The 57,137-nt window shown below is 58.7% G+C and carries 53 protein-coding genes and 2 tRNA genes (2 of these 55 only partly in view); 36 read left to right on the top strand and 19 right to left on the bottom strand.

The window, feature by feature from the left end; genetic code table 11:
- Positions 1–2,782, top strand: the 3' portion of a protein-coding gene (gene dnaE / locus AMM33_RS05530) for a DNA polymerase III subunit alpha (RefSeq protein ID WP_090139378.1). It extends 785 nt beyond the left edge of the window; 2,782 of the gene's 3,567 nt are visible here — the last part of the coding sequence; its start codon lies off the left edge, out of view; the stop codon is at positions 2,780–2,782.
- An 84-nt stretch (positions 2,783–2,866) separates the two neighbouring features.
- Here the strand turns inward: dnaE and tolA are convergent, their stop codons facing one another.
- From tolA to AMM33_RS05485, 9 genes are read right to left on the bottom strand one after another with little or no spacing between them, the layout of a single operon-like run.
- On the bottom strand, positions 2,867–3,769 hold the full coding sequence (gene tolA / locus AMM33_RS05525) for a cell envelope integrity protein TolA (protein WP_090139377.1): 903 nt from the start codon (positions 3,767–3,769) through the stop codon (positions 2,867–2,869).
- A gap of 10 nt (positions 3,770–3,779) precedes the next feature.
- On the bottom strand, positions 3,780–4,199 hold the full coding sequence (gene tolR / locus AMM33_RS05520; RefSeq protein ID WP_090139376.1) for a protein TolR: 420 nt from the start codon (positions 4,197–4,199) through the stop codon (positions 3,780–3,782).
- A gap of 10 nt (positions 4,200–4,209) precedes the next feature.
- Positions 4,210–4,908: a protein TolQ gene (gene tolQ, locus AMM33_RS05515; RefSeq protein ID WP_090139375.1), complete on the bottom strand. Its 699-nt coding sequence runs from the start codon at positions 4,906–4,908 to the stop codon at positions 4,210–4,212.
- Positions 4,905–5,354 carry a YbgC/FadM family acyl-CoA thioesterase gene (locus tag AMM33_RS05510; RefSeq protein WP_228767970.1) on the bottom strand — a complete coding sequence of 150 codons (450 nt, stop codon included), beginning with the start codon at positions 5,352–5,354 and terminating at the stop codon, positions 4,905–4,907. Before AMM33_RS05510 ends, tolQ begins: the two co-directional genes overlap by 4 nt.
- Positions 5,351–6,538 (bottom strand): pyridoxal phosphate-dependent aminotransferase, encoded by a 1,188-nt coding sequence (locus AMM33_RS05505; protein WP_090139374.1) that lies wholly within the window; start codon positions 6,536–6,538, stop codon positions 5,351–5,353. Before AMM33_RS05505 ends, AMM33_RS05510 begins: the two co-directional genes overlap by 4 nt.
- Before the next feature lie 11 nt (positions 6,539–6,549).
- Complete coding sequence (gene nusB, locus AMM33_RS05500; RefSeq protein ID WP_090139373.1) at positions 6,550–7,083, bottom strand: transcription antitermination factor NusB; 534 nt, start codon at positions 7,081–7,083, stop codon at positions 6,550–6,552.
- Complete coding sequence (gene ribH / locus AMM33_RS05495; protein WP_090139372.1) at positions 7,080–7,589, bottom strand: 6,7-dimethyl-8-ribityllumazine synthase; 510 nt, start codon at positions 7,587–7,589, stop codon at positions 7,080–7,082. Before ribH ends, nusB begins: the two co-directional genes overlap by 4 nt.
- A 2-nt stretch (positions 7,590–7,591) precedes the next feature.
- Positions 7,592–8,719, bottom strand: coding sequence for a bifunctional 3,4-dihydroxy-2-butanone-4-phosphate synthase/GTP cyclohydrolase II (gene ribBA / locus AMM33_RS05490; protein ID WP_090139371.1), 1,128 nt, complete (start codon positions 8,717–8,719; stop codon positions 7,592–7,594).
- Positions 8,716–9,354: a riboflavin synthase gene (locus tag AMM33_RS05485; RefSeq protein WP_090139370.1), complete on the bottom strand. Its 639-nt coding sequence runs from the start codon at positions 9,352–9,354 to the stop codon at positions 8,716–8,718. Before AMM33_RS05485 ends, ribBA begins: the two co-directional genes overlap by 4 nt.
- Positions 9,355–9,612: 258 nt before the next feature.
- Between AMM33_RS05485 and phaR the strand changes: the two genes are divergently transcribed.
- Positions 9,613–10,158, top strand: a complete 546-nt coding sequence (phaR, locus tag AMM33_RS05480) for a polyhydroxyalkanoate synthesis repressor PhaR (RefSeq protein WP_090139568.1) — start codon at positions 9,613–9,615, stop codon at positions 10,156–10,158.
- Positions 10,159–10,227: 69 nt separating this feature from the next.
- Entirely contained in the window at positions 10,228–11,637 is a 1,410-nt protein-coding gene (rimO, locus tag AMM33_RS05475; RefSeq protein WP_090139369.1) for a 30S ribosomal protein S12 methylthiotransferase RimO, read from the top strand.
- A gap of 117 nt (positions 11,638–11,754) precedes the next feature.
- Here the strand turns inward: rimO and AMM33_RS05470 are convergent.
- Positions 11,755–11,839: transfer RNA gene (locus AMM33_RS05470), tRNA-Leu, on the bottom strand.
- Between the two features lie 153 nt (positions 11,840–11,992).
- Positions 11,993–12,077 (bottom strand) — tRNA-Leu (locus AMM33_RS05465).
- 51 nt (positions 12,078–12,128) lie between these two features.
- On the opposite strand from AMM33_RS05465, the gene rnr reads away from it, so the two are divergent.
- Complete coding sequence (gene rnr, locus AMM33_RS05460) at positions 12,129–14,372, top strand: ribonuclease R (RefSeq protein WP_090139368.1); 2,244 nt, start codon at positions 12,129–12,131, stop codon at positions 14,370–14,372.
- Positions 14,373–14,394: 22 nt separating this feature from the next.
- On the opposite strand, the gene AMM33_RS05455 is transcribed toward rnr, so the two are convergent.
- Both AMM33_RS05455 and AMM33_RS05450 read right to left on the bottom strand, forming a co-directional pair.
- Complete coding sequence (locus tag AMM33_RS05455; protein ID WP_090139367.1) at positions 14,395–15,915, bottom strand: NAD(P)H-hydrate dehydratase; 1,521 nt, start codon at positions 15,913–15,915, stop codon at positions 14,395–14,397.
- A gap of 4 nt (positions 15,916–15,919) precedes the next feature.
- The gene (locus tag AMM33_RS05450) at positions 15,920–17,275 is read right to left on the bottom strand and encodes an amidase (RefSeq protein ID WP_090139366.1); all 1,356 of its coding nucleotides are present in this window, start codon (positions 17,273–17,275) and stop codon (positions 15,920–15,922) included.
- A 222-nt stretch (positions 17,276–17,497) separates the two neighbouring features.
- Between AMM33_RS05450 and rpsB the strand changes: the two genes are divergently transcribed.
- The 19 genes from rpsB to greA all read left to right on the top strand — a co-directional run bounded on the left by rpsB (position 17,498) and on the right by greA (position 37,924).
- Complete coding sequence (gene rpsB, locus AMM33_RS05445) at positions 17,498–18,247, top strand: 30S ribosomal protein S2 (protein ID WP_062405026.1); 750 nt, start codon at positions 17,498–17,500, stop codon at positions 18,245–18,247.
- A gap of 78 nt (positions 18,248–18,325) precedes the next feature.
- Positions 18,326–19,219 carry a translation elongation factor Ts gene (gene tsf / locus AMM33_RS05440; RefSeq protein ID WP_053176622.1) on the top strand — a complete coding sequence of 298 codons (894 nt, stop codon included), beginning with the start codon at positions 18,326–18,328 and terminating at the stop codon, positions 19,217–19,219.
- Positions 19,220–19,278: 59 nt separating this feature from the next.
- Positions 19,279–20,001 (top strand): UMP kinase, encoded by a 723-nt coding sequence (gene pyrH, locus AMM33_RS05435; RefSeq protein WP_090139365.1) that lies wholly within the window; start codon positions 19,279–19,281, stop codon positions 19,999–20,001.
- Between the two features lie 24 nt (positions 20,002–20,025).
- On the top strand, positions 20,026–20,586 hold the full coding sequence (gene frr, locus AMM33_RS05430) for a ribosome recycling factor (protein ID WP_090139364.1): 561 nt from the start codon (positions 20,026–20,028) through the stop codon (positions 20,584–20,586).
- Positions 20,587–20,658: 72 nt separating this feature from the next.
- Positions 20,659–21,507, top strand: a complete 849-nt coding sequence (locus tag AMM33_RS05425; RefSeq protein ID WP_090139363.1) for a phosphatidate cytidylyltransferase — start codon at positions 20,659–20,661, stop codon at positions 21,505–21,507.
- Between the two features lie 10 nt (positions 21,508–21,517).
- Positions 21,518–22,714, top strand: a complete 1,197-nt coding sequence (gene ispC / locus AMM33_RS05420; protein ID WP_090139362.1) for a 1-deoxy-D-xylulose-5-phosphate reductoisomerase — start codon at positions 21,518–21,520, stop codon at positions 22,712–22,714.
- Between the two features lie 269 nt (positions 22,715–22,983).
- Entirely contained in the window at positions 22,984–25,251 is a 2,268-nt protein-coding gene (gene bamA, locus AMM33_RS05415) for an outer membrane protein assembly factor BamA (RefSeq protein WP_090139361.1), read from the top strand.
- A gap of 5 nt (positions 25,252–25,256) precedes the next feature.
- Positions 25,257–25,769: an OmpH/Skp family outer membrane protein gene (locus tag AMM33_RS05410; RefSeq protein ID WP_228767976.1), complete on the top strand. Its 513-nt coding sequence runs from the start codon at positions 25,257–25,259 to the stop codon at positions 25,767–25,769.
- Positions 25,770–25,793: 24 nt separating this feature from the next.
- On the top strand, positions 25,794–26,780 hold the full coding sequence (gene lpxD, locus AMM33_RS05405) for a UDP-3-O-(3-hydroxymyristoyl)glucosamine N-acyltransferase (protein ID WP_090139359.1): 987 nt from the start codon (positions 25,794–25,796) through the stop codon (positions 26,778–26,780).
- Positions 26,781–26,782: 2 nt separating this feature from the next.
- Positions 26,783–27,223, top strand: coding sequence for a 3-hydroxyacyl-ACP dehydratase FabZ (gene fabZ, locus AMM33_RS05400; protein ID WP_090046181.1), 441 nt, complete (start codon positions 26,783–26,785; stop codon positions 27,221–27,223).
- A 6-nt stretch (positions 27,224–27,229) separates the two neighbouring features.
- The gene (gene lpxA / locus AMM33_RS05395) at positions 27,230–28,045 is read left to right on the top strand and encodes an acyl-ACP--UDP-N-acetylglucosamine O-acyltransferase (protein ID WP_090139358.1); all 816 of its coding nucleotides are present in this window, start codon (positions 27,230–27,232) and stop codon (positions 28,043–28,045) included.
- Positions 28,046–28,095: 50 nt separating this feature from the next.
- Entirely contained in the window at positions 28,096–29,037 is a 942-nt protein-coding gene (locus AMM33_RS05390; protein WP_090139357.1) for a Gfo/Idh/MocA family protein, read from the top strand.
- 33 nt (positions 29,038–29,070) lie between these two features.
- A complete protein-coding gene (locus AMM33_RS05385) occupies positions 29,071–30,171 on the top strand; it encodes a DegT/DnrJ/EryC1/StrS family aminotransferase (protein WP_090139356.1) in 1,101 nt (366 codons plus the stop codon).
- Positions 30,171–31,343, top strand: coding sequence for a lipid-A-disaccharide synthase (gene lpxB, locus AMM33_RS05380; protein WP_090139355.1), 1,173 nt, complete (start codon positions 30,171–30,173; stop codon positions 31,341–31,343). The genes AMM33_RS05385 and lpxB overlap by 1 nt, the downstream gene beginning before the upstream one ends.
- A complete protein-coding gene (gene rnhB / locus AMM33_RS05375) occupies positions 31,315–31,932 on the top strand; it encodes a ribonuclease HII (protein ID WP_090139354.1) in 618 nt (205 codons plus the stop codon). Before lpxB ends, rnhB begins: the two co-directional genes overlap by 29 nt.
- Positions 31,929–32,702, top strand: coding sequence for a TrmH family RNA methyltransferase (locus tag AMM33_RS05370; protein WP_090139353.1), 774 nt, complete (start codon positions 31,929–31,931; stop codon positions 32,700–32,702). The genes rnhB and AMM33_RS05370 overlap by 4 nt, the downstream gene beginning before the upstream one ends.
- A gap of 199 nt (positions 32,703–32,901) precedes the next feature.
- Positions 32,902–34,065, top strand: coding sequence for a glutamine-hydrolyzing carbamoyl-phosphate synthase small subunit (gene carA, locus AMM33_RS05365; RefSeq protein WP_090139352.1), 1,164 nt, complete (start codon positions 32,902–32,904; stop codon positions 34,063–34,065).
- 1 nt (position 34,066) lies between these two features.
- A complete protein-coding gene (gene carB / locus AMM33_RS05360) occupies positions 34,067–37,345 on the top strand; it encodes a carbamoyl-phosphate synthase large subunit (RefSeq protein WP_090139351.1) in 3,279 nt (1,092 codons plus the stop codon).
- Between the two features lie 102 nt (positions 37,346–37,447).
- Complete coding sequence (greA, locus tag AMM33_RS05355; protein ID WP_090139350.1) at positions 37,448–37,924, top strand: transcription elongation factor GreA; 477 nt, start codon at positions 37,448–37,450, stop codon at positions 37,922–37,924.
- A gap of 82 nt (positions 37,925–38,006) precedes the next feature.
- On the opposite strand, the gene AMM33_RS05350 is transcribed toward greA, so the two are convergent.
- Complete coding sequence (locus AMM33_RS05350; RefSeq protein WP_090139349.1) at positions 38,007–38,480, bottom strand: YhbY family RNA-binding protein; 474 nt, start codon at positions 38,478–38,480, stop codon at positions 38,007–38,009.
- A gap of 31 nt (positions 38,481–38,511) precedes the next feature.
- On the opposite strand from AMM33_RS05350, the gene AMM33_RS05345 reads away from it, so the two are divergent.
- The 4 genes from AMM33_RS05345 to glmM all read left to right on the top strand — a co-directional run bounded on the left by AMM33_RS05345 (position 38,512) and on the right by glmM (position 43,561).
- Positions 38,512–39,174, top strand: a complete 663-nt coding sequence (locus AMM33_RS05345; RefSeq protein ID WP_090139348.1) for an RlmE family RNA methyltransferase — start codon at positions 38,512–38,514, stop codon at positions 39,172–39,174.
- Between the two features lie 105 nt (positions 39,175–39,279).
- Positions 39,280–41,196 (top strand): ATP-dependent zinc metalloprotease FtsH, encoded by a 1,917-nt coding sequence (ftsH, locus tag AMM33_RS05340; protein ID WP_090139347.1) that lies wholly within the window; start codon positions 39,280–39,282, stop codon positions 41,194–41,196.
- Between the two features lie 63 nt (positions 41,197–41,259).
- Positions 41,260–42,138 (top strand): dihydropteroate synthase, encoded by an 879-nt coding sequence (gene folP, locus AMM33_RS05335; RefSeq protein ID WP_090139346.1) that lies wholly within the window; start codon positions 41,260–41,262, stop codon positions 42,136–42,138.
- Between the two features lie 94 nt (positions 42,139–42,232).
- Positions 42,233–43,561, top strand: coding sequence for a phosphoglucosamine mutase (gene glmM / locus AMM33_RS05330; protein ID WP_090139345.1), 1,329 nt, complete (start codon positions 42,233–42,235; stop codon positions 43,559–43,561).
- Between the two features lie 71 nt (positions 43,562–43,632).
- Here glmM and AMM33_RS05325 read toward each other — a convergent pair whose 3' ends face one another.
- Complete coding sequence (locus AMM33_RS05325) at positions 43,633–44,454, bottom strand: posphoenolpyruvate synthetase regulatory kinase/phosphorylase PpsR (RefSeq protein ID WP_090139344.1); 822 nt, start codon at positions 44,452–44,454, stop codon at positions 43,633–43,635.
- 146 nt (positions 44,455–44,600) lie between these two features.
- Between AMM33_RS05325 and ppsA the strand changes: the two genes are divergently transcribed.
- From ppsA to rplI, 6 genes are all read left to right on the top strand, one after another.
- Positions 44,601–46,991: a phosphoenolpyruvate synthase gene (gene ppsA / locus AMM33_RS05320; protein ID WP_090139343.1), complete on the top strand. Its 2,391-nt coding sequence runs from the start codon at positions 44,601–44,603 to the stop codon at positions 46,989–46,991.
- A gap of 34 nt (positions 46,992–47,025) precedes the next feature.
- Complete coding sequence (locus AMM33_RS05315) at positions 47,026–49,140, top strand: VC_2705 family sodium/solute symporter (protein WP_090139566.1); 2,115 nt, start codon at positions 47,026–47,028, stop codon at positions 49,138–49,140.
- Between the two features lie 95 nt (positions 49,141–49,235).
- Positions 49,236–49,601, top strand: a complete 366-nt coding sequence (gene rpsF / locus AMM33_RS05310; RefSeq protein ID WP_053176575.1) for a 30S ribosomal protein S6 — start codon at positions 49,236–49,238, stop codon at positions 49,599–49,601.
- Between the two features lie 17 nt (positions 49,602–49,618).
- Positions 49,619–49,906, top strand: coding sequence for a primosomal replication protein N (priB, locus tag AMM33_RS05305; protein ID WP_090139342.1), 288 nt, complete (start codon positions 49,619–49,621; stop codon positions 49,904–49,906).
- A 14-nt stretch (positions 49,907–49,920) separates the two neighbouring features.
- Positions 49,921–50,202 (top strand): 30S ribosomal protein S18, encoded by a 282-nt coding sequence (rpsR, locus tag AMM33_RS05300; protein WP_019427495.1) that lies wholly within the window; start codon positions 49,921–49,923, stop codon positions 50,200–50,202.
- A gap of 11 nt (positions 50,203–50,213) precedes the next feature.
- Entirely contained in the window at positions 50,214–50,666 is a 453-nt protein-coding gene (gene rplI / locus AMM33_RS05295) for a 50S ribosomal protein L9 (RefSeq protein WP_090139341.1), read from the top strand.
- A gap of 14 nt (positions 50,667–50,680) precedes the next feature.
- On the opposite strand, the gene AMM33_RS21785 is transcribed toward rplI, so the two are convergent.
- Positions 50,681–50,857 carry a hypothetical protein gene (locus AMM33_RS21785; protein WP_194945269.1) on the bottom strand — a complete coding sequence of 59 codons (177 nt, stop codon included), beginning with the start codon at positions 50,855–50,857 and terminating at the stop codon, positions 50,681–50,683.
- On the opposite strand from AMM33_RS21785, the gene dnaB reads away from it, so the two are divergent.
- Positions 50,834–52,258 (top strand): replicative DNA helicase, encoded by a 1,425-nt coding sequence (gene dnaB / locus AMM33_RS05290; protein WP_090139340.1) that lies wholly within the window; start codon positions 50,834–50,836, stop codon positions 52,256–52,258. The genes AMM33_RS21785 and dnaB overlap by 24 nt on opposite strands.
- 17 nt (positions 52,259–52,275) lie before the next feature.
- Here dnaB and AMM33_RS05285 read toward each other — a convergent pair whose 3' ends face one another.
- The 3 genes from AMM33_RS05285 to AMM33_RS05275 form a co-directional block, all read right to left on the bottom strand.
- Positions 52,276–53,949, bottom strand: coding sequence for a PhoH family protein (locus AMM33_RS05285; RefSeq protein ID WP_090139339.1), 1,674 nt, complete (start codon positions 53,947–53,949; stop codon positions 52,276–52,278).
- 168 nt (positions 53,950–54,117) lie between these two features.
- Positions 54,118–54,594, bottom strand: a complete 477-nt coding sequence (locus AMM33_RS05280; RefSeq protein WP_090139338.1) for a peroxiredoxin — start codon at positions 54,592–54,594, stop codon at positions 54,118–54,120.
- A 162-nt stretch (positions 54,595–54,756) separates the two neighbouring features.
- Positions 54,757–55,134 carry an Mth938-like domain-containing protein gene (locus AMM33_RS05275; RefSeq protein WP_090139337.1) on the bottom strand — a complete coding sequence of 126 codons (378 nt, stop codon included), beginning with the start codon at positions 55,132–55,134 and terminating at the stop codon, positions 54,757–54,759.
- Between the two features lie 130 nt (positions 55,135–55,264).
- Here AMM33_RS05275 and AMM33_RS05270 point away from each other — a divergent pair, with 130 nt between their 5' ends.
- Entirely contained in the window at positions 55,265–56,506 is a 1,242-nt protein-coding gene (locus tag AMM33_RS05270; RefSeq protein ID WP_090139336.1) for a pyridoxal phosphate-dependent aminotransferase, read from the top strand.
- Between the two features lie 52 nt (positions 56,507–56,558).
- On the top strand, positions 56,559–57,137 hold the start of the coding sequence (locus tag AMM33_RS05265) for a homoserine dehydrogenase (protein WP_090139335.1). It continues 744 nt past the right edge of the window; the window shows 579 of its 1,323 coding nt (coding positions 1–579); its start codon is at positions 56,559–56,561; the stop codon falls past the right edge of the window.

Genomic DNA, 57,137 nt, shown 5'->3' with positions numbered 1-57,137 from the left:
GCGCTGCAACCTGACGCTGGTGCTGGGCAAGCCGCAGTTGCCGAACTTTCCGATCCCGCCTGTGAATGGCGTGGTCATGTCGGTGGACGACTATTTCCGTCACGTCTCGTTTGAAGGCCTGGAAGAACGCCTGCGACACCTCTACCCCGACGAGGCCAAACGCGATGCAGAACGCCCGCGCTATGTGGAGCGGCTGGAGTTTGAGCTGGGCACCATCTTGAAGATGGGCTTTCCGGGCTACTTCCTGATCGTGGGTGACTTCATCCAGTGGGCCAAGGCCAACGGCTGCCCTGTCGGCCCGGGCCGGGGCTCGGGTGCGGGCTCGCTCGTGGCCTATGCGCTCAAGATCACCGACCTGGACCCGCTGCAATACAGCCTGCTGTTCGAGCGCTTTTTGAACCCCGAGCGGGTGTCCATGCCCGACTTCGACATCGACTTTTGCCAGGGCAACCGGGACCGGGTGATCGACTATGTGAAGGACAAATACGGGCGCGATGCGGTTAGTCAGATCGCCACCTTCGGCACCATGGCCGCGCGTGCGGCGATCCGCGACGTGGGCCGTGTGCTGGACATGAGCTATACCTTTTGCGACGGCATCAGCAAGCTGATTCCCAACAAGCCGGGCATGTCGGTCACGCTGCAATACCCGCCCGCCACGCCCAAAGAAGGCGACAAAAACAATTACGCGATTGCGATGGAGCCGATCCTGGCCGAGCGCATTGAGCGCGAAGAGGATGTGAAGACCCTGATCGAGCTGGCGCAAAAGCTCGAAGGCATGACGCGCAACGTGGGCATGCACGCCGGTGGCGTGCTGATCGCGCCGGGTAAGCTGACCGACTTTTGCCCGCTGTATCAGCAGCCCGGCAGCGAATCGGCGGTGAGCCAGTACGACAAGGACGACGTGGAAGCGGCGGGTCTGGTCAAGTTCGACTTCTTGGGCCTGGCCACGCTCACCATTTTGGAGATCGCCCGCGAATTCATCATGAAGCGCCACAAGGGCCAGGAAAACTTCGCCTTTGAAAACATCCCGCTGGACGATGCGCCGACTTACAAATTGTTTTCGGACGGCAAGACCGAAGCCGTGTTCCAGTTTGAAAGCCGCGGCATGCAGGGCATGCTGCGCGACGCACGGCCCAGCCGCCTGGAAGACCTGATTGCGCTCAACGCCTTGTACCGCCCGGGGCCTATGGACCTGATCCCCAGCTTTGTGGCCCGCAAGCACGGGCGTGAAGTGGTGGAATACCCGCATCCGGCGGTGGCCGAGATGCTGTCTGAGACCTACGGCATCATGGTTTACCAAGAGCAGGTGATGCAGACCGCGCAGATTCTGGGCGGTTACTCGCTGGGCGGCGCGGACTTGCTGCGCCGCGCCATGGGCAAGAAGAAGGCCGAAGAAATGGCCGAGCACCGCGAGAAGTTCCGCGCGGGGGCACTGGCCACCCACGGCATTGCGCAGGACAAGGCCGACGAAGTCTTTGACCTGATGGAAAAATTTGCGGGGTATGGCTTCAACAAGTCGCACGCGGCTGCGTATTCATTGCTGGCCTATCACACCGGCTGGCTCAAGGTGCACTACACCGCCGAGTTCTTTTGCGCCAACATGACGGTGGAAATGGACGACACCGACAAGCTCAAGGTGCTCTACGAAGACGCTTTGAAGTTCGGCATCACCTTCGACCCGCCCGATGTGAACCGGGGCACGCATCGCTTCGAGCCGGTGACCGACAAAATCATCCGCTATGGCCTGGGCGCCATCAAGGGCACGGGCCAGCAGGCCATTGAAGCCATCGTGGCCGCCCGCAACGAAGGCGGCCCCTTCACCAGCCTGTTTGACTTTGCCGTGCGGGTGGACCGCTCGCGCATCAACAAACGCACGGTGGATGCGCTGATCAAGGCCGGGGCCTTTGACTCGCTGCAGATGAACCGTGCGGCGCTGTCGGCCAGCATCGACAAGGCCTTTGAATTTGCCAGCGCCACAGCGGCCAACGCCAACCAGGGCGGGCTGTTTGACATGCTGGGCGACGACTCGCATGGCTCCAGCACGCAAGAGCCTGACTTGGCCAATGTGATGCCCTGGGGCATCAAAGAGCGGCTGACCTTTGAGAAAACCGCCGTGGGCTTTTACCTGTCGGGCCATTTGTTCGATGCGGTCGAGCGCGAGGTGCGCCAGTTTGCCCGCCGCAAGATCGACGACCTGATCGACAGCCGGGAGTCCATGGTGCTGGCGGGCATCGTGAGCGACTTGCGCATCATCAACGGCCAGCGCGGCAAAGTGGCGATCTTCAAGCTCGACGACAAATCGGGCGTGATGGAGGCTACTGCCGACGAGGGTCTGATCAATTCAGCCAAACATTTGCTCAAGGACGACGAGCTGATCATCGTCACGGCCAAAATGCAGGCCGACCGTTTTTCAGGCGGTTTTCGCCTCAAGATGGAACAAATCATGGACCTGGGGCAGGCCCGTTGCCGCTATGGCAAATTCCTGCGCGTGACCGTCAATGGCCGTGCGCCCGATGTGGCCCGCCTGGTCAAGGAATTCCCGGCTCAGCGCGAAGAAACCGAACAGGGCGAACTGGTGCGCGGCCTGCCCGTGCGCCTGACGCTGGAGCGTCGCAGCGACACCGTAGGCGCCCGCGCCGAGCTGGCGCTGGGCGAGCAAGCTCGCTTCTTCCCCTCTGACGCCGCATTGGCCAGCTGGATGACCCAAGCCGACCAAGGCCAGGCCGCCATCGTCTACGAAGACAACCACCCCATGCTGAACCTGCGCACCGTTTCGCAATAAAACCTGGCGGCCCGCGCCCTTGTTGGGGTCTTCGACCACCGACCTACAGGATGCCGCTTGCCTTTGATGGGGCAACTGCCCCGCTCAATCTTGCGGCCTGAAGCCCAGGATGATGATGGGGGGCACGCGGCCATCGGTGTCTTTGGGCAGGATCTCGGTTTTGTCGATGGCGCGCAGCACGGCGTCGTCCCAGGCTTTGTTGCCGCTGCTTTGGACGATGCGGCGGCTCGTGATGGTGCCGTCGGAGCTGACTCTGACTTCGACTTCGGCGCGTGGGTTGCCCACCACATCGCCGGGGTAGGTGATGTTGGGTTTGATGCGGCCCACCAAGCGGCCCGCATAGCTGGCCGAGGGGCTGGATGATTTGAGGGCCGAGCCTGTGGCGTTTTCGCCGCCTGAAGCACCGGCCATGCCTTGCATGCGTTTGAGGTTTTCCTGGCGCAGGGCGTCGGCGCGGGCTGCATCGGCTTTTTCAGCAGCCTTTTTCTTGTCGCGTTCTTTTTCTCTTTCTTTCGCGGCTTTGTCTTTTTCCGCTTTCTCTTTGGCGGCTTTTTCTTCTTTTTCGCGCTGCAGGCGTTGCTGTTCAGCCTTGGCCTTGGCGACTTTTTCCTTTTCAGCTTTTTCGGTTTCTTTCTTTTTTTCGAGTTGTTTTTGCTTGTCGAGCGCAATTTGGGCTTCGCGCCGCTCGATGGCGGGGTCGGGCGCTGGCGGCGGCGGTGGGGTGGGCTTGGCTTTGGGCGTGGCCGGCTTGAGTTCGGGCTCGGGCTCGGGTGGGGGCTCTTGCAGTTTGGGGGCGGCCTCTTGGGGTGTGGCGGACCACAGTTCGGCTTGCGCTTGCACGGTTTGGGGTTGGGTTTTCCAGGCGGTGGCCAGGCCCAGGGCCAGGAACAGCAGCGCGTGCACCAGGCCTGCAGTGAGCCATGCTCTGCCCGCGCCGGGCTGAGGGGGCGGTGCAAATTCGAGGTGCGGGGCTGCCTTGGCGTTCAAAACCGAATCCTCAAGGGGCCAACTGGACCGACAGGCCCACACGGGCAATGCCAGCGCGTTGCAGGCTGTCCATGACTTTGACGACGGTTTCGTATTTCACGTTGCGGTCGGCGCTGATGACAACGGCAGTGTTTTGCTCGTCGCCCATCAGGCGCTGCACGCTGGCCGCCACGCTGTTCAGGGTGGCGCTGTCGGTTTTGCCGTCGCTGACCAGCTCCAGGCGTTCGTCTTTCTGGATGGTGATTTGAATGACTTTGTCGGGCTGCTTGGCGGCTTTGCCCACGCTGGGCAGGTCCACCATGCTGGGCGTGATCATGGGGGCCGTGACCATGAAGATGATGAGCAGCACCAGCATCACGTCGATGAAGGGCACCATATTGATTTCGGCGATGGTGCGGCGACCACGGCCCCGGGATGACACAGCGGGCATGTCGGTCCTTTCAGTGGCCGGAGGCCGAGCCACTGGTGCCGCCCAGGCTGCGTTGCAGGATGTTGGAGAACTCTTCGATGAAGGTTTCCAGCTTGATGGCTATGCGGTCTACATCGTGCGAGAAGCGGTTGTAGGCGAGCACCGCCGGGATCGCGGCAAACAGGCCAATGGCGGTGGCGACCAGTGCTTCGGCGATGCCCGGTGCCACCACCGCCAGCGTGACTTGCTGCAAGCTGGCCAGCCCGGTGAAGGCGTGCATGATGCCCCACACGGTGCCAAACAAGCCCACGTAGGGCGAGATCGAACCCACCGAAGCCAGGAAAGCCAGTTGCGATTCGGCCACATCCATTTCGCGCTGGAAGCTGGCCCGCATGGCGCGGCGTGCGCCGTCCAGCAAGGTGCCCGCGTCGGTGATGCGGCGCTCGCGCAGTTTTTGGTATTCGCGCATGCCGCTGGCAAAAATGCGTTCCATGGGGCCGGACAGCTTGGCGTTCTGGCTGGCGGCATTGAACAGCTCGTTGAGGCTGGTGCCCGACCAAAACACACGCTCAAACTCTTCGTTCAGGTTTTTGATGCGTTTGATAGCCGTGAGCTTGCGCACGATGGCGGCCCAGCTGGCCACCGAGATGCTGAGCAAAATGAGCACCACCAGTTGCACGACAAAACTGGCGTGCAACAGCAGCGAGACGATGGACATGTCTTGGTTCATTTCAGGGCTTCCAGAACAGGGACCGGGATGCGGCCGGGTTTCAAGGTGTGGCTGTCGACCCAGCCCAGGCGAATCGTGCCTTCGGCCAGGAGTCGGTCAGCTTGGCCCAATGTGCGCAGGTAGGCACGCTGGGCAATGGTCAGGCTGGCTTTGCCGCCGGTTTGCAGCTCGGCGGTCACGACCAGGGTGTCATCCAGCCGGGCGGGCGAGTGGTATTTGACGGCAGTTTCAGACACGACAAACATGCCGCCCGATTGGTCGCGCAGCACTTGCTGGCCAAAGCCCAAGGCGCGCAGCCATTCGGTACGGGCCCGCTCAAAAAACTTGAGGTAGTTGGCATAAAACACGATGCCGCCCGCGTCGGTGTCTTCCCAGTAGATGCGGATGGGGTGTTCAAAAACGCTGGGGATGATGCGCTGTTCGGTCATGAGGCTGGTGCTGTTCATGGCTGCAACCAGGCTTTCAGGCGGGCGATGGCGGTTTGCAATTCGGCCATCGAGTTGGCGGTGGAAAAGCGCACAAAGCGCGCAGTTTGGTCGGTGCCAAAGTCGCGTCCCGGCGTGATGGCCACATGGGCGTTTTCCAGCGCGGCAAAGGCGAAGTCCCAACTGTCTTTGAGGCCCAGCTTTTGGCAGGCGGCGCTGCAGTCGGCCCAGGCGTAAAACGCGCCATCGGGCGCCACAGGCACCGTGAGGCCCAACTCGTTCAGTGCCGGGATGAAGTAGTCACGCCGCGCCTTGAATTCGGCCCTGCGGCGTTCGTATTCCGCCAGGCTCTCGGGCTCAAAGCAGGCCAGGGCCGCTTGTTGCGCCACGGTGCTGGCGCAAATGAACAGGTTTTGTGCCAAGCGCTCCAGCACGGGTGTCAGCTGCTCAGGCACCACCAGCCAGCCTAAGCGCCAGCCGGTCATGTTGAAGTATTTGCTGAAGCTGTTGATGCTGATGACGTCATCGCCCAGGGCAAGGGCACTTTGGCCGAACTGGTCGTCGTGGCTCAGGCCGAGGTAAATCTCGTCGATCAGCGTGATGCCGCCGTGGCTGCGCACCACATCGATGATGCGGGCCAGCTCGGCCGGGTCAATTGAGGTGCCTGTGGGGTTGGAGGGCGATGCCAGCAAGACGCCTCGGGTGTTGCCCCCCCAAGCGGTGGCCACTTTGGCAGCGCTCAATTGAAAGCGCTCTTCGGCAGTGGTGGGCAGCAAGACCGCAGTGCCTTCTGCTGCACTCACAAAGTGGCGGTTGCAGGGGTAGCTGGGGTCAGGCATGAGGATTTCATCGCCCCGGTCAATCAGAGCCATGCAGGCCAGTTGCAAAGCCGCCGACGCACCCGCGGTGACCACGATGCGGCTGGCGGGCACTTGGATGCCAAAACGCTGCGTGTACCAGCCGCTGATGGCTTGGCGCAGGGCGTCCAGGCCCAGCGCGGGGGTGTATTGGGTTTGGCCAGAGGCGACCACGGCCTGCGCAGCGGCTTGCACGCGGGGTGGGGCGGTGAAGTCGGGTTCGCCAATGTTCAGAAACACCACGGGCCGGTCGGTGTGCGCGACCTCGCGGGCTTTTTGCGAAGCGGCCTTGGCCACTTCCATGACCCAAAAGGGCTCGATCCGCTCGGCTCGCTCAGAGATGCGCATGGTGTGGGCTTTTATTTGGCGCGGCCGGATTGGCGGTCGGCCTGCACTTCGGCGCTGCGCAATTCAGGGGCCAGGCCGTTCAGCACGGCGTTCACGTATTTGTGCCCGTCGGTGCCGCCAAAGTCCTTGGCCAGCTCGATGCATTCGTTGAGCACCACACGCCAGGGCACGTCCAGGCAGTGCTGCATTTCGTAAACGCCAATCCACATGATGGCCCGCTCAACGGGCGAGATTTCGGCAAAGCTGCGGTCCAGCTTGGGCGCGATCAGGGCGTCAAGGGCCTGGGCTTGCTCGACGCAGCCGTACAGCAGGGCGTCATAGTGGGCCGAGTCGGCTTTGTGAAAACCCGACAAATCACGTGTAAAGACATCGATGTCTGCCGCTTCGTTGCGACCCACCAAGTGCTGGTACAGCGCCTGCAGGGCGAATTCGCGCGAGCGGCTGCGGGCTGGTTTGGCGGACGACTTGCGCGTGCCAGCTACTGGGGCTGGGGCAGGCTTTTGGCCTGCGTCTGTGGTGCCCGGTGTGGAGGTGGCTTCGGTCATCGGGTGGTCTCTTCGTCGTCCAGATCATCGGCCAGCTCGGCCATGTCGGCCGACAGGTCGTCCATGATGCAGGCCATCTCGACCGCCACGCGGGCCGCATCGCGACCTTTTTCGGTCTGGCGCACGATGGCTTGTTCGAGGTTTTCGGTGGTCAAGATGGCATTGGCGATCGGCAGGTTGTAGTCGAGTGCCACGCGGCTCACGCCCGCACCGGATTCGTTGGCCACCAGCTCAAAGTGGTAGGTCTCGCCACGGATGATGCAGCCCAGCGCGATCAGCGCGTCGTACTCGGCCCGCTCGGCCATGGCCTGCAGGGCCACGGGCACTTCCAAGGCACCGGGCACCATGACGTGGTCGATGCTGGTCACGCCCAAGGCTTCGAGCTCTGCGATGCAGGCTTTGGCCAGGGCGTTGGTGATGTCTTCGTTGAAGCGGGCTTGCACGATGCCGATGTGCAGAAATTGGCCGTCGAGTTCTTCGGCCTGGCCTTTGTTGGCTTCGAGCATGTTTATTCCTTGGGGATGTAAGCGGTGATTTCGAGGCCGTAGCCGGTCATGCTGGGCATGCGGCGGGGTTGGCCCATGAGGCGCATTTTGTGCACGCCGCATTCGCGCAAAATTTGTGCGCCCACGCCATAGGTGCGCAGGTCCATCTTGCCGCGCTCGGGCGCTTGGGCCGAGCGGGCGCGGCCTTCAAACTGTGCCAGCAATTGGTCTGCCGACTCGCCGCAGTTGAGCAGCACCGCCACGCCACAGCCTTGGGCGTTGATGTAGCTGAGGCTGGCGTCCAGACCCCAGGAATGCATGGCGCGGTTGACTTCCAACGCGTCGAGCACCGACAGCGGCTCGTGCACGCGCACGGCCACTTCCGCGTCGGCCGACCATTGGCCTTTGACCAGGGCCAGATGCACGGTTTGGCTGGGCTGGTCGCGAAAAGCGTGGGCGGTGAATTCGCCGTGCGCGGTTTGCAGTGTGCGGCTGCCAATGCGCTCGACGAGTGATTCGTTGCGGCTGCGGTACTCGATCAGGTCGGCGATGGTGCCGATTTTCAGGCCGTGCTCGGCCGCGAAGATTTGCAGATCGGGCAGGCGGGCCATGGTGCCGTCGTCCTTCATGATCTCGCAGATCACAGATGAGGGGCTGCAGCCAGCCATGGCGGCCAGGTCGCAACCGGCTTCGGTGTGGCCGGCACGCATGAGCACGCCGCCATCCACCGCTTGCAGCGGGAAGATGTGGCCGGGTTGCACCAGGTCGGTGGGCTGGCTGGTCTTGGCCACGGCCGCTTGCACCGTGCGGGCACGGTCGGCGGCCGAGATGCCGGTGGTCACGCCTTCGGCGGCTTCAATCGACACGGTAAACGCCGTGCTGTAGACGGTGCCGTTGCGGGCCGCCATGGGCGGGAGCTTCAAGAATTCGCAGCGCTCGCGTGTGAGCGTGAGGCAAATCAAACCCCTGCCAAAGCGGGCCATGAAGTTAATGGCTTCTGGGGTGACGTGGTCAGAGGCCAGGACCAGATCGCCTTCGTTTTCGCGGTCTTCTTCATCGACCAGGATCACGATGCGGCCTGCTTTCATCTCGGCCACGATCTCTTCGACGGGCGAGATCGCCACGGGTGTCAATTGCGCTGGGGCGTTCATGCGGGGTCTTTCTGGATCAGGCCTGCGCTGAGCATGCGCTCCACGTAGCGGGCCACGGTGTCGATTTCGAGGTTGACCCGGCTGCCTGCTTTCAGGCTGCCGAGGGCGGTGTTGTCCACGGTGTGGGGAATCAGGTTGATGCTGACCTCGCAGCCATCGGCCAGATCTGTAACGCGGTTGACGGTGAGGCTCACCCCGTTGACGGTGATCGAGCCTTTGTAGGCCAGGTATTTGGCCAGCGCGAGCGGGGCCAGAATGCGCAACTCCCAGCTTTCACCGATCTGCTCGAAATGGCTGATTTGGCCCACACCGTCGACATGGCCGGACACGATGTGCCCGCCCAAACGGTCGTGGGCGCGCAACGCTTTTTCGAGGTTGACGGTGCCTTGCTGGTCCAAGCCACTGGTTTTATCCAGTGATTCGGCCGAGATGTCGATGGTGAACTGACGGCTCTCGGGGCTGAAGGTGGTGACGGTCATGCAAGCGCCGTTGAGGGCGATGCTGTCGCCCAGGCCCACATCGTCAAGGTACCCGGCGGGGGCCTCGATGGTGAGGCGCTTGCCGTGGTGTAAAGAGCGACCCAGGTCGTGGGTGGCGACGATTCGCCCCACGCCGGTGATGATTCCGGTGAACATAGCTGTCTATTTTCGCAGGTAAAGAGGTTGAATCGGCTGGTGGTGCAAGAAAAATGCACCCATTCCAGGGTTTCAGGCGCTGGCTTGACACTCGAAAAGCTCAGGGTTAACCAAGGCGACAAGCCCCAAAGTGTGTGCCTAAAATGGTGCATTGCAGCAGATTTCTCATGGTCTGCCTGTCACCAGGAGTTTTCTTTGCCGGTCAAGCCCTCAGTCAAGTCTGTCAATTCGACCAAGCCCCCTCGGACTTCCCAGAAGGTGCGCACACCCGATTCGCCGCCCGCAGCCGGAGCCGTTCGGACGATCAAAAAATACCCCAATCGGCGTTTGTACGATACGCAAACTTCTACCTACGTGACTTTGGCCGAGATCAAGAAGCTGGTCATGGCCGCTTCACCTTTGGTGGTGCTGGATGCCAAAAGCGGCGAAGACCTGACGCGTTCCATCTTGCTGCAGATCATTTTGGAAGAGGAGTCTGCGGGCGTGCCCATGTTCAGCGAAGCGGTGCTGTCCAACATCATCCGTTTTTATGGCCACGCCATGCAGGGCCACATGGGCTCTTATTTGGAAAACCATGTCCAGTCCTTCATGGACTGGCAAAGCAAGCTGGGCGAGTCCAGCCCGGCCCTGAGCCCGGAAGTGTGGTCGCAGTTCATGCAGTGGCAAACGCCTTTGATGCACAACATGTTTTCTGGTCTGGCCAACCCCTCGCAAAACGTGATGGCGCAAATGCAGGACCAAATGCAAAAGCAGATCCAGAAGAATACCGAACAGCTCTTGGGCGTCATGGGTTTGAGGACTTGATGGGCGCTTCAAGCCCACTTCAAACCCCTTTTGTCACAAGCCGGTCGTTTTTGCGGGGACAATGCGGGGATGAGTGAAATGACCCCTACCGCCTCCTTGCCTGCCAGCCAGCCCGCCCCCAAAGTGGGGTTTGTCAGCTTGGGTTGTCCCAAAGCGCTGACCGATTCCGAGCTGATCCTCACCCAGCTGAGCGCCGAGGGCTACCAGACTTCCAAGACTTTTGAGGGCGCTGACCTTGTCATCGTCAACACCTGTGGCTTCATTGACGAAGCCATTCAGGAAAGCCTGGACACGATTGCCGAAGCCCTGAACGAGAACGGCAAAGTGATCGTGACCGGTTGCCTGGGCGCCAAAACAGGTGAGGGCGGTGGCAACATGGTGCGGGAAATGCACCCCAGTGTGTTGGCCGTGACTGGGCCGCACGCCACCCAAGAGGTGATGGACGCGGTGCACACACACCTGCCCAAACCCCATGACCCGTTTCTGGATTTGGTGCCCGGTGGCTTTGGCGAAGCGGGCCTCAAGCTCACGCCACGCCACTACGCGTATTTGAAAATCAGCGAAGGCTGCAACCACCGCTGCACCTTTTGCATCATCCCGTCGATGCGGGGCGATCTGGTCTCGCGCCCGATTGGCGATGTGCTCAAAGAAGCCAAGGCCTTGTTTGAAGGCGGCGTCAAAGAACTGCTGGTGATCAGCCAAGACACTTCGGCCTACGGCGTGGATGTGAAATACCGCACGGGTTTTTGGGACGGCAAACCGGTCAAGACCCGCATGCTGGAGCTGGTGCAGACCTTGGGCGAGATGGCCCGCGAGCACGGTGCCTGGGTGCGGTTGCACTATGTCTACCCTTATCCGAGCGTGGACGACATCATTCCTTTGATGGCGCAGGGCCTGGTGTTGCCTTATTTGGATGTGCCGTTTCAGCACAGCCACCCCGATGTGCTGCGCCTCATGAAGCGTCCGGCCAGTGGCGAAAAAAACCTGGAGCGCATCCAGCGCTGGCGCGAGTTGTGCCCCGAGTTGGTGATACGCAGCACCTTCATTGCCGGTTTTCCGGGAGAGACCGAAGAAGAGTTTGAGCATCTGCTGGGCTTTTTGCGCGAAGCGCAAATCGACCGCGCGGGGTGTTTTGCCTACAGCCCGGTCAAGGGCGCAACGGCCAACGACTTGCCTGGCATGCTGCCCGAGGCACTGCGTGAAGAGCGCCGCGCCCGCTTCATGGCGGTGGCCGAAGAGGTGTCGATCGCCCGCTTGCAACAACGCGTGGGCGCGACCATGCAGGTGCTGGTGGACAGCGCGCCGGCCATGGGCCGACGCGGCGGGGTGGGGCGCAGCTTTGGTGATGCCCCCGAGATCGATGGCGTGGTGCGTTTGCTGCCTCCTGAGAAGATCAGCAAAACGCTCAAGGTGGGTGAATTCACCCGTGCCCGCATTGTGGGCGTGGAAGGCCATGATCTGGTGGGGGTGCCGGTTTGATGTGTCTGCGGCTGCTTGACTTGGGGTCGGGCAGTTGCAGCCATGTCGTGCATGCATTCGATGCGGGCAACAAAAAAGCCATTGATCAAGGATCAACGGCTTTTGATTGTTTGGATTTGGTGCCCAGAAGAGGACTCGAACCTCCACGCCTCTCAGCGCTAGTACCTGAAACTAGTGCGTCTACCAATTCCGCCATCTGGGCATCTCAGGAAGCCTTGAATTATAGGGCACGCAAGAGTGCTTATGGCCCTTCACTTGAAAAAAGCATGCAGTTTTTGAATCTGGAAAATCTGGGCAATAAAAAAGCCGATGACTTGTGGTCATCGGCTTTTTTGATCTCATACTTGTATAAGATTGGTGCCCAGAAGAGGACTCGAACCTCCACGCCTCTCAGCGCTAGTACCTGAAACTAGTGCGTCTACCAATTCCGCCATCTGGGCATCTCAGGAATCCAAGGATTGTATATTAAAAAATTAGCTCCAACCAGCGGGATGCTGGAAGAAATTGAAGGTCAGGTGCAAGGGCATCGCGATGGTCATGGCTTTTTGATTCGCGACGATGGTGAATCAGACATTTACCTGCCGCCGAACGAAATGCGTGCGGTGCTGCACAAAGATCGTCTGAGGGTGCGAGTGGTTCGACAAGACCGCAAAGGACGCCCTGAAGGACGCGTGGTCGAGATCACAGAGCGCCCCGAGCAACCCATCATCGGACGCTTGCTCCAAGAAGGTGGCTTGTGGCTGGTGGCGCCCGAGGACAAACGCTACGGCCAGGACGTGATGATCCCCAAAGGGGCCACGGGCACGGCCAAGCCGGGCCAGGTGGTGGTGGTCGAGTTGACCGAGCCGCCTGCCTTGTTCGGGCAACCTGTGGGCCGCGTCAAAGAAGTGCTGGGCGAGATCGACGACCCGGGCATGGAGATCGAAATCGCGGTGCGCAAATACAGCGTGCCGCATGAGTTCTCTGCCGAATGCATAGACCAAGCCAAAGGCCTGCCCGACAAAGTCCTGGCCAAGGACCGCAAGGACCGCGTGGATTTGCGCGATGTGCCCTTGGTCACGATCGACGGTGAAGACGCCCGCGACTTTGACGACGCCGTGTATTGCGAACCGGCCAAGGTGGGCCGAGGTAAGGGTTGGCGTTTGCTGGTGGCGATTGCCGACGTGAGCCACTATGTGCAAACCGGCAGTGCCATTGACATCGATGCCTACGACAGGGCTACCAGCGTGTATTTCCCGCGCCGCGTGATCCCCATGCTGCCCGAAAAATTGTCCAACGGCCTGTGCTCGCTCAACCCCGACGTGGACCGTTTGTGCATGGTCTGTGACATGCTCGTCAACGCCAAAGGCGATGTGCACGCCTACCAGTTTTACCCGGCAGTGATGCACAGCCATGCACGCTTTACCTACACCGAAGTGGCCGCCATTTTGGGCAACACGCGCGGGCCAGAAGCGGCCAAACGTAAAGAGCGCGTGACCGACCTGATGAACCTGCAGGACGTTTACAAAGCGCTGCTGGCCTCACGCGCGGTGCGCGGTGCGGTGGACTTTGAAACCACTGAAACGCAAATCGTGTGTGACGAGAGCGGCCGTATTGAGAAGATCGTGCCGCGCGTGCGCAACGAAGCGCACCGTTTGATCGAAGAGGCCATGCTGGCGGCCAACGTCTGCAGCGCCGACTTCATCCAGCAGGGCAAGCACCCCGGCTTGTTCCGGGTGCACGAAGGCCCGACGGCTGAGAAAAAAGATATCCTGCGCAATTACCTCAAGGCGCTGGGTTTGGGCATGGGTATCAGCGACGAGCCGCACACCAGCGAGTTCCAGAAGATCGCGCTTGCGACCAAGGACCGCCCGGACGCACAGCAGATCCACACCATGCTGTTGCGCTCGATGCAGCAGGCCATCTACACCCCGGTCAACAGCGGGCACTTTGGTCTGGCCTACGAGGCTTATACGCACTTCACCAGCCCAATCCGGCGCTACCCGGATTTGCTGGTGCACCGGGTCATCAAGGCGATTTTGCTGGATCGCAAATACACGTTGCCCAGCTTGCCCGTGCCCGGCGAGGCGCATGCCAAGCTGAGCAAACGCCTGGAGAAAAGCCGCGCGGCCAAGGGCGACGCGCCCGAATCGTCTGCGCCACGGGTGCGCATGTCGGCCGCCGACCAACGCGCTTGGGAAGCTGCGGGCCTGCACTGCAGCGCCAACGAGCGCCGCGCCGACGAGGCCAGTCGAGATGTGGAAGCCTGGCTCAAGTGCAAGTACATGCGCGAGCATTTGGGCGAGGAATACAGCGGTGTGGTGTCTGCGGCCACCAGCTTCGGCATCTTTGTGACCTTGGACACTTTGTATGTCGAGGGGCTGGTGCACATCACCGAGCTGGGCGGCGAGTATTTCCGCTTTGACGAGTTGCGCCAGGAGTTGCGCGGCGAGCGCACAGGCATCCGCTACGCCATTGGCAGCCGGGTGCAGGTGCAGGTCAGCCGGGTGGACCTGGACGGGCGCAAGATCGACTTCCGGTTGGTGACACTTGGCGAAGATTTGGTGCCGCGGGCCATGCGCGACAAAGGCGTGTTGGGCCCAGCAGAAGGTGGGCGCGACAAAAAGCGGGGTGCTCAGGACCGTCGCCAGGCCGACGCCGCGCGCAACCGCTCACCCATCCAGGCGCTCAAGGCTTCGGTGAAAAAAGCGGCCGCCAAGAAAAAAGGCCCGAGGACCACCAAGCCTCGGCGCTGAGGCCGTTCATGTCAGTCGCTGCTTAGGCCAGCCGCCGTGCCAGTCGGCTGGCGGTGAGTGCCTCGCCAGGTGGCCAGTCATCGGCCACCTGGCCGTGCTGCGCCACGGCTGCGCAGGCTGCCTCGAAGGCGGCTTCAAAGGTGTTTTGGCCTTGCGCCATGCGCGCGCCCACCAGCCCGGCCAGCACATCACCTGTGCCGCCAATGGCCAGTCGGCCATTGCCCGTGATGTTGATGCGCGGCGTGTGTCCGGGCGCGGCGATCACGGTGCCTGAGCCCTTCAGGACCACGCCGCATTGGAAACGCTCGGCCAGTTCTTGTGCCGCTTTGAGGCGGTCGTTTTGCACCTGGGCCGTATTGCAGCCCAGCAAGCGGGCGGCCTCTAGCGGGTGGGGTGTGATGACGGTGGCTTGTGGTGCCGAGTGCGCAGCCCGCTGGCGCAGCGCGTCTTGAAGAGCGCTGTCTTGCGCCACGGCATTGAGGCCATCGGCGTCCAGCACCAGACCGCTACTGCGCTGCAGCACCTCGGGCAAGACCGCTTGAACAGCGGTACCGCCACCGCAGCCGCACACCACATGGAGTTTTTCAAGCGCCAGCCGCTTGAATTCGCGTTGCATCACATCGGGTGGGGCGCTGTCGCTGGCTTGTCCAGACAGCAGGCTCAAAATGACACGCCCCGCACCCGCGTGCAAGGCGGCTGTGGCCGCCAAAACGGCCGCGCCACTCATGCCCATGCCGTGTGTGGCCATGCCTTCGCCACCGATCACCGCCACATCGCCGTGGCTGCCTTTGTGGCTGGCGTGGGGTTTAGGTGCTGATGTGTAGGGTTGATTGAGCCAGGCCAGAGGCGGGACGCTGTGCTGGCTGGGGCGATAGCCCAAGTCATCGAGCCAAATTTGGCCGCTGGCGTCGCGCCCATGCCCCATGAGCAGACCGGCTTGCACCGCGATGAGGCTCAGGGTGTGTTCGGCTCGAACAGCCAAGTGGTCGCCGCTCTCGCCACTCTCGTCGCCCAGCCACTGGCCCGAGTATGGGTTCAGCCCGGTGGGCACATCGATGGCCAGCACGGGCGCCTTGCCCTTTTGCATGGCCTGCACGCAGACCCGCAAATCGGCGCTCAAGGGGCGCGCTGCACCGATGCCCAACAGGGCGTCAATGCACAGGTCCTGTGCGTCCAGCTGCGCAAGCCATTCGGTGGGCACGCCAGTCTGAATGCTCACGCCAGCCTGCTGCGCCCGTTGCGCGGCCGCTTGGGCATCGGCCGGGCCTGGGCCGTCCGAGCTCACCAGGCTGACCACCACTTCTTTGCCCCATTGGTGCAGGTTCAATGCGGCCTCCAGACCGTCACCGCCGTTGTTGCCCGGACCTGCAGCGACCCAGATGCGCCGGGCATGCGGTGCCACGGCCAGGGCCAGCCGGGCGCAGGCCAGCCCCGCGCTTTGCATCAAGGGCGTGGGGCTGAGGGCCTGCAGCGCAGGTTCGAGCTGCCGCACCTGCACTGCCCGCAGGATTGGCCAGGCGTGTGAGCGGCTCAGGATGTGCATGGTTTCAGTGCTCTTGCAACAAGGGTTCGAGCAGCAAGGCCAGCTGCAAAATGGTGTCGTCGTGCATGGCCGCGTGCCAGGCCATCAAGCCCACAGGCAGTTCGCCCGGCGCATGGCAGGGCAGCGAGATGCCGCAGCCGTCGAGTGTGTTCACGGCGCTGGTGTTGCGCAGCAACAGACCGTTGACCCGGAAGAACTCTGAGTCGCGCTCTGCCCCCGGGGCCACGACGCTGATTTCTGGACCGGTGATCGGGGTTGTGGGCGAGAGCACGGCGTCATACCCCACCAGGGCGGCTTCCACGCGGCGAATCCATTGCTGACGTGCCTGCACCAAATCCATGTACTCGTGGGCTTTCATGCCCGAGCCGCGCATCAGGCGCTGCAGAACGCGTGGGTCGTAATGTTCACTGTCCCGCTCCAGCCATTCGCGGTGCCAGGCAAAGCCCTCGGCCGGGCTGAAGCCGCCGGTGCTCATCATCGGGGCCAACTCGTTCAGCTCGCTCAGATGGATCTCGTCGATGCGCGCCCCGGCAGCGCGCAGGCTGTTCAGGCTGCGCTCAAAAGCCCGCGACACTGTGGCGTCCATGCCGTCTTGCATCAGGTGCCTGACCACCGCCATGCGGTAGCCGGACAGCGGCCGCTGCCCCAAGGGGACGCGTCTGGCCGACAGCACCTCGTGCGCCAAAATCGCGTCGCGCACGCTGCGCGTCATGGCGCAGACGGTGTCGAGTGTGGTGGACAGGGGCAGGGCGCCTTGTGTGGGCACCAAGCGGGCGGTGTTTTTGAAGCCCACGATGCCGTTCAGCGCAGCGGGCACCCGGATGGAGCCGCCCGTGTCCGAGCCCAGACCGATAAAAGCGGCGCCGGTGGCCACCGAGACGGCCGCGCCGGAGCTCGAGCCGCCGGGCGCATAGGCCTGCTCGTGGGTGCCGACGGCGTGGTCGTGGAGTCCGTCCCAGGCGGCGGGTGTGTCGTAATGGGGGTTGGTGCCCACGCCCGAAAAAGCAAATTCGACCATGTTCGTGCGCCCGATCAGGCCCGCGCCAGCGGCCCGCAAACGTGCCACGGCCAGACAGTCTTTTTGCGCCGGGGCCTGGTTTTTCAGGACGATGGAGCCGGCCTGGGTGACCTGCCCTTGAACGTCAAACAGGTCTTTGATGGACACCGCCAGGCCCGCGAGCGGGCTTTGGCCCACTTGGGGCTGACTGGCTGTTTGCTGCAGTGCTTCGGGTGTCAGTTGCATGAAGGCATGCTTGCAGGCTGGGCTTTGCGCCACAGCCAAACACGCTTGAGCAAGGGCTTGGGGCGTTGTGGACCCGGCCCGAATGGCTTGCCGGGTGGCGATCAGGTCAGCTTTCATGAGGAGAGGTCACTTTCGGGTGGGTCAGGATGCTATAATCCTAAGGCTTTGCTGAGTGCAGGTGCTGTCTTTTGAGTGTCATGTTCAACATCACGCCAAACAGTTCTCAATCTCAGCGAAGTTCATCCGCGAATCCGTCCCGTCAAGGTGTTGCGCCCAGTGTTTTACAGGCTGTGCGCGATCAGTGGACCGGATTTTAGAACCAACCTTTGGAGTGTTTTTATGTCCGTTACCATGCGCGAAATGCTGGAAGCCGGTGTCCACTTTGGTCACCAAACCCGCTTCTGGAACCCCAAGATGGCCCCGTTCATCTTCGGGCACCGCAACAAAATCCACATCATCAACCTGGAAAAATCGCTGCCGATGTTCCAGGATGCGATCAAGTTCGCCAAGCAGTTGTCTGCCAACCGCGGCACCATCTTGATGGTCGGCACCAAGCGTCAAGCCCGTGAACTGGTGGCTGCTGAAGCCCAGCGAGCTGGCGTGCCTTTCGTCGACCAGCGCTGGTTGGGCGGCATGCTGACCAACTTCAAGACCGTCAAGACCTCGATCAAGCGTCTGAAGGATATGAAGGCTCAGCAAGAAGTCGGCCTCGACAGCCTGAGCAAAAAAGAGCAGTTGATGTTCAAGCGCGAGATGGAAAAGCTCGAAAAAGACATCGGTGGCATCCAGGACATGGCGGCTTTGCCTGATGCGATTTTCGTGATCGACGTGGGTTACCACAAAATTGCCATCTCGGAAGCCAAGAAATTGGGCATCCCATTGATCGGTGTGGTGGACTCCAACCACTCGCCTGAAGGCATCGACTACATCATCCCCGGCAACGACGACTCGGCCAAGGCCGTGGCTTTGTACGCCCGTGGCATCGCTGACGCGATCATCGAAGGCCGTGCCAATGCGGTCAACGACGTGGTCAAGGCCGTGACCGAAGGCTCCGACGAATTCGTCGAAGAAGCCAACGCTTCCGCCTGAGTTCCCAACACTCGATGAAAGGGGCTTTGTGGCCCCTTTTTTTTAATCTGACTTTTAGACTGAATACGGAGAAATCAAATGGCTGCAATTACCGCAAGCATGGTCGCTGAACTGCGCGCAAAAACCGACGCCCCCATGATGGAGTGCAAAAAAGCCCTGACCGAAGCCGAAGGCGACATGGCCAAAGCTGAAGAGTTGCTGCGCGTCAAGCTGGGCACCAAAGCTGGCAAAGCCGCTTCCCGCGTGACCGCCGAAGGCGTGGTGACCAGCTTTGTGAACGGCACCACAGGCGCCATGATCGAAGTCAACTGCGAAACCGACTTCGTGACCAAGAACGACAGCTTCCTGGCTTTGGCCAACGCTGCTGCAAAACTGGTGGCCGAGCACAACCCAGCCGACATCGCGGCTTTGGGCGAGTTGCCTTACAGCCAAGACGGCTTCGGCCCGACTCTGGAAGAAGTGCGCAAGGGCCTGATCGGCAAAATCGGTGAGAACATGAGCTTCCGCCGCTTCAAGCGTGCCGCTGGCGCAGCCAAGATTGCCAACTACTTGCACGGCACCCGCATCGGCGTTTTGGTCGAGTACGAAGGTGACGAAACTGCCGCTAAAGATGTGGCCATGCACGTGGCTGCGATGAAGCCCGTGTCCTTGACCAGCGCCGAAGTGCCTGCCGAGTTGATCGAAAAAGAGCGCTCGGTCGCTGCGGCCAAGGCTGCCGAGTCCGGCAAGCCTGCGGACATCGCCACCAAAATGGTCGAAGGCTCGGTGCAGAAGTACCTCAAAGAAGTGTCTTTGTTCAACCAGTCCTTCGTCAAGAACGACAAGCAGACCGTCGAGCAGATGCTCAAGGCCGCTGGCACCACCGTGAGCGCATTCACTTTGTACGTGGTGGGCGAAGGCATTGAGAAGAAGGTCGACGACTTCGCCGCCGAAGTGGCGGCTCAAGTGGCTGCCGCTCAAGGCGCAGCCTGAGTTCACGCCCCTGCTGATTTGCCAACCCATCGTCCACATTGAACCCCAAGGAGCCCCTCATGTCTTCAGCCAAGCCAGCCTTTAAGCGCATTTTGCTCAAGCTGTCCGGCGAGGCCTTGATGGGGGACGATGCCTTTGGCATCAACCGCGCCACCATCGTGCGCATGGCCGAAGAGATCGCCGAGATCAACCGGTTGGGCGTGCAGGTGGCGGTGGTCATTGGTGGCGGCAACATCTTCCGCGGTGTGGCCGGGGGGGCTGTGGGCATGGACCGTGCCACGGCCGATTACATGGGCATGCTGGCCACGGTGATGAACTCCCTGGCCTTGGCAGACGCCCTGGACAAGGCGGGCCTGACTGCTCGCGTCATGTCGGCCATTGGCATCGACCAAGTGGTGGAGCCCTATGTGCGCCCCAAGGCCTTGCAGTACCTCGAAGAGGGCAAGGTCGTGGTGTTCGCGGCGGGCACGGGCAATCCGTTTTTCACGACCGACACGGCGGCTGCTTTGCGCGGTGCCGAGATCGGTGCCGAGATGGTGCTCAAGGCCACCAAGGTCGATGGTGTCTATACCGCCGATCCGAAAAAAGACCCCTTGGCCACGCGTTACAGCGAAATCAGCTTCGACGAGGCCATTTCGCGCAATTTAGGCATCATGGATGCCACGGCTTTTGCCTTGTGCCGCGACCAGAAACTGCCGATCAAGGTGTTTTCGATCATCAAGAACGGCGCTTTGAAGCGCGTGGTGCTGGGTGAGGACGAAGGCACCCTGGTTTATGCTTGAGCCCGTTCTGACGAGGAGAACCCCATGACCATTGCAGACATCAAGAAAACAACCGAAACCAAAATGGAGCAATCCATTGCGGCCTTCAAAAACAACCTGACCAAGATTCGCACCGGGCGTGCCAATCCGGCCTTGCTCGACACCATCCATGTCGATTACTACGGCTCCATGGTGCCTTTGTCGCAAGTGGCCAACGTGTCCTTGATGGACTCGCGCACCATCAGCGTGCAGCCTTGGGAAAAAGGCATGGGCGCCAAGATCGAAAAAGCCATCCGCGAAAGCGAGCTGGGCCTGAACCCCGCTTCCATGGGTGATCTGATCCGCGTGCCCATGCCCCCCATGAGCGAAGAGCGCCGCAAGGAAATGACCAAGCTGGCCCGCACAGAAGGCGAGAATGGCAAGATTGCCATTCGCAACTTGCGCCGCGATGCCAATGAATCGGTGAAGAAACTGGTCAAGGACAAGGAAGCGTCTGAGGACGATCAAAAGCGTGCCGAGGCAGATGTCCAGAAACTGACAGACAAACGCATGACCGAAATCGACCAGTTGGTGACTGCCAAAGAGCAAGAAATCATGGCCGTCTGAATGTGAGCTGATGCCGTGGCTGTCCACGGCCCGCACGGCCGCCCGATTGGCGGCCTTTTTTTTGGAGAAACCATGCTCAAGCAAAGAATCATCACAGCCTTGGTGATGTTGGCTGTTTTGTTACCTGCACTGTTCGCCTCGGATTCCGGGCCGTTCATGGGCTTGACGATGCTCTTGATCGCCGCAGGTGCTTGGGAGTGGGGCCGCATGAATGGCGTGGGCACTTGGGGGGCTTGGTTGGGCGCAGGCATTTGTTGGCTACTGTGTATGGGCGCCATGCAGTCGGGCTGGGTGCAGCATGCGCCTGCTTCAATTTGGTGGCTGGCAGGGCTGCTGTGGGTGCTTTTGGGGGCTTGGATGATCCACCGAGGTGTGGCGGGATGGTTACGCTGGCCACAAGGCATGCGCTGGACCGTGGGTCTATTTCTTTTGGCCTTGGCTTGGCTGGCGATGGCGCAGGCCCATCACAGGGGTGTCAATTTCTTGCTTTCAGTTCTGGTCTTGGTTTGGGCTGCTGACGTTTTTGCTTATTTCTTTGGCCGTGCATGGGGGGGGCGATGGGTCCCCTTCAAATTGGCTCCAGGCATCAGTCCCGGTAAAAGTTGGGAAGGTGTTTTAGGCGGCATGTTGGGTGTCTTGCTTGTCGCGGTCGTTTGGACCCAAGTTGATCAGAATGCAGGTCTGACGAATCTGAGCTTTTTCAGTTTGTTGTTTCAGCAAGGTGGGTTGGTGGCCATACCTGCTTTGCTTTTCATGTCCACCATGAGTGTGGTGGGCGATTTGGTGGAGTCGCTGGTCAAACGCAGCGCAGGATTGAAGGACAGTTCGGGATTGTTGCCAGGTCACGGCGGCGTACTCGACCGTGTGGATGCCTTGCTGCCGACCTTGCCTTTGGCCATGATGATGCTGGCCTGGATGTAAAGGGATTGAGATGACTGTCAAACAAAACATCACCATTTTGGGGTCGACCGGCTCGATCGGAACCAGCACCCTCGATGTCATTTCACGCCATCCCGAGCGGTTTTCTGTTTACGCCCTGACTGCATCCCGTCAGGTGGATGTGATGTTGGCGCAATGTGCCCAATTCAAGCCGGCCATGGCCGTCATGGCCCGTGAGGATGCAGGCCGTGCTTTGGCCGATAAAGTCAAGGCAGAGGGCTTGCCTGTAGACGTGCGCTGGGGCCCGACCGCCTTGGATGAGGTGGCCAGTGCCCCGGGTGTCGATGCGGTGATGGCCGCTATTGTGGGGGCAGCAGGTTTGTCGCCTTGTCTGGCTGCTGCGCGGGCAGGCAAGAGATTGCTGCTGGCCAACAAGGAAGCTTTGGTGGTGGGCGGGGAAGTGTTTTTGTCAGCGGTGCGCGAGGGCGGGGCGGCTTTGCTGCCCATTGACAGCGAACACTCTGCCATTTTTCAATCATTGCCAGATGATCCGGCAACTTGGCAGCGACGTGTGCACAAAATCATCTTGACGGCATCGGGTGGGCCTTTTCGCACGCGTGAGCCCCAGAGTCTGAGAGATGTCACGCCGGAGCAGGCTTGTGCGCATCCCAATTGGGTCATGGGTCGGAAGATATCCGTGGATTCGGCCACGATGATGAACAAGGCCTTGGAGGTCATTGAGGCCCGTTATTTGTTTGGCGTTCAGCCTGATCAGTTGGAGGTGGTGATTCACCCTCAGAGTGTGATTCACTCCATGGTTCAGTACCGTGATCATTCCGTGGTGGCTCAACTGGGAACGCCAGACATGCGTGGTCCGATTGCCTACGGACTCAGTTGGCCCGAGCGCATCGAGTCAGGCGCTGCCGCCCTCGATTTCCATGCCTTGGCTGCGATGACTTTTGAAGGCATGGATGCGCACGACCATGCACAGCGGTTTCCGGGACTGAAGCTGGCTTGGGAAACCTTGAAAGGGGCACCGGGCAGTTGTGCCGTTCTTAATGCGGCCAATGAAGTGGCTGTGGATGCGTTTTTGAAGCAACAAATCCGCTTCGATCAAATCCACGAGGTCAATCAAGGTACCTTGGATACATTGGTCTGGATGGCGCCTGAGAGTTTGGAGAATTTGATGGTGTTGGATCGGCGCAGTCGTGATGCGGCCCTGGCGGTCGTTTCTCGCATGAAGCCTTGATGCTCCAGGTCACGTCTTTGCTGATGCAAAGCTGCTTTTTGGGATGTGTCCTGATGTATTATCTTTCGGGTGTCGGTCGTGCTTGGTCAGAGGGGGGCTGAGCGGATTCGAGTCAGATTTTTTGTGGTCAAAGTTGCTGCAAAAATGTTGTTTTAACAATTCTCGGGATGCATCAATGGCGCCATCGGGTGGTGTGTGATGGATCTTGATGTCTCCACGGTTGCTTCATGAATTTTTCAATTACGCGCTCCTTTTCACAACCTGCGTCGATGGCGGCATTGACCACGATGTTGGCGTGCCTGCCTGCCTGGGCCGTGACGCCATTTACTGTGCGTGATATCCGGGTTGAGGGTTTGCAGCGCATTGAGCCCGGTACGGTGTTTGCATCCCTGCCCTTTAGAGTGGGCGATCAATATGCGGATGACAAAGGCGCAGCGGCGATTCGTGCGCTCTTTGCTTTGGGATTGTTCAAGGATGTGCGCCTAGAAACACAGGGTGATGTGTTGGTTGTGGTCGTTGAAGAGAGGCCTTCCGTGGCGCTTGTCGAGTTTGTGGGACTCAAGGAGTTCGACAAGGATGTTCTGATCAAGGCGCTGAAAGAAGTGGGTTTGTCAGAAGGGCGTCCTTTTGACAAGGCCCTTGCTGACAAGGCCGAGCAGGAATTGAAGCGCCAATATATCAACCGAAGCCTTTATGGCGCTGAGGTCGTTTCAACTGCCACCCCCATAGATCGAAACCGGGTCAACCTGACCTTTACGATCACCGAAGGTGGGCCTGCCAAGATCAGTCAAATTCAGATTGTGGGCAATAAGAGCTTCACTGAGTCTGAATTGAGAGATCAATTCAATTTGGACACGGGTGGCTGGATGAGCTGGTACACCAAGTCAGACCGCTATTCGCGCACCAAACTCAATGCTGACTTGGAGGCATTGCGGTCCTTTTATCTGGCCAGGGGTTTTTTGGAGTTTCGCATTGATTCGACCCAAGTGGCCATGTCGCCCAACAAACAAGACATGTCCATCACGATCAATGTGTCTGAAGGTGAGCGATTCGTGGTCTCCGGCGTCAAGCTCGAAGGCAATTACCTGGATAAAGAGGACGAATTCAGGACCTTGGTCAAAATCAAGCCCGGTCAAGCCTACAACGCAGAAACAGTGGCTGAAACGACAAAGGCGTTCACCGATTACTTTGGCAAGTTTGGTTTTGCCTTTGCTCGCGTAGAAGCCAAGCCTGAAATTGATCGTCAAAACAACCGTGTCCAGTTTGTTTTGCTGGCTGAGCCCTCGCGCCGGGCTTATGTTCGCCGCATCAACGTTGCGGGCAACAACCGCACGCGAGATGAGGTGATTCGCCGTGAATTCCGTCAATTTGAAGCGGCTTGGTACGACGGTGACAAGATCCGATTGTCTCGCGACAGAGTGGATCGTTTGGGTTATTTCACGGGCGTGAATGTGGAAACACAAGAAGTGCCCGGTGCGCCCGATCAGGTTGATTTGGTCTTGTCTGTGGTAGAAAAGCCCACGGGAAGCGTCTCTTTGGGTGCGGGTTTTTCTTCAGCAGAAAAAGTGGCTCTGAGCTTTGGCATTCAGCAAGAAAATGCCTTCGGATCTGGCAACTATCTGGCTATTTCGGTCAACACCAGCAAGTTCAACCAGAACTTGGTCTTGAGTACGACCGACCCTTATTTCACCCAAAATGGGGTGTCCCGAACTTTGGATGTCTTTCACCGCACAACGCGTCCTTTATTGGGCGATCTGAATGCTTACAGTCTGGTGAACTCGGGACTGGGTCTTCGCTTTGGTGTCCCTGTCACCGAAACAGATCGGGTTTTCATGGGGCTCAATGTTGAGCAGACCCAAATCCGCGAGGGAACGACTCTCGGTTTGCCCGTTGAATACAAAGAGTATGCAGCTCAATTTGGATCAACCAGCACGGCTTTGCCCTTGACTTTGGGTTGGGCTCGTGACGGTCGTGACAGTGCCTTGGTGCCCACCCGTGGTTCTTTGCAACGTTTCAATTCTGATGTCAGCGTGGCAGGCGATGTGCGTTATATCCGTAGCAGTTATCAATTCCAGCAGTACATACCGTTGAGTAAAAAATACACTTTGGCATTCAATACTGATTTGGGTTGGGGGAAAGGCCTAAATGGACAGCCTTACCCACTTTTCAAGAACTTTTATGTCGGCGGGTTGGGGAGTGTTCGAGGTTTTGAGCAGTCGACTCTGGGGCCCAGTTCGACGACAACGCGCATTTACCTGGGAGGACCCAAAAAAATGGTCTTCAATGCCGAATTCATCACGCCATTCCCCGGTGCTGGCAATGACAAAACCCTTCGTATGTTTGGTTTCGTGGATGCAGGCTATGCCTTCAAAGACACTGAAGATGTGGCGTTCAGTGCTTTGCGGGCTTCGGCAGGTGTCGGCTTGAGCTGGATTTCTCCCATGGGGCCATTGCGCTTTTCGTATGCCAACCCGATTCGCAAGCAGAGTGGCGATAGAATCCAACAACTTCAATTCCAAATCGGAACATCCTTCTAATGACCATGATTCGCAAACACTTCACCATGGCCTTGATTGCAAGTGCCAGCGTATTCGCATCATTTGCTCAAGCGCAGGAATTTAAGTTGGGCTTTGTGAATACCGAACGCATCTTTCGCGAAGCAGCGACTGCCAAGCAAGCGCAGGCGAAGCTGGAGCAGGAGTTTTCTCGACGAGAGAAGGAACTGGTCGAGGCAGGAAATACCTTGAAGCAGGCCTCAGAGAAGTTTGAGCGCGAAGCGCCCACTTTGCCTGAGTCGCAGCGAACAGCACGCCAAAAGACCTTGATTGATCAGGATCGCGAGTTTCAGCGCAAGCGTCGCGAGTTTCAGGAAGATCTCAATGCCCGCAAAAACGAAGAACAGCAAATGGTGGTTGAACGTGCGAACCGTGCGGTCAAACAAGTTGCTGAGTCTGAGAAGTACGACGTGATTTTCCAGGAAGCGGTGTACATCAATCCCAAACATGACATCACCGAAAAAGTCATCAAGGTGCTCAATGCCTCAGCTGGCAAATAAACAGTTCCGTATCTGCTGGACATTGTGTCTTTGAAACTTGGTTTGATCGTAGAGGCACTCGGCGGTCGTTTGTTGGGAAATCCTGATTTGTTGATGTCAGGCCTTGCACCCTTGCAGTCCGCTCAGCCCCATCAGATCTCATTTTTAAGTCACCCCAGATACAAAACCCAGTTGGCCAGCAGTCAGGCCGGATGTGTGATTGTGGGTGCCGCCTTGGAGCCTGAAGTGGTGACACGCACATCTGCGATCATCACTGACGATCCCTACCTTTATTTCGGCCGTTTAACCCGTCTTTGGAAAAGTGCACATGCTCAGGCAGCAGGTCCGCGCATTCATCCCTCTGCGGTCATTGATCCCACTGCGATCATTGCGCCCGATGCCGTGATCGGCCCTTTGTGTGTGGTGGAGCGCGGAGCCGAAGTCGGCTCCGGAACTTGGTTGAAGTCCCGCGTGACGTTGGGTGAAGATTGCAAAATCGGGGCGCGTTGCCTGTTGCATTCGGGTGTGGTCATTGGTGCCGATGGTTTTGGGTTCGCGCCTCACCAAGGCCAGTGGGAAAAAATTGAACAACTGGGCGCGGTGCGCATCGGCAACGATGTGGAAATCGGGGCCAATACCTGCATTGACCGGGGTGCATTGGAGGATACGGTCATTGAGGACGGTGTCAAACTCGACAACCTGATTCAGATTGGCCACAACGTGCAGGTTGGCCAGCACACGGCCATGGCCGGGTGCGTCGGCGTGGCTGGGAGTGCCAAGATTGGCGCCCATTGCACCGTGGGTGGTGGCGCCGTGGTGCTGGGTCATCTGAGCCTGGCTGACCATGTGCACATTTCTGCGGCCTCGGTGGTCACGCGTTCCATCTCGCAACCAGGCCATTACACCGGGATGTTTCCGCTGGACAGCAATGCCAACTGGGAAAAGAACGCCGCCAGCCTCAAACAACTGTCCCGCTTGCGCGACCGCATCAAAGCCCTTGAGGCGGACATTCAAAACAACAAGGAAAACTGACCATGATGGACATTCACAAAATTCTCAAGCAGCTGCCGCACCGCTACCCCTTTTTGCTGGTGGACCGTGTGCTGGAGCTCGAAAAAGGCGTGCGCATCAAGGCTTTGAAGAACGTCACGATCAATGAGCCATTTTTCACAGGCCATTTCCCTCACCGTCCGGTGATGCCGGGCGTGTTGATGCTGGAGGCGCTGGCCCAAGCGGCTGCATTGTTGTCTTTTGACACCTTGGACGCCGCGCCCGATGACAACACGGTTTATTACTTTGCGGGCATTGACGGTGCGCGGTTCAAGCGTCCGGTGGAGCCGGGCGATCAGTTGACCCTGGATGTGCAGCTGGACCGCATGAAGGCTGGCATTTTCAAGTTCAAGGCCCAGGCCAAGGTGGGTGACGAGCTGGCCTGTGAGGCCGAATTGATGTGCACCATGCGCAAAATTGCCTGAGGACCTATGGCGACTATCCATTCCACCGCATTGGTTGATCCGGCAGCTCAGCTGGACGCCTCCGTGACCGTTGGTCCTTACACCATCATTGGCCCGAATGTGGTCATCGGTGCTGGCTCCACGGTGGACTCGCATTGCACGATCGAGGGCCACACCACCATCGGCCAGAACAACCACATCCACAGCTACACCTCCTTGGGCGCTGCGCCGCAGGACAAAAAATACGCGGGAGAGCCGACCCGTTTGGTGATCGGCAACGGCAACACCATCCGGGAGTTTTGCACTTTCAATGCCGGCACCGTCAATGGTGGTGGTGTGACCCAGGTGGGTGATGACAACCTGTTCATGGCTTATGTCCATTTGGCGCACGATTGCCAAATTGGCAGTCACACGATTTTTGCCAACAACTCTCAACTGGCGGGTCATGTGGTGGTGGGTGACTGGGTCATCCTGGGCGGCTTCACGGTGGTGCGCCAATTCTTGCGTTTGGGTGCGCACAGCTTCACGGCCATGTGCACGTTGTTGTTTGCCGACTTGCCGCCTTATGTGACGTGCCAGGGCCAGCCGGCTTCTGCCCGTACTGTGAACGCCGAAGGTTTGCGTCGGCGCGGTTATTCGCCTGCCCGAATCGCTGCCGTCCGGGCCATGCACAAAGCCCTGTACCGAGAAAACCTCACGCTGGAAATGTCCAAAGAGCGCATCTTGCAGATCGCCAAGGACAAACCCGAAGTTCAGGCCGATGTGGACATGATGCTGGACTTTTTGTCAGGCGTTTCGCCCAAAGTGGGCATTGTGCGTTCGCGTCGCCGCTCGGTCGATTGAACAACCCAAGGGTCAGGTCTTTCCTGGCCCGAGCATGAAAGGAGGGCCCTGTGGCCCTGTTGCGTTGCGCCGTCATTGGCGTTGGTTATCTGGGCAAATTTCATGCTCAAAAGTACGCCAAAATTCCCGAGTGTCAGCTCGTCGCGGTGGTGGACAGTCGGCAAGAGCAGGCCGAGGCTGTCGCCGGGCCTTTGGGCTGTGTGGCGCTGACGGATTACCGTGCACTGATCGGTCAGGTCGATGCGGTCTCCATTGTGGTGCCCACACAGGGTCATTACGACGTATGCGCCGAATTTCTTCGGGCCGGGGTGCATGTCTTGGTCGAAAAGCCCATGACCACCACCCTGGAGCAGGCCGATGCGCTGATCCGCCTGGCCAAGGAAAGCCAATGCGTTTTGGCCGTGGGCCATTTGGAGCGCTTCAACCCGGCCGCTTTGGCGTTGGAGCCCTTGTTGTCCAACCCACGATTTATCGACAGCTCACGTTTGGCCCCGTTCAAGCCACGCGCTACCGATGTGAGCGTGCTGTTGGATTTGATGATCCATGATGTGGATTTGATTTTGTCGCTGGTCGACAGCGAGCTGGAAAGTGTGGAGTGCTCCGGAGCGCGGGTGCTGACATCCGATATCGACATTGCCAATGCGCGGATTCGCTTTGCCAACGGCTGCGTGGCCAATGTGACCGCCAGCCGTGTGAGCGCCAAGAGTGAGCGCAAAATGCGTGTGTTTCAATATCAGGCTTGCCACTCTTTGGACTTTCAGGCCCGCACCTTGACGACTTACCGAGGTGCCACCACGCCCCTGGCCGATCCTGAGCAGGCCATTGAGCGCCACGAGCGGTCGTTTGGCGAAGCTGATCCCCTGTTTTCTGAAATCCTTGACTTTGTCGAGAGCATTCGTGATGGCCGCCCCCCCAAGGTGAGTGGTGAGGCCGGACGCCGTGCGCTGGAAGCCGTTCAGCGCATCACCGAAGCCACCCGTTTGATTTCCTGATTTTCTGTTTTTAGCCTGTTTGAAAGGTACGCCATGCCCATCCCTATGGTCGATCTGGTCGCGCAATACCGCGATCTCCAGCCCCAGCTAGAACCCGCTTTTTTGAGTGCCCTGAATGCTGCCCAATTCATTTTGGGCCCCAATGTCCAAGCCTTTGAAAAAGAGGCGGCTGACTACCTGGGCGTGGCCCACGCCATCACTTGCGCCAATGGCACAGATGCCTTGCACCTGGCTTTGCTGGCGGCCGACATTGGCCCGGGCGACGAAGTCATCACCACACCCTTCACCTTCATTGCCACTGCAGAGGCGATTGCCTATGTGGGCGCCAAAGCCGTGTTTGTGGACATCGATCCGCGCACCTTCAACATCGACGTTGAGCAGACCCGCCGAGCGATCACATCGAAAACCAAGGCTTTGTTGCCCGTGCATTTGTTTGGACAGCCTGCTGACCTCGCGCCTCTAATGGCTTTGGCCCAAGAGCACCAGTTGCAGCTGGTGGAAGATTGTGCGCAGTCCTTCGGTGCTGATATCGGCGGTCGCAAAACGGGCGCCATGGGCGATGTGGCGGCTTTCAGCTTCTTTCCCAGTAAAAACCTGGGCTGTTACGGCGACGGCGGCATGGTGACCACCCAGTCCGATGCCATGGCCGAAAAGCTGCGCATGCTGCGCAACCACGGCAGCAAAGTGCGTTATTACCACGACATCATTGGCTATAACAGCCGCTTGGATGAGCTACAGGCGGTGGTTTTGAGAGCCAAGATGCCCCTTATTGATCGTTACAACCAGGAGCGTCGCCGTGTGGCCCACCGCTACAACGCGGGTTTGGCCGGGCTGAATGTGCAAACGCCTTTTGAAGACGGTGTGGGTCTGCACGTCTACCACCAGTACACCTTGCTGACCGATGACCGTGCGGCCATCCAGCAGGCCTTGACCGCGCAACAAATCGCCAGCGCTGTTTATTACCCCGTGCCTTTGCACCAGCAAAAAGTGTTTGCCTCCATCGCGGCTGGCGCCAGCTTCCCGGTGACCGAATCGGTGGCCGAGCGTTGCCTGTCTTTGCCGATTTATCCTGAGCTGAGCAACGAAGCCATCGACGAGGTGTGCGGCGTCATTCGCCAGGCTTTGAAGGCGTGATGGCGGACGCACGGCCAACATCGACCATGGTCACGCCAGACTTGCGTGTCAGCATGGTGGCGGCCGAGCGTTCGGGCGATATGCTGGCGGCCTTGTTGTTGCAAGGCATGCAAAAAACCTGGCCGCTCTTGCAAGCTTCGGGCATTGGCGGGCCGCAGATGGATGCGACCGGTTTCGTGTCGCGTTGGTCCTGTGACGAGTTGTCGGTGCGCGGTTTGGTGGAGGCGCTTTGGCGATACCGCCACATCAATGGCATCCGGCAGGCCTTGATCCAGGATTTGCAGGCCTCTCCCCCGGATTTGTATGTGGGGGTGGACGCTTCCGACTTCAACTTGCCCGTGGAACGTTTGCTGCGACAAAAGGGTGTGCCCACGGTCCAGTTGGTGTGTCCCTCCATTTGGGCCTGGCGTCCGGAGCGGGTCCAAAAAATCCGCGACAGCGTGGACCATGTGCTGTGCATTTACCCTTTTGAGCCAGAGTTGTTGGCCCAACACGGGATTGAGGGCACCTTCGTCGGCCATCCGGTGGCCGATGTGATTGCACTGGTGCCTGACCGCTTGCAAGCGCGTCAAGACTTGGGCTTGCCTGCAGAGGGCCCCATCGTTGCCTTGCTGCCGGGCAGCAGACCTTCCGAGGTGAAGGGTCTGGCCTTGCCTTTTCTGGAAGCGGCTCGGCTCATGCACGCACAAAGACCCGAGTTGAAGTTTGTGCTGCCGACCCACGGCCCTCTGAAGCCTATGGTCGAGGCGGCCATCGCTCAGGCCGGCCTGCAGGCGCATGTTCATTTGGTGATGGGCCGTTCGCACGAGGTGCAGGCCGCTTGTGATGTGGCGTTGGTGGCCAGCGGTACAGCCACGCTGGAGACCGCTTTGCACAAACGGCCCATGGTCATTGCCTACAAAATGCAGTGGTTGTCCTGGCAAATTGCCAACCGCAAGCGCTTGTTGCCCTGGATTGGATTGCCCAATATTTTGTGCAACGAAAGCTTGGTCCCCGAGTTCTTGCAAGAGCAGGTCCAGCCCCAAGCATTGGCCCAGGCCGTTTTGCGTTGGCTGGACGATCCAGCGGCGGTGGTCAAAATCCAGCAGCGTTTTGCCGACCTGCACCTTCAATTGCGTCGGGATATGCCGACGCTGGCCAGTCATGCGATCCAAAAAGTCCTTGCCGCTTGAGCAAAAAAACTTGAGCTGGGCGACCCATGGTCTGGTGGCTGGGGTGGATGAGGCCGGGCGCGGTCCTTTGGCCGGCCCGGTGGTCGCGGCGGCGGTGATTCTGGACGATCTGAACCCGATTCAAGGCTTGAACGACTCCAAAAAACTCACAGCCAAACGCCGTTCAACCCTGTTTGACGAGATCCGGGCGCGGGCCCTGTGTTTTGCGATTGCCGAGGCCAGCGTGCAGGAAATTGACCAAATCAACATCTTGCAAGCCACTTTGCTGGCCATGAAGCGGGCCGTTGAGGCTTTGTGTTTGCCGCCGAAGTTGGTGCTGGTCGATGGCAACCGCTTGCCCACCTTGTCGATTCGTGCCGAAGCCATCGTCCAAGGCGATGCGCTGGTGCCCGCCATCTCGGCCGCTTCGATTTTGGCCAAGGTGCACCGCGACCGTTTGTGCGAAGTGATGCACCAACAGTACCCCCTGTATGGTTTTGACCAGCACAAAGGCTACGGCACAGCCCAGCATTTGGCCGCTTTGCAAGCCCATGGCCCAGCGGCCTGCCACCGCATGACATTTGCCCCGGTGGCCAGGAGTGTGCGATGAAACCGATCAGCTCGCGAGACAACCCACAGCTCAAAGCCTGGCGGCGCTTGGCCCAGGACAGCACGGCTTACCGCAAGGCGGGGCAGTTCTGGCTGGAAGGCGATCACCTGTGCCGCGCCGCCTTGCAGCGCGGTGTGCGTCCGCTGCAGGTGGTGCTGACCGAGTCGTTTCAAGCCGAGCAGGGCGATGAGTGGCAGGGACTGACCGATCAGACCTTTGTGGTGCCCGATGCCTTGTTTGCCAGCTTGAGTGGCCTGGAGTCACCGGCCCGCGTGGGTTTTGTGGTGGCCTGGCAGGCGGCCCAAGAAGTGTTGCCAGATGCATCCACCGTGGTGCTGGACCGTTTGCAGGATGCCGGCAACGTCGGGGCCATTTTGCGCTGTGCCTCGGCCTTCGGTTACCGCCAGGTGCTGGCCATCAAGGGCACGGCGGCCTTGTGGTCGCCCAAGGTGCTGCGTGCGGGCATGGGGGCGCATTTTGGTCTGCATCTGGTCGAAGCGCTCAGCGAGGCTGATGTGGCAGCTTTGCAGGTGCCTTTGCTCACCACCAGCTCTCACGAAGGGCCTTTTTTGCACGCCTTGCTGCAAGCGGGAGAATTGCCCCAAAAGTGTTCATGGGTCTTCGGGCACGAAGGGCAGGGCGTCAGCGCCACCCTGATGGTCATGGCCCGGCACCAGGTGCGCATTGCCCAGCCGGGTGGTGAAGAATCGCTCAATGTGGCCACGGCAGCGGCCATTTGCTTGCACGCCAGCGCCACGTCAGGTCCTTGATCCATTAGCGGTTTGGCCGAAGGGGCTGAGGGCGTGATTTGTCAGGGTTTACTAGCGGTCCTCAGCTATAATGAGAGGCTTTCCCGCATCAACCTGTACGCCACAGTCCATCCCAGGCCCATTCCTCGAACAAGCAGCCAAAAAGAGATCCCATCTCTGGTGAGTGCTGAGGCGTACCCGAACTATTCCGGAGAACCCAGTGCTTTTGTCTCTTCAGGGAACCTTCCCGCCCGCCATCCTGGCGCTTGCAGACGGCACGGTCTTTATCGGCAATTCGATCGGAGCCACCGGCTCCACCGTCGGCGAAGTGGTGTTCAACACCTCTCTCACCGGCTACCAGGAAATCCTCACCGACCCCAGCTATTGCCAGCAGATCGTCACCCTGACGTACCCGCACATCGGCAACTACGGGGTCAACGTGGAAGACATCGAATCCGAGAAAGTCCATGCCGCAGGCCTCATCATCAAAGACCTGCCTTTGGTGGCGAGCAACTTTCGCTCCAGCCAAACCTTGTCGTCCTACCTGGTGGATGCTGGCACAGTGGCCATTGCGAACATCGACACTCGCCAACTGACCCGCATCTTGCGCACAAAGGGTGCCCAAAACGGTGCCATCGTGGGTTTGGCCAAAGGCCAAGCGGTCACCCAAGCGGTCATTGACCAGGCGATTGCCGCAGCCAAGGCAGCCCCCAACATGGCGGGTCTCGATTTGGCGCAAAAAGTCACCGTGGCCCAGCCTTATGACTGGACCCAAACCGAGTGGCAACTGGGTGCCGGATATGGCACTCAGACATCGCCCAAGTTCCATGTCGTCGCGTACGACTTTGGCGTGAAGAAAAACATCTTGCGCATGTTGGCCGAGCGCGGTTGCAAAGTGACTGTGGTCCCTGCTAAGACGCCTGCGGCTGAAGTACTCCAGCACAATCCCGACGGCATCTTTTTGTCCAACGGCCCTGGCGATCCACAGCCTTGCGACTACGCGATTGCAGCGGCGGCCGAGTTGATTGAAACCGGTATCCCCACATTCGGCATTTGCCTGGGCCACCAGATCATGGCTTTGGCCAGTGGCGCGAAAACTTTCAAGATGAAGTTTGGCCACCACGGCGCGAACCATCCTGTGAAAGACCTCGACTCAGGTCGCGTGTCCATCACCAGCCAAAACCACGGTTTTGCGGTGGATGAAAAGTCCTTGCCCGCCAACTTGCGCGCCACACACGTGTCTTTGTTTGACGGCACCTTGCAGGGCCTGGCCCGCACCGACAAGCCTGCGTTCTGCTTCCAGGGTCACCCCGAAGCGTCGCCCGGCCCGCACGACATTACTTACCTCTTTGACCGCTTCATCAAAATGATGGAGGCGAAATAACATGCCAAAGCGCACCGACCTCAAAAGCATCCTCATCATTGGCGCGGGCCCGATCATCATTGGTCAGGCCTGTGAGTTCGACTACTCCGGCGTGCAGGCTTGCAAAGCTTTGCGTGAAGAGGGCTACAAAGTCATTCTGATCAACAGCAACCCTGCGACGATCATGACCGACCCGGCCACGGCCGACGTGACCTACATCGAGCCCATCACCTGGCAAACCGTCGAGAAGATCATCGCCAAAGAGCGCCCCGATGCGATCTTGCCCACCATGGGAGGCCAAACTGCTCTCAACTGCGCTTTGGACTTGTGGCACCACGGCGTGCTCGAAAAGTACAAGGTCGAGCTGATTGGCGCGACACCCGAGGCCATCGACAAAGCCGAAGACCGTCTGAAGTTCAAGGACGCCATGACCAAGATTGGTCTGGGTTCGGCCCGCTCCGGCATTGCCCACAGCATGGAAGAAGCGTGGGACGTGCAAAAGACCTTGGGTTTCCCAACAGTCATCCGCCCCAGCTTCACCTTGGGCGGTACGGGCGGCGGCATTGCTTACAACCCTGAAGAGTTCGAGACCATTTGCAAGCGCGGTTTGGAGGCTTCGCCTACCACCGAGCTGCTGATTGAAGAATCCTTGCTCGGCTGGAAAGAGTACGAGATGGAAGTGGTGCGCGACAAAGCGGACAACTGCATCATCGTGTGCTCGATCGAAAACCTGGACCCCATGGGCGTGCACACGGGCGACTCGATCACCGTGGCCCCAGCCCAGACGCTGACCGACAAGGAATACCAGATTTTGCGCAATGCCTCTTTGGCCGTTTTGCGTGAAATCGGTGTGGACACGGGCGGCTCGAACGTGCAGTTCTCGATCAACCCCAAAGACGGACGCATGGTCGTCATCGAGATGAACCCCCGCGTGTCGCGCTCCTCGGCTTTGGCTTCCAAAGCCACGGGTTTCCCGATTGCCAAAGTGGCAGCCAAGTTGGCTGTGGGCTACACGCTCGACGAGCTGCGCAACGACATCACGGGCGGTGCCACGCCTGCGTCCTTCGAGCCCTCGATCGATTACGTGGTCACCAAGATCCCCCGTTTTGCGTTTGAAAAATTCCCCACCGCCGACAGCCGCTTGACCACCCAGATGAAATCGGTGGGCGAGGTCATGGCCATGGGCCGCACTTTCCAGGAGTCGTTCCAGAAAGCCCTGCGCGGCCTGGAAGTCGGCGTGGACGGCATGAACGAAAAAACCCAAGACCGCGAAGTGCTCGAGAAGGAACTGGGCGAGCCCGGCCCCGAGCGCATCTGGTACGTGGGCGATGCTTTTGCCATGGGCCTGAGCGTGGGCGAGGTGTTTGCCTTGACCAAGATCGACCCTTGGTTCCTGGTGCAGATCGAAGAGATCGTCAAGATCGAGCTGGAACTGGAAACCACCACGCTGGAAGCGATCACCGCCGACGAGCTGCGTGCGCTCAAGAAGAAGGGCTTCTCCGATCGTCGTTTGGCCAAATTGCTCAAAACGACCGAGCATGTGGTGCGTGCCCGTCGTCATGCCCTGAACATCCGTCCCGTTTACAAGCGCGTGGACACCTGTGCGGCGGAGTTCTCGACCGACACAGCCTACATGTACTCCTGCTACGAAGGTAACGGCGACGCCTTTGGCGTGGGAGCCGGCGAGTGCGAAGCCGAACCGACGACCAACAAGAAAATCATGGTGCTGGGCGGTGGTCCGAACCGTATTGGTCAGGGCATCGAGTTTGACTATTGCTGCGTACACGCCGCGCTCGCCATGCGCGAAGACGGTTACGAAACCATCATGGTCAACTGCAACCCTGAGACCGTGTCGACCGACTACGACACCTCGGACCGCTTGTACTTTGAGCCCGTCACCTTGGAAGACGTGCTCGAAATTGTGGACAAGGAAAAGCCCACAGGCGTCATCGTGCAATACGGTGGCCAAACGCCGTTGAAGCTGGCTTTGGATCTGGAAGCTGCTGGCGTGCCCATCATTGGCACCAGCCCCGACATGATCGACGCGGCCGAAGACCGTGAGCGTTTCCAGAAATTGCTGCAAGACCTCGGTCTGCGTCAACCGCCTAATGCCACAGCTCGCACCGAAGCCGAGGCTTTGGAAAAAGCCGCTGCCTTGGGTTACCCCTTGGTGGTGCGCCCCAGCTATGTGCTGGGTGGTCGCGCCATGGAAATCGTGCACGAGCAGCGTGACCTCGAGCGCTACATGCGCGAAGCGGTCAAGGTGTCGCACGACTCGCCTGTGTTGCTGGACCGTTTCCTGAACGACGCCATCGAGTGCGATGTGGACTGCCTGCGTGACCCTGAAGGCAAGACCTTCATCGGCGGCGTGATGGAGCACATCGAACAAGCGGGTGTGCACAGCGGCGACTCGGCATGCTCTTTGCCGCCTTATTCGCTGTCGGCTGCCACGGTGGACGAGCTCAAGCGCCAATCTGCCGCCATGGCCGGTACCTTGAACGTGGTGGGTTTGATGAACGTGCAGTTTGCTATTCAGCATGTGGACGGCCAAGACGTGATCTATGTGTTGGAAGTCAACCCTCGCGCTTCTCGCACCGTGCCTTATGTCTCCAAAGCCACAGGCATCCAGCTGGCCAAGGTCGCTGCACGCTGCATGGCGGGTCAAACCCTCGCGTCGCAAGGCATCACCAAAGAGGTCACGCCGCCTTATTTCAGCGTGAAAGAAGCGGTGTTCCCTTTCGTGAAGTTCCCGGGCGTCGATACGATTCTTGGCCCCGAGATGAAGTCCACAGGCGAAGTCATGGGCGTGGGCAAAACCTTTGGCGAAGCCTTTGTGAAGAGCCAAATGGGTGCAGGCACCAAGTTGCCACGCCCCACCAAAGCCGACGGCACGCCTTCGGGCAAGGTCTTCATCTCGGTGAAAAACAACGACAAGGCGCGTGCCATCGAAGTGGCACGCCAGTTGGTGGCCCAAGGCTTTGAGCTGGTGGCGACCAAGGGCACAGCCGCCGCCATTCAGGCCGCAGGCGTGGCGTGTTCCACCGTGAACAAAGTCACCGAAGGCCGCCCGCACATCGTGGACATGATCAAAAACAACGAAGTTGTGCTGGTCATCAATACGGTAGAAGAGCGTCGCAATGCGATCGCCGACTCGCGCCACATCCGCACCTCGGCCTTGCTCAACCGCGTCACGACCTTCACAACCATCGCAGGCGCAGAAGCGGCTGTTGAGGGCATGAAGTACATGGACCAGCTGGACGTGATTTCCATCCAGGAAATGCACGCGCAGCTGGCGGCCTGAACACAGGCCTGTCGCTCTGCACCCCTGACAGGGTGCAAGGCATAATGCTGGCAATGACCGCCGAGTACCAAAACTCGGCGGTTTGCTTTTGGAGAACCGAACATGTCAACCATCCCGATCACCAAACGTGGTGCTGAAAAACTCAAGGAGGAGTTGCACCGCCTCAAAACGGTGGACCGCCCCGGCGTGATCCAGGCCATTGCCGAAGCGCGCGCCCAAGGCGATTTGAGTGAGAACGCCGAATACGATGCAGCCAAAGACCGTCAGGGCTTCATCGAAGGTCGAATTCAGGAAATCGAAGGCAAACTCTCGGCCGCGCAAATCATCGATCCCGCCTCTGTCGATGCCGGTGGCCGCGTGGTGTTTGGCACCACTGTGGAGCTCGAAGATGAAAGCTCAGGCGAAGCGGTCAAATACCAGATCGTGGGCGAGGACGAGGCCGATTTGAAACTGGGCTTGATCAACATCAGCAGCCCCATTGCACGCGCCTTGATTGGCAAGGAAGAGGGCGATGTGGCCGAAGTGCAAGCGCCAGGCGGCGTACGTCGTTACGAGATCGTGGGCGTGTCCTACGTTTGAGCCAAAACAAAGGCCGCTATTTGGCGGCCTTGCTGGGTGGTGTCAGCCCCCGGTGGGGGCGCTGTCATTGAAGCCGGAGCCTTCAGTCGTGGCGGCCTTTTTTGACCGATTTTTGCTTGGGCTTGGCCCGCTTGATCTGGCCGCCAGCGGCCAGGCGTTGGTTGCCCAGCACACGAACGGTTTTGACTTCAGGTCGCTGACCGCCGCGTGAGCTGTATTTGAGGATCTTGAAGTCTCTTGGGCCGGCTTTGCGGTCCTCCTCGTGCTCTTTGATTTTTTCAGGCTGTGGCCGCCACAGGATCAGCAGTTTGCCAATGTGCTGGATCGGCGCGGCGCTCAGTTGGTCGGCCAGTTGCTCGAACATGGCTTCGCGTGCAGCGCGGTCATCGCCTAGCACGCGGATCTTGATCAGGCCGTGGGCGTTCAGGGCTGCTTCGGTTTCTTTGATAACCGCAGGGGTCAGGCCATCGCCGCCGATCATGACGACCGGATCAAGGTGATGGGCATCGGCGCGAAAAACTTTGCGCTCGGCAGGTGTGAGTTGTATTTGGGGCATGCCCGTATTATCCCCGCAAGGACGCAAAAGAATGAAAGTCAAAACCAAAAGTAAAAAGGTCAACAAAGCGTGGTTGAACGACCATGTGAATGACACCTACGTGAAACTGGCTCTGAAAGAGGGTTACCGGGCGCGTGCGGCTTACAAACTCAAGGAAATCGACGAAACCCTGGGCCTGATCCGACCCGGTGATCTGGTGGTGGACCTGGGCTCTGCCCCTGGGGCCTGGAGTCAGTACCTGCGCCGCCGTTTGTCACCTGAGGGTGCGGCCGTAGGTGCGCTCAACGGCAGCATCATTGCGCTGGATATTTTGCCCATGGACCCGATAGAGGGGGTGCAATTCATTCAGGGTGATTTCCGCGAAAACGAGGCGGCAGCCCTGCTGGAGGCTGCCTTGCAAGGGCGGCAGGTCGATGTGGTGGTGTCCGACATGGCCCCCAACCTGTCCGGCATCGAATCGTCAGATGCGGTGCGTGTTCAACATTTGATTGAGCTGGCCGTGGAGTTCGCTCAAAACCACATGAAGCCGCAAGGTGCTTTGGTGGTCAAGGTCTTCCACGGCAGCGGCTATAGCCAGATCGTCAAGATGTTCAAGGAGACCTTTAAGGTGGTCAAACCCATGAAGCCCAAGTCATCGCGGGACAAGTCCTCTGAGACCTTTTTGATCGGCAGGGGCTTGATTCATGGGGGTTGATGAAGTAAATCCTGCCTTTTCGAGGGCCAAACCTCATTTGAACGCTCTGAGGGCCTGCCGCAGGCCTAAAATAAGTTCAGTCATTTTTTTCGATTGGAGTCTCTCTTGAATAACCCTTGGTTTTCCAAAATTGCCGTCTGGATGGTGATTGCCATGGTGCTGTTCACCTTGTTCAAGCAGTTTGACAACCGTGGTGTCGCAGGTGCGAATGCCATTGGCTATTCAGATTTCCTCGAAGAGGTTCGCGGTAACCGGATCAAGAGCGCCACCATTTCCGAGAGCCCTGGTGGCACCGAAATTCTGGCCATCACCAACGACGACCGCCGTATCAAAACGACGGCCACTTACCTCGACCGCGGTCTGGTCGGTGACCTGATCAACAGCGGCGTCAAGTTCGACGTCAAGCCCCGCGAGGAGGGCTCCTTGCTCATGACCTTGCTGGTCAGTTGGGGGCCGATGCTCCTCTTGATTGGTGTCTGGGTGTATTTCATGCGCCAAATGCAAGGCGGCGGCAAGGGCGGAGCGTTCAGCTTTGGCAAGTCCAAGGCCCGTATGCTGGATGAAAACAACAACCAGGTCACCTTCGCGGACGTGGCCGGTTGTGACGAAGCCAAAGAGGAAGTCAAGGAGGTTGTGGACTTCCTGAAAGACCCTCAGAAATTCCAAAAGCTGGGTGGTCGCATTCCCCGTGGTTTGTTGTTGGTCGGCCCCCCTGGTACGGGTAAAACCCTGCTGGCCAAAGGCATTGCGGGAGAAGCCAAGGTGCCGTTCTTCAGCATCTCAGGTTCCGACTTTGTCGAAATGTTTGTCGGTGTGGGTGCTGCCCGTGTCCGCGACATGTTCGAAAACGCCAAAAAGAACGCGCCTTGCATCATTTTCATTGACGAAATTGACGCTGTCGGTCGCCAACGTGGAGCCGGTTTGGGCGGCGGCAACGACGAACGCGAGCAAACCCTCAACCAGATGCTGGTCGAGATGGACGGTTTTGAAACCAATCTCGGTGTGATCGTGGTGGCTGCCACCAACCGCCCTGACATTTTGGACGCCGCCTTGCTGCGCCCCGGTCGTTTTGACCGCCAGGTTTATGTCACATTGCCCGACATCCGCGGTCGCGAGCAAATCTTGAACGTACACATGCGCAAAGTGCCGATTGGCCAAGACGTCAATGCGGGCGTGATCGCCCGTGGCACGCCTGGCATGAGCGGCGCCGATTTGGCCAATCTTTGCAACGAAGCGGCTTTGATGGCAGCCCGTCGCAATGCCCGTGTGGTCGAGATGGTCGACTTTGAAAAGGCCAAGGACAAGATCCTGATGGGCCCTGAGCGCAAGAGCATGGTCATGCCCGAGCATGAGCGTCGCAACACCGCTTATCACGAAGCAGGTCATGCCTTGATTGGCAAACTGCTGCCCAAGTGCGACCCGGTGCACAAGGTCACCATCATCCCCCGTGGCCGCGCCCTGGGTGTGACGATGAGCCTGCCTGAGCAAGACCGCTACAGCTACGACAAGGAATTCATGCTGAACCAGATCAGCATGCTGTTCGGTGGCCGCATTGCCGAAGAAGTGTTCATGCACCAGATGACCACGGGTGCCAGCAATGACTTCGAGCGTGCCACATCCATCGCCCGTGACATGGTCATGCGCTATGGTATGACCGATGCCCTGGGCCCAATGGTCTATGCTGAAAACGAAGGCGAAGTGTTCTTGGGCCGTTCGGTGACCAAGACCACCAACATGAGCGAGTCCACCATGCAAAAAGTGGACATGGAAGTGCGCCGCATCATTGACGAGCAGTACAACCTGGCCCGTCGTTTGATCGAAGAGCACAGTGCGCAGATGCATGCCATGGCCAAGGCCTTGCTGGAGTGGGAAACCATCGACAAGGACCAGATTGACGACATCATGGCCGGTCGAGATCCTTTGCCTCCCAAGGACTGGACGCCCCGTACGCCGCCTTCCGGTGGCAACAGCGGTGGCGGTACACCGGCCGTGCAGCCGGAGCCAGCCACCACGGCGGCTTGATTTTCAAGTCCGGTGTTTAAAAGAACGGGGCCTTAGGCCCCGTTTTTTCATGGAAAATTTCTGATGACATTCAAGCCCATTCCACACTCTTCGATCAACCGCTGGCAAACCTCTCGTTTTGACTTGGACCTGACTCAGCCTTTGGTCATGGGCATTGTCAATGTCACGCCAGATTCCTTTTCCGACGGCGGCTTGCATGCCGAAACTTCTCAGGCCCTGCGCCACGCCGAGCAACTGCTGCGCGAGGGGGCGGATATTCTGGACATCGGGGCGGAGTCCACCCGGCCTGGCGCTGTGGTGGTTCCCGTGGAGCAAGAGTTGGCGCGGCTTGAGCCCTTGCTGCGCGAAGCGGTGAGCTGGCAGGTCCCCATTTCTGTGGACACCTACAAACCCGAGGTGATGAAAGCCTGCCTGGACTGGGGCGTCGACATCGTCAATGACATTTGGGCTTTGCGTCAACCGGGTGCTGAGCAGGTGGTGGCCACCCACCCCCGGTGCGGCGTGTGTTTGATGCACATGCACCGCACCCCCCAAACCATGCAAGTTCAACCGATGACGGGGGATGTGTTGACCGAAGTGGACGCCTTTTTGAGCGCCCGCGTGAACGCCTTGCTGGATTTGGGTGTTTCGGCATCCCGCGTGGTGCTGGACCCTGGCATTGGTTTTGGCAAAACCGTGGCTCAGAACTTTCGCCTCCTGGCCAGACAATCCGATTTGCTTCACTTGGGTTTTCCTCTGTTGGCCGGGTGGTCGCGCAAATCGTCTCTGGGTGCTGCATTGGCGCAAGACGGACAAGTGCCAGAACCGGCGCAAAGACAAGCGGCCAGCGTCGCTGCTGCATTGATGGCCGTGGAACGGGGGGCATCGGTGGTGAGGGTGCATGACGTCAAGGACACGGTGGATGCACTCAAAATTTGGCATGCCGTGCATCAGCAGAACTGATCGCGATGAAGCGCAGCGCCTGAAGTCGTCAGTTTCGGGACTTGTTGAGACCGCTAAAATTCCGGCACTCATTACAAAATTCAGGATCGTTCACATGGCACGTCAATATTTTGGGACCGACGGCATTCGCGGCACGGTCGGCCAAAGCCCCATCACCCCCGATTTCATCTTGCGTTTGGCGCATGCCGTGGGCCGTGTGTTGAAGGCCCAAGAGGCGCACCCCACCGTGTTGATTGGCAAAGACACCCGCATATCCGGCTACATGCTGGAAAGTGCTTTGGAGTCTGGTTTTAACTCCGCAGGGGTCGACGTCGTCTTGTTGGGACCGGTGCCTACTCCTGCGGTGGCTTACCTGACGCGTGCGCAGCGCGCTTCACTGGGGGTCGTCATCAGCGCAAGTCACAACCCCTTTGCCGACAACGGCATCAAGTTTTTCAGCGCTCAAGGTAAAAAGTTGTCCGACACCTGGGAAGAGACCGTCGAAGCCACCTTGCTGGAGGAGCCTGTCTGGGTCGACTCTGCCGCCCTCGGTAAAACCCGCCGCTTGGACGATGCGGCAGGCCGGTACATTGAATTTTGCAAGAGCACTTTTTCCACCGACTTGACCCTCAAGGGCCTGAAGATCGTGGTGGACGCTGCGCACGGTGCGGCTTACCAAATCGCCCCCAAGGTCTTTCATGAACTGGGTGCCGAGGTCATAGCCATTGGCTGCTCACCCGATGGCCTGAACATCAACAAAGACGTAGGTGCAACGCATCCGGCGGCATTGGTTCAGGCCGTGAAAGACCACCGCGCCGACTATGGCATTGCTTTGGATGGCGATGCCGACCGCCTGCAGTTTGTAGACGCGAGCGGACGTTTGTTCAATGGCGATGAACTCTTGTTCTTGATGGTGGCTGACCGCTTGGCCCGCGACGAGGCGGTGCCCGGCGCTGTGGGGACCTTGATGACCAACTTGGCGGTCGAAGTCGCTCTGAAGCAGCGTGGCGTGCAGTTTGTGCGAGCCAAAGTGGGTGACCGTTATGTGCTCGAAGTCTTGCACGACAAAGGCTGGTTGCTGGGGGGCGAGGGCTCTGGTCATTTGTTGGTGCTGGACAAACACACCACGGGCGATGGCCTGGTCAGTGCCTTGCAGGTGCTGCAAGCGTGCGTGGGCAGCGGCAAGACCATGGCTCAATTGCTGGAGGGCATCACGTTGTTCCCGCAAACCCTCATCAATGTGCGCTTGGCCCCCGGATTTGACTGGCAAGGCCACCAGCCCCTGTGGGATGCCACGCGTGCGGCCGAGGCTGAGTTGGGTGCTTCGGGCCGGGTGTTGATTCGCGCCAGTGGCACCGAGCCTTTGGTGCGCGTCATGGTTGAAGCACGCGATGCTGTGCAAGCGCGGGGATGCGCCGAACGCATTGCGGCCACTTTGTCTTGATGACGACTCTTGGCCCTTGATGGGCCCATCGTTTAGTGCGCGCGGGTGCTGGGTGAAGGCGGCAACCCGCCTCAATAAACCAGCCGCTCCGGCTTGATCTCTTGCAAGATGGTCGTGGCAATTTCCTCGATGGACTTCGTCGTTGTTGACAACCAGCGGATGCCCGAGCGGCGCATCATCGCCTCGGCTTCCGAGACTTCCATGCGGCAGTTTTCAATGCTGGCGTAACGCGAATTGGGGCGGCGTTCGGCGCGGATCTCGGCCAAGCGATCCGGGTGGATGCTCAGGCCGAAAATCTTTTTGCGGTGCGGTACCAAGGCTGGTGGCAATTGCCTGCGGTCAAAATCTTCTGGAATCAAGGGGTAGTTGGCTGCTTTGAGTCCGTGCTGCATGGCCAGGTACAAGCTGGTGGGGGTCTTTCCGCTGCGGCTCACGCCCACCAAAATCACATCGGCCGATTCCAGATCGCGGTTGGATTGCCCATCGTCATGGGCCAGCGAAAAGTTGATGGCTTCGATGCGGTCGTGGTATTCCTTACTTTTGCTCACATCCGAAAAACGCCCGACCCGGTGGTGGGACTTGATGCCCAGCTCGGTTTCCAGTGGGTTCACAAAGGTGCCGAACATGTCCAGCAACATGCCCTGGCAGTGCTCTTGCAGCACCTTGAGCACATCCATGTTCACCAAGGTCGTGAACACAATGGGCTTGTTGCCTTCGGTTTCACCTGTGTGGTTGATCTGCCGAACGGCCTGGTGGGCCTTGTCGATGGTGTCGGTGAAGGGCAATCGCACATGCCGGGTTTTCATGTCGAACTGGGCCAGGATGGCATTGCCAAATGTTTCGGCTGTGATGCCGGTGCCGTCAGAGACGAAAAAAACGGTGCGTTTTGACATGCTTGTAATTAATTTCAAATGCGAGGGTCTACAAGACCCCTAAAATCAGTCGATTATCCACCGCTGTCCGCTCGGGGTTCCACGACAAGAATAACAAAAACCCTGACCTGCGCCCTGGAGCCCGGTTTTAACTTTGGAGCTTTAGCATGTCTGTTCTTTTCAACGAGACCGCCCTGGTCGTTCCCTTTGAGTTGTTGCGCATGACCGATGTCGAGTCGGTCGGCGGCAAAAACGCAAGCCTGGGGGAGATGATTTCCCAGCTGCCTTCGGGTGTGCTTGTGCCCACAGGCTTTGCCACCACCGCCCACGCTTTTCGCCAGTTTTTGGCGTTTGGTGGCCTGACCGAGCGCATCAACGCCCGATTGGATGCCTTGGACACCGAGGACGTGCGTGCCTTGGCGGCTGCCGGGGCCGAAATCCGCGCCATGGTCGAAGCCCAGCCTTTCCCGTCCGATCTGGAGCAAGCCATCCGAGAAGAGTTTGTGCGCCTGCAGGGCAGCAACCCGGAGGCTTCGTTCGCGGTGCGCTCCTCAGCCACGGCCGAAGATTTGCCAGACGCGTCGTTTGCTGGGCAACAGGAAACTTTTTTGAACGTGGTTGGCATCGACGACGTGCTGCACAAGATGAAAGAGGTGTTCGCCTCGCTCTACAACGACCGCGCCATCAGCTACCGCGTGCACAAGGGTTTTGCCCACGCCGACGTGGCTTTGTCCGCGGGCGTGCAGCGCATGGTGCGCTCCGATCTCGGTGCGGCGGGCGTCATGTTCACGATCGACACCGAGTCTGGCTTTGAAGACGTCGTGTTCATCACTTCCAGTTATGGCCTGGGTGAAACGGTGGTGCAGGGCGCAGTCAACCCTGACGAGTTTTATGTGCACAAGCCCATGTTGGCCGCGGGCAAGCGCAGCGTGATCCGTCGCAACTTGGGCTCCAAGCTGATCGAGATGGTGTTCGCCACCCCAGAAGAAAAAGCCGCCTCGGGCAAGCTGGTCAAAACCACCGACGTGCCCACCGAACTGCGCAACCGCTACAGCCTGACCGACGACGAGGTCGAACAATTGGCCCGCTACGCGGTGGTGATCGAGCAGCATTACGGCCGCCCCATGGACATCGAGTGGGGCAAAGACGGCTCCGACGGTTTGCTCTACATCTTGCAAGCACGTCCCGAGACTGTGAAAAGTCAGGCCAAAGGTACACCTGAGTTGCGTTATAAGCTCAAAGGAGTCAGCGCCATCTTGGCCGAGGGCCGCGCGATTGGCCAAAAGATCGGTACTGGCCCCGTCCGTTTGGTTCACAACATCAGCGAGATGGACAAGGTCCAGCCCGGCGATGTGCTGGTGACCGACATGACCGACCCGAACTGGGAGCCCGTGATGAAACGCGCCAGCGCCATCGTCACCAACCGGGGCGGGCGTACCTGCCACGCCGCCATCATTGCGCGCGAGCTGGGCATTCCGGCGGTGGTGGGCTGTGGCAACGCCACCGAGCAATTAACCGATGGCACCTTGGTCACCGTCAGCTGCGCCGAGGGTGATACCGGCCACATTTACGACGGCCTGCTGGAAACCGAGGTCAGCGAGATCCAGCGTGGCTTGCTGCCCGAGATCAAAACCAAGATCATGATGAACGTGGGCAACCCCCAACTGGCCTTTGACTTTGCCCAGCTGCCCAATGCCGGTGTCGGCCTGGCCCGTCTGGAATTCATCATCAACAACAACATTGGCGTGCACCCCAAGGCCATCCTGGATTACCCCGCCATCGACGCCGACCTCAAAAAAGCCGTGGAATCGGTGGCCCGTGGCCACGCATCCCCCCGTGCTTTTTATGTGGACAAAGTCACCGAAGGCGTGGCCAGCATCGCCGCCGCATTCTGGCCCAAGCCAGTGATCGTGCGCTTGTCCGACTTCAAGAGCAACGAATACCGCAAACTGATCGGTGGCAGCCGCTACGAACCCGAAGAAGAAAACCCCATGCTCGGTTTCCGTGGCGCTGCGCGTTACATCAGCGCAGACTTTGGGGAAGCTTTTGCCATGGAGTGCGAAGCCCTCAAGCGGGTGCGTGGAGAGATGGGCCTGACCAACGTGCAGATCATGGTGCCCTTTGTGCGCACCTTGGGGCAAGCCGAAAAGGTCACCCAGCTGCTGGCCAGCCAAGGCCTGCGCCGAGGCGAAGAGAACCTCAAAGTCATCATGATGTGTGAAGTGCCCAGCAACGCCATTCTGGCTGAGCAGTTCCTAGAGTTTTTCGACGGCTTCTCGATTGGCTCGAACGATCTGACGCAGCTGACTTTGGGCCTGGACCGCGACTCGGGCATGGAGTTGCTGGCCGCAGACTTTGACGAACGCGATCCGGCGGTCACGGCCTTGATCTCGCAAGCCATCCAAGCTTGTTTGGCGCAGGGCAAATACATCGGCATTTGCGGCCAAGGCCCCTCGGACCATCCGGACTTTGCGCATTGGTTGATGGACCAGGGCATCAGCTCGATCTCGCTGAACCCTGACACCGTCATCGAAACCTGGACCAATCTGGGCAACTGATTCGTCAACCCAAGCCCTTGCGATGAAATCACCCATGGCAGCCCGTCCCTCTTCGGCCTACCACTGGCGGCTTCACCGCAATGTGCTTTTTTACATGGCCATCCTCGTCAGCTTGATGGGTGCCATGGCCTGGGCTGAACGATGGGGTTTGTCGCGAAACCTCATTGGTCCCTTCTTCTTGTTCAGTACGGTGATGATTTATGCCTTGATCGGCATTTCCAGCCGCACCACCGACGAAGACGAGTATTACGTGGCCGGTCGGCGCATCCCGGCCATGTACAACGGCATGGCCACTGCCGCTGACTGGATGAGTGCGGCGTCTTTCATCAGTTTGGCGGGGGCGCTTTACTTGCAAGGATTTTCTGGCAGCGGGCAGCAGCCCGGTGGTTTGGCTTATGTCATGGGGTGGACTGGAGGGTTTTGTCTGGTCGCTTTGTTGATCGCGCCCCAGTTGCGCGCCATGAAGCTTTACACCCTGCCGGACTATTTTGACCAGCGCTACGGCGGACGTTGGCCCCGCATCATTGCTGCTTTGGCGTCGGTTTTGTGTTCGTTTACCTATGTCGTCGCGCAGATATATGGCATCGGCTTGATCGCCTCGCGCCTGACAGGCGTTCAGTTCGAAATTGGCATTTTGTTGGGCCTTGGCGGGGTCTTGCTGTGTTCATTCTTGGGCGGTATGCGCGCCATCACCTGGACGCAGGTGGCGCAATACATCATGCTCTTGCTGGCCTTCATGATTCCGGTGTCGTGGCTGGCTTACAAGCAGTTGGGCACCCCCTTGGCACCCTTGGCCTACGGGCAGCAATTGGCCCAAATTGCGGCCATTGAGCAAAAACTGATCCACGACCCCGCTGAAATCGAAGTTCGTCAAGCATTTGCTCGGCGGGCCCAAGTTTACGAAGACCGTCTGAAAAATGTCGATGGCGCGATGGTGGCATTACGCCATGAACTGGAAGAAAAAATCCGCATGCTCAAGTCGCAATCGGCCGATTACGCAGCCATTGCTCAAGCTCGGCGTGAGCTTTTGGCGGTGCCACGTGATGCCGCCACCGCTCGTGAGCAGTGGACGCGGGCCATGCACGACAACCGGGAGCGGTCCAAGCCTTTGGGCGGCATGCCCCCGCACGCACAGGCCTTTGCGGGTAATCCTGAAGGTAGCCCGGAAGAGGTCAAGTTGTTTGGTGAGTCGCGCCTCAATTTTCTGGCCTTGGTGTTTTGCCTGATGGTGGGCACGGCTGGTTTGCCGCATTTGCTGACGCGTTTTTACACGGTGCCCTCGGTGGCCGAGGCCCGCACCTCAGTCGCTTGGTCTTTGTTTTTCATTGGCTTGCTTTACTTGAGCGTTCCCGCTTTAGCGGTGCTGGTCAAGTTCGAGGTGCTCAACAACTTGGTGGGCAGCAGTTTTGAGGACTTACCCAGCTGGATGGCCCAATGGGCCCGCTTGGATTCGGCGCTCCTGGAGTTTTCCGATGTCAACGGCGACCGGGTGTTGCAACTGGGCGAGCTCAAACTGGGGGCCGACATGATCATGCTGGCTACCCCCGAGATGGGCGGCATGCCCTTTGTGGTGTCGGGCTTGGTGGCTGCAGGTGGCTTGGCGGCAGCTTTGTCAACGGCTGATGGCTTGCTTTTGACCATCAGCAATGCGCTGGTTCATGACATCGGACCCGGGCGCGAGCACAAACCCAAATCCTCCGAAGGTCGAGTCATTTTGTCCAAATTTGCACTGTTGGCGGTGGCCATGTTGGCAGCCGTGGTGGCCGCTTTCAAGCCGGCCGAAATTTTGGCTTTGGTGTCCACCTCGTTCTCGCTGGCTGCGGCAGCGTTTTTTCCCGGCATGGTTTTGGGCATGGTTTGGCGCAAAGTCCACCGCCCAGCGGTGGTTGCCGGCATGCTGGCGGGGTTGGGCGTCACGCTGTACTACATGGTGATCAACTCGCCTGGTTTCCGCCACTTTTGGGGATTGGCTCCCAGTGATGGCTTGTGGTTTGGCATTCAGCCGCTGTCGGCAGGCGTGTTCGGCGTGCCTGTCGGGTTTGTCGTGATGGCTCTATTGACCTGGATGCTACCCAGCTCCTGGGTGATGCCACGCGCGCAGCCTGCGGCCCTGGTTTCAAGAGCCAACAGCGACTATTCAGGGTTCTGAAATCAAGCTATAATCTTAGGCTTCGCCTTGCCGCACCTCGACCAGACGCTGGGGGCGGCTTTTCCAACCTTTTGGGTTAACCGCAAGGAGTCTCAATGCGTCATTACGAAATCATTTTGCTGATCCATCCCGATCAGTCCGAACAAGTGCCGGCCATGCTGGAGCGCTATAAAGGCATGATCACCGCCGGCGGTGGCAGCATCCACCGTGTGGAAGACTGGGGCCGCCGTCAACTGGCGTACCAGATCAACAAGCTGGGCAAAGCCCACTACCTGTGCGTGAACATCGAAGCCGATCAAGCGGTCATGGCTGAACTCGAGCACGCCTTCAAGTTCAACGACGCCGTGCTGCGTCACCTGACGGTGCTGAAGAAAAAAGCCGACACAGGTCCTTCTTCCATGATGAAGACCGTCGAGCGCGAAGAAGCACGCAAGTCCCAACAAGCCGAATTCGCCGCTTGATACTGACCTGTTGAGGAGTGAACCGTACCGAACTGACCGCCTGTATTGCCGAGCAAGCCGCTTTGCGATACACCCCCGCCGGTTTGCCCGCTCTGGATTTGATTCTGGAGCATGCCTCTGAAGTACAAGAGGCCGGACAAATGCGCAAAGTCCAGTTGAAGCTTCGTGCCTTGGCCATCGGGTCATTGTCCGAAAGACTGGCCAAGCAAGCGGTAGGCAGTATTTGGACGTTTCAGGGCTTTTTGGCCACCCCTCGACAAGGCAAAAGTGTCGTGTTGCACATTCAAGAGTTTCAGCAAGATTAATTTCAGGAGGCCCCATGGCCACGTTCAAAAAATTCAACAAAGACAAGCGCCCCAAGCGCAACACCCAGTCACTGCTGTTCAAGCGCAAGCGTTTCTGCCGCTTCACAGTGACCGGTGTCGAAGAAATCGACTACAAAGATGTGGACACATTGCGTGACTTCATCGCCGAAAACGGCAAGATCATCCCCGCACGCTTGACTGGCACCCGTGCCATTTTCCAGCGTCAGCTCAACACCGCCATCAAGCGCGCACGCTTTTTGGCCATGTTGCCCTACACCGACCAGCACAAAGTCTAAGGAGCCCAACCATGCAAATCATTCTGCTCGAAAAGGTTGTAAACTTGGGTAATCTGGGCGATATCGTCAAAGTCAAAGACGGCTACGCACGCAACTTCCTGATCCCTCAAGGCCGCGCCCGCCGCGCCACCGAAGCCAACAAGGCCGAGTTCGAAGCTCGCCGTGTTGAATTGGAGAAAGCGGCTGCTGCCAAATTGGCCGAAGCACAAGCCCAAGGCGACAAGCTGTCTGGCACTGTGGTCAAGTTGACTCAAAAAGCGGGCGTGGACGGCCGTTTGTTTGGTTCCGTGACCAACAACGACATTGCCGATGAGCTGAACAAACAAGGCTACAAACTGGTCAAGTCCCAGATCCGTATGCCTTTGGGCCCCATCAAAACAGTGAGCGATTCCACGGTGTCCGTGGCCTTGCACACTGATGTGGTGGTGGATGTGACGGTGACGGTCTACGGCGAAACTGCCTGATTGTTAACCACACATCAAAAAGCCGCCTGGCCAAGAGCTCGGCGGCTTTTTGTTTTTTGAGTAGCGCCTTTGTATTCCACCCCAAGTTCTTCTGCACAGCCCACCGTTTTTATCCCGTGACGATGTTCAAGAGCGGGCTTACCATTGAGTTTTTCATACTGTCCTAGATGTCTGCTGTATTCACGAACCATTTGAACGAGTTCCCCGCTGATTTGTCGAGTGACAGTCAAGTGGCCAAATTGCGCGTGCCTCCACACTCGATTGAAGCAGAGTCCAGTGTCTTGGGCGGCTTGTTGCTGGACAACAGCGCTTGGGACAGGGTAGGCGATTTGCTGGTGGATTCGGATTTTTACCGCCATGAGCACAAACTCATCTACACCGCGATCGGGGCGCTGATCAATGCTTCCAAACCTGCGGACGTCATCACGGTCAGCGAGCAACTGCAAAACCAGGGCAAGTCTGAGGAGATGGGGGGCTTGGGCTATTTGAACTCATTGGCCCAATATGTGCCGAGCGCCAGCAATATCCGTCGCTATGCAGAGATCGTGCGTGAACGCTCCATCTTGCGTAAATTGGTGACGGCCAGCGATGAAATCGCCACCAACGCCTTCAATCCGCAAGGCAAGGCAATAGATCGAATTCTTGACGAAGCTGAGCAAAAAATCTTCAACATTGGCGAAGAAGGCTCCCGCATGAAGCAGGGCTTTCAGTCCATGGACACGCTGGTTGTGGAGTTGCTCGACCGCGTTCAGGAGATGGCGGACAACCCCAATGACATCACAGGTGTCCCTACCGGTTTTTATGACCTCGATCGCATGACATCAGGCCTGCAACCAGGCGATATGGTGGTGTTGGCGGCGCGACCATCCATGGGCAAGACGGCATTTGCGATCAATATTGCAGAACATGTGGCCTTGAATGAAGGGCTGCCCGTTGCTGTGTTTTCCATGGAAATGGGTGCATCCCAGTTGGCTGTGCGTGTCGTGGGCTCGATTGGCCGCGTGGACCAGGGGCATTTGCGTACCGGCAAATTGACCGATGAGGAATGGCCACGCCTGACCGAGGCCATCGAAAAACTCAGAACCGTTTCCTTGCACATTGATGAAACACCAGGCCTGACCCCCTCTGAATTGCGTGCCAATGCCCGGCGCTTGGCGCGCCAATGCGGCAAGCTGGGCCTGATCGTGGTGGACTACTTGCAGCTGATGAGTGGTTCCGGCTCTTCGGGCGGCGATAACCGCGCCACCGAATTGGGTGAAATTTCGCGTGGCTTGAAAATGCTGGCCAAGGAATTGCAATGCCCGGTGATTGCCTTGTCGCAGCTCAACAGAAGCGTGGAGCAGCGCACAGACAAACGCCCGATGATGAGCGACTTGCGGGAATCCGGGGCGATTGAACAGGATGCCGACATCATCATGTTCATCTATCGCGATGACTACTACAACAAGGATTCAAAAGATCCGGGCGTGGCGGAAATCATCATTGGCAAGCAGCGTAACGGTCCCACGGGAACCGTTCGTCTGGCGTTCCTGAAGAACCTGACGCGTTTTGAAAGTCTCGCATCAGGCGGACTGGGCAGCGACGATTACTGATCGACGCAGTCAAAGCCTCAGAGTGTTTCGCTGGCGAAGTCGGCCAAGCGAGAGCGTTCACCCCGGGCCAGCGTGATGTGCCCGCCGTGTGCCCAGCCTTTGAATCGATCCACCGCATAGGTCAAACCGGACGAGCCTTCGGTCAAGTAGGGTGTGTCAATTTGGGCCAGATTGCCCATGCAGATGATCTTGGTGCCAGGCCCCGCACGCGTGATCAAGGTTTTCATCTGCTTGGGCGTCAGGTTTTGCGCTTCGTCGATGATGACGTACTTGTTCATGAAGGTGCGACCACGCATGAAGTTCATGCTCTTGATCTTGATGCGACTCTTGATCAGCTCGTTGGTCGCAGCACGCCCCCATTCACCTGCATTGCCCCCATCGCCTTTGGCCAGAAACTCGAGGTTGTCGTCCAGAGCGCCCATCCACGGCCCCATTTTTTCCTCTTCCGTGCCAGGTAGAAAGCCAATGTCCTCACCCACGCTGACGGTGGCCCGGGTCATGATGATTTCGGTGTAACGGCGGTCATCCAGCACCTGTGTCAATCCGGCCGCCAATGCCATCAGTGTCTTGCCTGTGCCGGCTGTTCCCGCCAGTGTGACGAAGTCGATGTCCGGGTCGGTCAATAAATTCATCGCAAAGTTCTGTTCACGATTGCGGGTCGTGACACCCCAAACAGCATTCTTGAGGTGGGTGAAATCCTTCAGTGTGCGTAAAACTGCTGTCTTGTCGCGAATTTCAGTGACGCGGGCATACAGGCTGGGCTCACCGGGTGCTTCAAAGAACACAAACTGGTTCATGAACAAGCTGGGCACGATCGGGCCGGAAATTCTGTAAAACGTGCTGGTGCCTTGCTGCCAGCTCTCCACGGTTTTGCCATTCTGTGTCCAGAAATCCACCGGTAAGGCCATGGAGCCGGGGTAGAGCAAATCGCCATCTTCCAGCGTCTTGTCGTTTTGGTAGTCTTCGGCCTGCAGACCCAAAGCGCGGGCCTTGACCCGCATGTTGATGTCCTTGGAGACCAGCACCACCTCGCGAGGGGCGTGCAGCTGCCCCAAGGCCTTGACAACGCCCAGAATCTGGTTGTCCGCCTTGCCTTGGGGCAAGGCCAGGGGTAGGCTCAAATCAAGCGCTTGTGTCTGAAAGAACAATTGCCCCAGAGCATCCGTGTAACCCGTGGTGTTCAGTGGCGAGCCTTTGCCCAGATCGGCGCCTTGGGCACAAGCCAGTGCATCCAATGATCGACTGGCCTGACGGGCATTGCGTGCCACTTCGGTCATGCCTTTTTTGTGGCCATCGAGCTCTTCCAGCACGATCATCGGCAAGAACACGTCGTGTTCTTCAAAACGAAACAGGCTCATAGGGTCATGCATCAACACATTGGTGTCGAGTACAAAAAGCTTGGTGGGGCCGCTTGTGCGTTTGGGTTTGCTCGTGGGAGCGGCGGGTTTTGTGGTCTTGGTGGCAGAGCGTGTGGGCGCTGGGACGGGTGAGCGCAGGGCGCTTGGGCGTTTTTCGACGGCTGCTGTGTTGGCTTGCACTTTATGTTGCCTGTTGACGGCCGGGGCGCTACTGGTTTTTGCAGGCGTCAATGGCGCTGTTTTTGTGACCAGCTCGGGGTTTGCGTACTGAGCCTCGAAAGCCTTGGAGGACAAACGACTGGCGCGTTGGGTGGGGGCAGGTGGCAGAGGCATGAGCAAAAGCTTCTTCAAAAAAGTTGAGGGCGGATGGTCGCAGAAAAAAAGAAAAGCCGCCTGGAAACCCAGGCGGCCTTTGGCAAATGTGAGGGGCTGAACTTCAGCGGCATAAAACCATTATGCATGAGCTCCAAGACATCTCATGCGCATGCATTTCAATGCCGCTCAGCCTGCCTTCTTGAGGTCTTTGACCGCTTTGAGCACTTCCTCGACATGACCGGGCACTTTCAGGCCTCGCCATTCCTGCTTCAGGGTGCCGTCGGCGCCAATCAGGAAAGTGCTGCGCTCAATGCCTTTGACTTTCTTGCCGTACATGATCTTGTTTTTGACCACGCCAAACATGTGGCACATTTTTTCTTCGGTATCGGCAATTAGCTCGAAAGGCAATTCCAGCTTGGCTTTGAAGTCGTCATGAGACTTCATGTTGTCTCGAGAGACTCCCAGCACCATGGCGCCAGCTTTGACAAAATCTTTGTATTTGTCGCGGAACTGCATGGCTTCGGTGGTACACCCTGGCGTGTTGTCTTTGGGATAGAAAAACAAAACAACAGTTTGACCGACATGAGAGATGTTCGAAACTTTCAGACCGCTTGTAGCGTTCGCTTCAAATTCTGGGAGGGGTTTGTTTAGAACGATCGCCATAAAACTCTGATCTCGCTTGACTGTTTGAGCCTAGTCCACTGGGTGTGTCCTATCGCTGCACTTGAAGCCCGTAAGGCTCGACAACCTTCTATTTTACTCTGAAGCCATGTCCTGCGAGTCACCTTGCACGGCTTAGAGCAAGCGTGTGGACAAATGCATCCTTTAATTTTCGATGAGCAAAAGGGCGGTTACTTTTCGCCCTTCACTGGCCAGGATGTTGTAAGTGCGACAAGCAGCCGCTGTGTCCATGGTTTCTACACCGATGCCCAAGCAGATTAATGGGGCCAACCATTCGGACTTCGGAAAGCGCAGTTTGGCGCCGCTGCCAAAAATCACCAATTCGGCGCAAGTGGTGTCGGCATGTGCAAAATCTTGATCGCTCAGCGCATCGAATCGCTGAACTGACCAAGGACTCGGGGTGGTGTTTGGCAGACTGCTCACGCGCAAGGGTTGCGTGAATTTCTGGCCATTCACTTCAATCCAGCCTTCGCCATAGGCATTGATGGTGGGCGCGTTCGATTTGTCAGGTTGAAGTTTCATGTCGCGATGTGGCTGTAGGGATCGACTTCGTTCAACATCGGGATGTTGTGCGAGCCGTTGCGGCTGAAAAGGTCTTGAAATGTGGTCAAATTATAGGTTTTCCCTCACCCACACTGCCTTTGGAGGCACTTTGAAGACCATTCAGAAATCTGCCAAGCTCGCCAACGTTTGTTATGACATTCGCGGCCCCATCATGGACCGAGCGCGTCAGATGGAAGAAGATGGCCACAAGATCATCAAACTGAACATCGGCAATCTGGCGGTTTTTGGCTTCGATGCCCCTGAAGAAATTCAGCAGGACATGATCCGCAACCTGCCCAATTCGGCGGGATATTCGGACAGCAAAGGCATTTTTGCCGCACGCAAAGCTGTGATGCACGAAACCCAAAAGCAGGGCATTTTGGGCGTCACGCTGGATGACATTTACTTGGGCAACGGGGCCAGCGAATTGATCGTGATGGCCACCAACGGCTTGCTCGACGATGGTGACGAGTTGCTCTTGCCGTCACCCGATTACCCGCTGTGGACGGCGGCGGCCAGTTTGTCGGGTGGTACGCCCGTGCATTACCGCTGCGAAGAGGTCAATGGCTGGATGCCCGATTTGGACGACATCCGAGCCAAAGTCACACCCCGCACCAAGGGCATTGTGGTGATCAACCCCAACAACCCGACGGGCGCTTTGTATGACGACGACTTGCTCAAGGGCATTGTGGCGATTGCTCGCGAACATGGCTTGGTGATTTTTGCCGACGAGGTGTACGACAAGGTCTTGTACGACGGTGTCAAGCACACGCCGCTGGCCAGTTTGTCGCAAGACGTGCTGACTTTGACCTTCAACTCCTTGTCCAAAAGCTACCGCTCTTGCGGCTACCGTGCGGGCTGGATGGTGATTTCGGGTGACAAGAAAATGGCCCGCGATTACATCGAGGGCTTGAACATGCTCTCCAACATGCGCTTGTGCGCCAACGTTCCGGGCCAATGGGCCATTCAGACCGCTTTAGGCGGGCACCAAAGCATCAATGAACTGGTGGGCGAGGGCGGCCGCCTGCGCAAGCAGCGTGACTTGGCGCACCAACTGATCACGGCGATTCCGGGTGTCAGCTGCGTCAAACCCCGTGCGGCTTTGTACATGTTCCCCAAACTCGATCCGAAGATTTACCCGGTGCAGGACGACCAGGACTTTTTCTTGCAACTGCTGGAAGAAACCAAGGTCATGCTGGTTCAGGGCACGGGCTTCAACTGGCCCGATGCCGACCATTTCCGGATCGTGTTTTTGCCGCATGAAGACGACCTGCGCGAAGCCATTGGCCGCGTGGCGCGGTTCCTGGAAAGCGCCCGCAAGCGCTTTGGTACCGACAAACTGGTGGCCTGATTTTTTTCTAGAAATGCCCGGTATGGCCGGGCGCAACGTTAAAGAGAAGTGAATGAAACCGATCAAAGTGGGCCTGTTGGGCATTGGGACTGTGGGCAGCGGCACCTTCAACGTGCTCCAGCGCAATCAGCAAGAAATCCAGCGCCGTGCCGGCCGTGGCATTGAAATCGCCATGGTGGCCGATCTGGATGTGGCGCGTGCCAAAGAAGTGGTGGGCGAGGGCGTTCAGGTGGTGGCCGATGCCCGTGCTGTGATTGCCAACCCCGACATTGACATCGTTATCGAGCTGATTGGCGGCTACGGCATTGCCAAAGCCTTGGTCATGGAAGCCATTGCCGCAGGCAAGCATGTGGTCACGGCCAACAAAGCCTTGCTGGCCGTGCATGGCACCGAGATTTTTGCGGCAGCCCAGGCCAAAGGCGTGATGGTGGCTTTTGAGGCTGCTGTGGCAGGGGGCATCCCGATCATCAAGGCGCTGCGCGAGGGCCTGACGGCCAACAGCATCCAGTGGGTGGCGGGCATCATCAACGGCACGACCAACTTCATTTTGTCCGAGATGCGCGACAAGGGCCTGGACTTTGGCGTGGTGCTCAAGGAAGCCCAGCGCTTGGGTTATGCCGAAGCCGATCCG

The organism is Limnohabitans sp. DM1, from assembly GCF_001269385.1.
In the GTDB taxonomy this organism is placed as follows: domain Bacteria; phylum Pseudomonadota; class Gammaproteobacteria; order Burkholderiales; family Burkholderiaceae_C; genus Limnohabitans_A.
The sequence above is the reverse complement of the archived record's forward strand: the minus strand, read 5'-3'. Positions and strand labels throughout refer to the sequence as shown.

Bases quoted from the DNA above. Each gene is read 5' to 3' on its own strand.
- tolR (WP_090139376.1), bottom strand. From the start codon at position 4,199: ATGCCCGCTGTGTCATCCCGGGGCCGTGGTCGCCGCACCATCGCCGAA.
- AMM33_RS05315 (WP_090139566.1), top strand. From the start codon at position 47,026: ATGGCAGCCCGTCCCTCTTCGGCCTACCACTGGCGGCTTCACCGCAAT.
- rnhB (WP_090139354.1), top strand. From the start codon at position 31,315: ATGCGATCCAAAAAGTCCTTGCCGCTTGAGCAAAAAAACTTGAGCTGG.
- bamA (WP_090139361.1), top strand. From the start codon at position 22,984: ATGGCGGCATTGACCACGATGTTGGCGTGCCTGCCTGCCTGGGCCGTG.
- AMM33_RS05510 (WP_228767970.1), bottom strand. From the start codon at position 5,354: ATGAACAGCACCAGCCTCATGACCGAACAGCGCATCATCCCCAGCGTT.
- ribBA (WP_090139371.1), bottom strand. From the start codon at position 8,719: ATGAACGCCCCAGCGCAATTGACACCCGTGGCGATCTCGCCCGTCGAA.
- rpsB (WP_062405026.1), top strand. From the start codon at position 17,498: ATGTCCGTTACCATGCGCGAAATGCTGGAAGCCGGTGTCCACTTTGGT.
- pyrH (WP_090139365.1), top strand. From the start codon at position 19,279: ATGTCTTCAGCCAAGCCAGCCTTTAAGCGCATTTTGCTCAAGCTGTCC.
- AMM33_RS21785 (WP_194945269.1), bottom strand. From the start codon at position 50,857: ATGGTTCGTGAATACAGCAGACATCTAGGACAGTATGAAAAACTCAAT.
- AMM33_RS05455 (WP_090139367.1), bottom strand. From the start codon at position 15,915: ATGCACATCCTGAGCCGCTCACACGCCTGGCCAATCCTGCGGGCAGTG.
- dnaB (WP_090139340.1), top strand. From the start codon at position 50,834: ATGTCTGCTGTATTCACGAACCATTTGAACGAGTTCCCCGCTGATTTG.
- AMM33_RS05370 (WP_090139353.1), top strand. From the start codon at position 31,929: ATGAAACCGATCAGCTCGCGAGACAACCCACAGCTCAAAGCCTGGCGG.
- AMM33_RS05280 (WP_090139338.1), bottom strand. From the start codon at position 54,594: ATGGCGATCGTTCTAAACAAACCCCTCCCAGAATTTGAAGCGAACGCT.
- folP (WP_090139346.1), top strand. From the start codon at position 41,260: ATGACATTCAAGCCCATTCCACACTCTTCGATCAACCGCTGGCAAACC.
- greA (WP_090139350.1), top strand. From the start codon at position 37,448: ATGTCAACCATCCCGATCACCAAACGTGGTGCTGAAAAACTCAAGGAG.
- glmM (WP_090139345.1), top strand. From the start codon at position 42,233: ATGGCACGTCAATATTTTGGGACCGACGGCATTCGCGGCACGGTCGGC.
- carB (WP_090139351.1), top strand. From the start codon at position 34,067: ATGCCAAAGCGCACCGACCTCAAAAGCATCCTCATCATTGGCGCGGGC.
- AMM33_RS05345 (WP_090139348.1), top strand. From the start codon at position 38,512: ATGAAAGTCAAAACCAAAAGTAAAAAGGTCAACAAAGCGTGGTTGAAC.
- AMM33_RS05485 (WP_090139370.1), bottom strand. From the start codon at position 9,354: ATGTTCACCGGAATCATCACCGGCGTGGGGCGAATCGTCGCCACCCAC.
- lpxB (WP_090139355.1), top strand. From the start codon at position 30,171: ATGGCGGACGCACGGCCAACATCGACCATGGTCACGCCAGACTTGCGT.
- AMM33_RS05425 (WP_090139363.1), top strand. From the start codon at position 20,659: ATGCTCAAGCAAAGAATCATCACAGCCTTGGTGATGTTGGCTGTTTTG.
- rimO (WP_090139369.1), top strand. From the start codon at position 10,228: ATGAGTGAAATGACCCCTACCGCCTCCTTGCCTGCCAGCCAGCCCGCC.
- tsf (WP_053176622.1), top strand. From the start codon at position 18,326: ATGGCTGCAATTACCGCAAGCATGGTCGCTGAACTGCGCGCAAAAACC.
- nusB (WP_090139373.1), bottom strand. From the start codon at position 7,083: ATGACCGAAGCCACCTCCACACCGGGCACCACAGACGCAGGCCAAAAG.
- tolQ (WP_090139375.1), bottom strand. From the start codon at position 4,908: ATGAACCAAGACATGTCCATCGTCTCGCTGCTGTTGCACGCCAGTTTT.
- ppsA (WP_090139343.1), top strand. From the start codon at position 44,601: ATGTCTGTTCTTTTCAACGAGACCGCCCTGGTCGTTCCCTTTGAGTTG.
- lpxA (WP_090139358.1), top strand. From the start codon at position 27,230: ATGGCGACTATCCATTCCACCGCATTGGTTGATCCGGCAGCTCAGCTG.
- frr (WP_090139364.1), top strand. From the start codon at position 20,026: ATGACCATTGCAGACATCAAGAAAACAACCGAAACCAAAATGGAGCAA.
- AMM33_RS05350 (WP_090139349.1), bottom strand. From the start codon at position 38,480: ATGCCCCAAATACAACTCACACCTGCCGAGCGCAAAGTTTTTCGCGCC.
- rnr (WP_090139368.1), top strand. From the start codon at position 12,129: ATGCTGGAAGAAATTGAAGGTCAGGTGCAAGGGCATCGCGATGGTCAT.
- AMM33_RS05505 (WP_090139374.1), bottom strand. From the start codon at position 6,538: ATGCGCATCTCTGAGCGAGCCGAGCGGATCGAGCCCTTTTGGGTCATG.
- AMM33_RS05385 (WP_090139356.1), top strand. From the start codon at position 29,071: ATGCCCATCCCTATGGTCGATCTGGTCGCGCAATACCGCGATCTCCAG.
- AMM33_RS05275 (WP_090139337.1), bottom strand. From the start codon at position 55,134: ATGAAACTTCAACCTGACAAATCGAACGCGCCCACCATCAATGCCTAT.
- AMM33_RS05450 (WP_090139366.1), bottom strand. From the start codon at position 17,275: ATGAAAGCTGACCTGATCGCCACCCGGCAAGCCATTCGGGCCGGGTCC.
- ribH (WP_090139372.1), bottom strand. From the start codon at position 7,589: ATGCTCGAAGCCAACAAAGGCCAGGCCGAAGAACTCGACGGCCAATTT.
- AMM33_RS05325 (WP_090139344.1), bottom strand. From the start codon at position 44,454: ATGTCAAAACGCACCGTTTTTTTCGTCTCTGACGGCACCGGCATCACA.
- rpsF (WP_053176575.1), top strand. From the start codon at position 49,236: ATGCGTCATTACGAAATCATTTTGCTGATCCATCCCGATCAGTCCGAA.
- rpsR (WP_019427495.1), top strand. From the start codon at position 49,921: ATGGCCACGTTCAAAAAATTCAACAAAGACAAGCGCCCCAAGCGCAAC.
- AMM33_RS05410 (WP_228767976.1), top strand. From the start codon at position 25,257: ATGATTCGCAAACACTTCACCATGGCCTTGATTGCAAGTGCCAGCGTA.
- AMM33_RS05285 (WP_090139339.1), bottom strand. From the start codon at position 53,949: ATGCCTCTGCCACCTGCCCCCACCCAACGCGCCAGTCGTTTGTCCTCC.
- rplI (WP_090139341.1), top strand. From the start codon at position 50,214: ATGCAAATCATTCTGCTCGAAAAGGTTGTAAACTTGGGTAATCTGGGC.
- fabZ (WP_090046181.1), top strand. From the start codon at position 26,783: ATGATGGACATTCACAAAATTCTCAAGCAGCTGCCGCACCGCTACCCC.
- ispC (WP_090139362.1), top strand. From the start codon at position 21,518: ATGACTGTCAAACAAAACATCACCATTTTGGGGTCGACCGGCTCGATC.